The sequence below is a fragment of the Sphingomonas sp. ATCC 31555 genome (assembly GCF_000282895.1).
GTDB lineage: Bacteria > Pseudomonadota > Alphaproteobacteria > Sphingomonadales > Sphingomonadaceae > Sphingomonas.
The window spans coordinates 57,672-115,342 of the sequence record NZ_ALBQ01000003.1 but is presented as its reverse complement, the minus strand read 5'-3'; the positions used below and the strand labels follow the sequence as shown (position 1 = coordinate 115,342).

General features: G+C 66.5%; 46 protein-coding genes and 1 tRNA gene (2 of these 47 cut by a window edge). 33 read left to right on the top strand and 14 right to left on the bottom strand.

What is annotated here, in order from left to right; translation table 11 throughout:
- The 3 genes from acs to B215_RS19410 all read left to right on the top strand — a co-directional run.
- On the top strand, positions 1 to 1,671 hold the 3' portion of the coding sequence (acs, locus tag B215_RS0101260) for an acetate--CoA ligase (protein WP_019367806.1). It extends 276 nt beyond the left edge of the window; only the last 1,671 of its 1,947 coding nucleotides appear in the window; its start codon lies beyond the left edge, outside the window; it ends in the stop codon at positions 1,669 to 1,671.
- The gene (locus B215_RS0101255) at positions 1,671 to 2,291 is read left to right on the top strand and encodes a response regulator transcription factor (protein WP_019367805.1); all 621 of its coding nucleotides are present in this window, start codon (positions 1,671 to 1,673) and stop codon (positions 2,289 to 2,291) included. Before acs ends, B215_RS0101255 begins: the two co-directional genes overlap by 1 nt.
- Before the next feature lie 86 nt (positions 2,292 to 2,377).
- Positions 2,378 to 3,607, top strand: a complete 1,230-nt coding sequence (locus B215_RS19410; RefSeq protein ID WP_019367804.1) for a hypothetical protein — start codon at positions 2,378 to 2,380, stop codon at positions 3,605 to 3,607.
- Positions 3,608 to 3,616: 9 nt separating this feature from the next.
- On the opposite strand, the gene B215_RS0101245 is transcribed toward B215_RS19410, so the two are convergent.
- Positions 3,617 to 6,958, bottom strand: a complete 3,342-nt coding sequence (locus B215_RS0101245; RefSeq protein WP_236704509.1) for a PAS-domain containing protein — start codon at positions 6,956 to 6,958, stop codon at positions 3,617 to 3,619.
- A gap of 225 nt (positions 6,959 to 7,183) precedes the next feature.
- Here B215_RS0101245 and B215_RS0101240 point away from each other — a divergent pair, with 225 nt between their 5' ends.
- Together B215_RS0101240 and B215_RS0101235 are read left to right on the top strand one after the other, a co-directional pair.
- Positions 7,184 to 9,967 (top strand): TonB-dependent receptor, encoded by a 2,784-nt coding sequence (locus B215_RS0101240; RefSeq protein WP_019367802.1) that lies wholly within the window; start codon positions 7,184 to 7,186, stop codon positions 9,965 to 9,967.
- Positions 9,967 to 11,016, top strand: coding sequence for a phytase (locus B215_RS0101235; RefSeq protein WP_019367801.1), 1,050 nt, complete (start codon positions 9,967 to 9,969; stop codon positions 11,014 to 11,016). The genes B215_RS0101240 and B215_RS0101235 overlap by 1 nt, the downstream gene beginning before the upstream one ends.
- 58 nt (positions 11,017 to 11,074) lie before the next feature.
- Here B215_RS0101235 and B215_RS0101230 read toward each other — a convergent pair.
- Positions 11,075 to 11,150 (bottom strand) — tRNA-Thr (locus B215_RS0101230).
- A 300-nt stretch (positions 11,151 to 11,450) separates the two neighbouring features.
- Here B215_RS0101230 and B215_RS0101225 point away from each other — a divergent pair.
- The 8 genes from B215_RS0101225 (at position 11,451) to B215_RS19405 (ending at position 19,902) form a co-directional block, all read left to right on the top strand.
- Positions 11,451 to 11,972 (top strand): hypothetical protein, encoded by a 522-nt coding sequence (locus tag B215_RS0101225; RefSeq protein WP_037512741.1) that lies wholly within the window; start codon positions 11,451 to 11,453, stop codon positions 11,970 to 11,972.
- 34 nt (positions 11,973 to 12,006) lie between these two features.
- Entirely contained in the window at positions 12,007 to 12,627 is a 621-nt protein-coding gene (locus B215_RS0101220; protein ID WP_019367799.1) for a PEPxxWA-CTERM sorting domain-containing protein, read from the top strand.
- A 122-nt stretch (positions 12,628 to 12,749) separates the two neighbouring features.
- Complete coding sequence (locus B215_RS0101215; protein WP_019367798.1) at positions 12,750 to 14,567, top strand: rhamnogalacturonan lyase; 1,818 nt, start codon at positions 12,750 to 12,752, stop codon at positions 14,565 to 14,567.
- Between the two features lie 137 nt (positions 14,568 to 14,704).
- Positions 14,705 to 16,831, top strand: a complete 2,127-nt coding sequence (locus B215_RS0101210) for a TonB-dependent siderophore receptor (protein WP_019367797.1) — start codon at positions 14,705 to 14,707, stop codon at positions 16,829 to 16,831.
- A gap of 8 nt (positions 16,832 to 16,839) precedes the next feature.
- Positions 16,840 to 17,139: a hypothetical protein gene (locus B215_RS0101205; protein WP_019367796.1), complete on the top strand. Its 300-nt coding sequence runs from the start codon at positions 16,840 to 16,842 to the stop codon at positions 17,137 to 17,139.
- A complete protein-coding gene (locus B215_RS0101200) occupies positions 17,136 to 18,626 on the top strand; it encodes a PepSY-associated TM helix domain-containing protein (protein WP_019367795.1) in 1,491 nt (496 codons plus the stop codon). The genes B215_RS0101205 and B215_RS0101200 overlap by 4 nt, the downstream gene beginning before the upstream one ends.
- Positions 18,623 to 18,940, top strand: coding sequence for a DUF3325 family protein (locus tag B215_RS0101195; protein ID WP_019367794.1), 318 nt, complete (start codon positions 18,623 to 18,625; stop codon positions 18,938 to 18,940). Before B215_RS0101200 ends, B215_RS0101195 begins: the two co-directional genes overlap by 4 nt.
- A gap of 386 nt (positions 18,941 to 19,326) precedes the next feature.
- Positions 19,327 to 19,902 carry a DUF6683 family protein gene (locus B215_RS19405; RefSeq protein WP_019367792.1) on the top strand — a complete coding sequence of 192 codons (576 nt, stop codon included), beginning with the start codon at positions 19,327 to 19,329 and terminating at the stop codon, positions 19,900 to 19,902.
- Between the two features lie 22 nt (positions 19,903 to 19,924).
- Here the strand turns inward: B215_RS19405 and B215_RS0101180 are convergent, their stop codons facing one another.
- On the bottom strand, positions 19,925 to 22,327 hold the full coding sequence (locus B215_RS0101180) for a zinc-dependent metalloprotease (RefSeq protein WP_019367791.1): 2,403 nt from the start codon (positions 22,325 to 22,327) through the stop codon (positions 19,925 to 19,927).
- 125 nt (positions 22,328 to 22,452) lie between these two features.
- Here B215_RS0101180 and B215_RS0101175 point away from each other — a divergent pair, with 125 nt between their 5' ends.
- From B215_RS0101175 to B215_RS0101165, 3 genes are all read left to right on the top strand, one after another.
- Complete coding sequence (locus B215_RS0101175) at positions 22,453 to 22,953, top strand: Lrp/AsnC family transcriptional regulator (protein ID WP_019367790.1); 501 nt, start codon at positions 22,453 to 22,455, stop codon at positions 22,951 to 22,953.
- 299 nt (positions 22,954 to 23,252) lie between these two features.
- Positions 23,253 to 26,300 (top strand): TonB-dependent receptor plug domain-containing protein, encoded by a 3,048-nt coding sequence (locus B215_RS0101170; protein WP_019367789.1) that lies wholly within the window; start codon positions 23,253 to 23,255, stop codon positions 26,298 to 26,300.
- 65 nt (positions 26,301 to 26,365) lie between these two features.
- Entirely contained in the window at positions 26,366 to 27,997 is a 1,632-nt protein-coding gene (locus B215_RS0101165) for an amidohydrolase (RefSeq protein ID WP_019367788.1), read from the top strand.
- Positions 27,998 to 28,145: 148 nt separating this feature from the next.
- Here the strand turns inward: B215_RS0101165 and B215_RS0101160 are convergent, their stop codons facing one another.
- Both B215_RS0101160 and B215_RS19400 read right to left on the bottom strand, forming a co-directional pair.
- Entirely contained in the window at positions 28,146 to 29,075 is a 930-nt protein-coding gene (locus tag B215_RS0101160; protein WP_019367787.1) for an aspartyl protease family protein, read from the bottom strand.
- Between the two features lie 288 nt (positions 29,076 to 29,363).
- Positions 29,364 to 30,269, bottom strand: a complete 906-nt coding sequence (locus tag B215_RS19400) for an SDR family oxidoreductase (RefSeq protein ID WP_019367786.1) — start codon at positions 30,267 to 30,269, stop codon at positions 29,364 to 29,366.
- A 104-nt stretch (positions 30,270 to 30,373) separates the two neighbouring features.
- On the opposite strand from B215_RS19400, the gene B215_RS0101150 reads away from it, so the two are divergent.
- The 3 genes from B215_RS0101150 (at position 30,374) to B215_RS21950 (ending at position 32,025) form a co-directional block, all read left to right on the top strand.
- A complete protein-coding gene (locus tag B215_RS0101150; protein WP_019367785.1) occupies positions 30,374 to 31,090 on the top strand; it encodes a TetR/AcrR family transcriptional regulator in 717 nt (238 codons plus the stop codon).
- A gap of 393 nt (positions 31,091 to 31,483) precedes the next feature.
- Entirely contained in the window at positions 31,484 to 31,822 is a 339-nt protein-coding gene (locus tag B215_RS19395; protein WP_272942587.1) for an aldo/keto reductase, read from the top strand.
- Positions 31,823 to 31,827: 5 nt separating this feature from the next.
- Complete coding sequence (locus B215_RS21950; RefSeq protein WP_272942586.1) at positions 31,828 to 32,025, top strand: aldo/keto reductase; 198 nt, start codon at positions 31,828 to 31,830, stop codon at positions 32,023 to 32,025.
- On the opposite strand, the gene B215_RS0101135 is transcribed toward B215_RS21950, so the two are convergent.
- Positions 32,026 to 32,337, bottom strand: coding sequence for an ArsR/SmtB family transcription factor (locus B215_RS0101135; RefSeq protein WP_019367782.1), 312 nt, complete (start codon positions 32,335 to 32,337; stop codon positions 32,026 to 32,028).
- A 131-nt stretch (positions 32,338 to 32,468) separates the two neighbouring features.
- On the opposite strand from B215_RS0101135, the gene B215_RS0101130 reads away from it, so the two are divergent.
- The gene (locus B215_RS0101130; protein ID WP_019367781.1) at positions 32,469 to 33,203 is read left to right on the top strand and encodes an SDR family oxidoreductase; all 735 of its coding nucleotides are present in this window, start codon (positions 32,469 to 32,471) and stop codon (positions 33,201 to 33,203) included.
- 19 nt (positions 33,204 to 33,222) lie between these two features.
- Here the strand turns inward: B215_RS0101130 and B215_RS19390 are convergent, their stop codons facing one another.
- Positions 33,223 to 33,822 carry a substrate binding domain-containing protein gene (locus B215_RS19390; RefSeq protein WP_269083845.1) on the bottom strand — a complete coding sequence of 200 codons (600 nt, stop codon included), beginning with the start codon at positions 33,820 to 33,822 and terminating at the stop codon, positions 33,223 to 33,225.
- A 56-nt stretch (positions 33,823 to 33,878) separates the two neighbouring features.
- Here B215_RS19390 and B215_RS19385 point away from each other — a divergent pair, with 56 nt between their 5' ends.
- Positions 33,879 to 34,316, top strand: a complete 438-nt coding sequence (locus B215_RS19385; protein WP_236704510.1) for an NmrA family transcriptional regulator — start codon at positions 33,879 to 33,881, stop codon at positions 34,314 to 34,316.
- 250 nt (positions 34,317 to 34,566) lie between these two features.
- Here B215_RS19385 and B215_RS0101115 read toward each other — a convergent pair whose 3' ends face one another.
- Both B215_RS0101115 and B215_RS0101110 read right to left on the bottom strand, forming a co-directional pair.
- The gene (locus B215_RS0101115) at positions 34,567 to 35,376 is read right to left on the bottom strand and encodes an oxidoreductase (RefSeq protein ID WP_019367778.1); all 810 of its coding nucleotides are present in this window, start codon (positions 35,374 to 35,376) and stop codon (positions 34,567 to 34,569) included.
- An 80-nt stretch (positions 35,377 to 35,456) separates the two neighbouring features.
- Entirely contained in the window at positions 35,457 to 36,878 is a 1,422-nt protein-coding gene (locus B215_RS0101110) for an efflux transporter outer membrane subunit (protein WP_236704511.1), read from the bottom strand.
- Between the two features lie 127 nt (positions 36,879 to 37,005).
- Between B215_RS0101110 and B215_RS0101105 the strand changes: the two genes are divergently transcribed.
- The 3 genes from B215_RS0101105 to B215_RS0101095 all read left to right on the top strand — a co-directional run bounded on the left by B215_RS0101105 (position 37,006) and on the right by B215_RS0101095 (position 41,896).
- Positions 37,006 to 37,620 carry a TetR/AcrR family transcriptional regulator gene (locus B215_RS0101105; protein WP_019367776.1) on the top strand — a complete coding sequence of 205 codons (615 nt, stop codon included), beginning with the start codon at positions 37,006 to 37,008 and terminating at the stop codon, positions 37,618 to 37,620.
- 83 nt (positions 37,621 to 37,703) lie between these two features.
- Positions 37,704 to 38,786: an efflux RND transporter periplasmic adaptor subunit gene (locus tag B215_RS0101100; protein WP_019367775.1), complete on the top strand. Its 1,083-nt coding sequence runs from the start codon at positions 37,704 to 37,706 to the stop codon at positions 38,784 to 38,786.
- The gene (locus tag B215_RS0101095; protein WP_019367774.1) at positions 38,783 to 41,896 is read left to right on the top strand and encodes an efflux RND transporter permease subunit; all 3,114 of its coding nucleotides are present in this window, start codon (positions 38,783 to 38,785) and stop codon (positions 41,894 to 41,896) included. Before B215_RS0101100 ends, B215_RS0101095 begins: the two co-directional genes overlap by 4 nt.
- A 198-nt stretch (positions 41,897 to 42,094) precedes the next feature.
- On the opposite strand, the gene B215_RS19380 is transcribed toward B215_RS0101095, so the two are convergent.
- The 3 genes from B215_RS19380 to B215_RS0101075 all read right to left on the bottom strand — a co-directional run bounded on the left by B215_RS19380 (position 42,095) and on the right by B215_RS0101075 (position 46,791).
- On the bottom strand, positions 42,095 to 43,378 hold the full coding sequence (locus B215_RS19380; RefSeq protein ID WP_058805461.1) for a DUF3526 domain-containing protein: 1,284 nt from the start codon (positions 43,376 to 43,378) through the stop codon (positions 42,095 to 42,097).
- Between the two features lies 1 nt (position 43,379).
- Positions 43,380 to 45,527, bottom strand: a complete 2,148-nt coding sequence (locus B215_RS0101085; protein WP_019367772.1) for a TonB-dependent siderophore receptor — start codon at positions 45,525 to 45,527, stop codon at positions 43,380 to 43,382.
- 556 nt (positions 45,528 to 46,083) lie between these two features.
- Positions 46,084 to 46,791, bottom strand: a complete 708-nt coding sequence (locus tag B215_RS0101075) for a superoxide dismutase (protein WP_019367770.1) — start codon at positions 46,789 to 46,791, stop codon at positions 46,084 to 46,086.
- A gap of 278 nt (positions 46,792 to 47,069) precedes the next feature.
- On the opposite strand from B215_RS0101075, the gene B215_RS0101070 reads away from it, so the two are divergent.
- The 3 genes from B215_RS0101070 to B215_RS0101060 all read left to right on the top strand — a co-directional run bounded on the left by B215_RS0101070 (position 47,070) and on the right by B215_RS0101060 (position 50,095).
- On the top strand, positions 47,070 to 47,474 hold the full coding sequence (locus B215_RS0101070) for a MerC family mercury resistance protein (protein ID WP_019367769.1): 405 nt from the start codon (positions 47,070 to 47,072) through the stop codon (positions 47,472 to 47,474).
- Between the two features lie 77 nt (positions 47,475 to 47,551).
- Positions 47,552 to 47,899 (top strand): Fur family transcriptional regulator, encoded by a 348-nt coding sequence (locus B215_RS19375; RefSeq protein WP_152997881.1) that lies wholly within the window; start codon positions 47,552 to 47,554, stop codon positions 47,897 to 47,899.
- Between the two features lie 63 nt (positions 47,900 to 47,962).
- Positions 47,963 to 50,095, top strand: a complete 2,133-nt coding sequence (locus B215_RS0101060; RefSeq protein WP_236704512.1) for a M3 family metallopeptidase — start codon at positions 47,963 to 47,965, stop codon at positions 50,093 to 50,095.
- A 53-nt stretch (positions 50,096 to 50,148) separates the two neighbouring features.
- Here B215_RS0101060 and B215_RS20510 read toward each other — a convergent pair whose 3' ends face one another.
- Together B215_RS20510 and B215_RS0101050 are read right to left on the bottom strand one after the other, a co-directional pair.
- Positions 50,149 to 50,700, bottom strand: coding sequence for a helix-turn-helix domain-containing protein (locus tag B215_RS20510; RefSeq protein ID WP_019367766.1), 552 nt, complete (start codon positions 50,698 to 50,700; stop codon positions 50,149 to 50,151).
- A complete protein-coding gene (locus B215_RS0101050) occupies positions 50,697 to 51,029 on the bottom strand; it encodes a hypothetical protein (RefSeq protein WP_019367765.1) in 333 nt (110 codons plus the stop codon). The genes B215_RS20510 and B215_RS0101050 overlap by 4 nt, the downstream gene beginning before the upstream one ends.
- Before the next feature lie 59 nt (positions 51,030 to 51,088).
- Here B215_RS0101050 and B215_RS0101045 point away from each other — a divergent pair, with 59 nt between their 5' ends.
- From B215_RS0101045 to B215_RS0101020, 6 genes are all read left to right on the top strand, one after another.
- Positions 51,089 to 53,269, top strand: coding sequence for a TonB-dependent receptor (locus tag B215_RS0101045; protein ID WP_201785397.1), 2,181 nt, complete (start codon positions 51,089 to 51,091; stop codon positions 53,267 to 53,269).
- 105 nt (positions 53,270 to 53,374) lie between these two features.
- A complete protein-coding gene (locus B215_RS0101040; RefSeq protein ID WP_019367763.1) occupies positions 53,375 to 54,349 on the top strand; it encodes a CobW family GTP-binding protein in 975 nt (324 codons plus the stop codon).
- Entirely contained in the window at positions 54,349 to 55,380 is a 1,032-nt protein-coding gene (locus B215_RS0101035; RefSeq protein WP_019367762.1) for a WD40 repeat domain-containing protein, read from the top strand. The genes B215_RS0101040 and B215_RS0101035 overlap by 1 nt, the downstream gene beginning before the upstream one ends.
- Positions 55,377 to 55,574, top strand: coding sequence for a DUF1289 domain-containing protein (locus B215_RS0101030; RefSeq protein WP_019367761.1), 198 nt, complete (start codon positions 55,377 to 55,379; stop codon positions 55,572 to 55,574). Before B215_RS0101035 ends, B215_RS0101030 begins: the two co-directional genes overlap by 4 nt.
- Positions 55,571 to 56,365: a HoxN/HupN/NixA family nickel/cobalt transporter gene (locus tag B215_RS0101025; RefSeq protein WP_019367760.1), complete on the top strand. Its 795-nt coding sequence runs from the start codon at positions 55,571 to 55,573 to the stop codon at positions 56,363 to 56,365. The genes B215_RS0101030 and B215_RS0101025 overlap by 4 nt, the downstream gene beginning before the upstream one ends.
- A 47-nt stretch (positions 56,366 to 56,412) precedes the next feature.
- Positions 56,413 to 57,671, top strand: partial view of a TonB-dependent receptor gene (locus tag B215_RS0101020; RefSeq protein WP_019367759.1) — the 5' portion only. The gene runs 922 nt beyond the window's last position; 1,259 of the gene's 2,181 nt are visible here — the first part of the coding sequence; it begins with the start codon at positions 56,413 to 56,415; its stop codon lies beyond the right edge, outside the window.

The window sequence follows — 57,671 nt, the reverse complement described above, 5'->3', positions numbered from 1 at the left end:
GCGATCCTGTGGGAAGCCGATGCGCCCGGCGTCACGCGCACGATCAGCTATCGCGAACTGCACGGTGAAGTATGCCGGATGGCGAACGTGCTGAAGGCGCTCGGGGTGCGCAAGGGCAGCCGCGTAACGCTCTACATGCCGATGATCCCCGAAGCCGCGATGGCGATGCTCGCTTGTGCGCGGATCGGCGCGATCCATTCGGTGGTGTTCGGCGGTTTTTCGCCCGACGCACTCGCCGGCCGTATCCAGGATTGCGACTCTACGCTGGTGATTACCGCCGATGAAGGGTTACGCGGCGGCAAGACGGTACCGCTCAAGGCCAATGTCGACGAGGCGCTCGCGCATTGCACCTCCGTGCAGAAGGTGCTGGTCGTGCGCCGCACCGGCAATCCGGCCGTGGCCATGCAGGCGGGGCGCGACCTGTGGTGGCACGACGCTCGCGAAACCGTGGATGCCGAATGCCCGCCCGAACCGATGAACGCCGAAGACCCGCTGTTCATCCTCTACACCTCCGGTTCCACCGGCAAGCCGAAGGGCGTGCTGCACACCAGCGGCGGCTATCTGGTCTGGGTGGCGATGACCCACCAATATGTGTTCGATTATCGCCCCGGCGACGTCTTCTGGTGCGCGGCGGACATCGGCTGGGTCACCGGGCACAGCTATGTCGTCTATGGCCCGCTGGCCAATGGCGCCACGACCGTGATGTTCGAAGGCGTGCCAAGCTGGCCCGACGCCAGCCGCTTCTGGCAGGTGTGCGATCGGTTTCAGGTCAACATCTTCTATGCCGCGCCCACGGCGTTGCGTGCGCTGATGCGGGAGGGCGACGACTATGTGACGCGCACCTCGCGCGCCTCGATCAAGCTGCTGGGATCGGTGGGCGAACCGATCAACCCGGAAGCCTGGGAATGGTATCACCGCGTCGTCGGTGAGGGGCGCTGCCCGATCGTCGATACCTGGTGGCAGACTGAAACGGGCGGCGCGATGATCACCCCGCTGCCTGGCGCCACCGATCTCAAGCCCGGCAGCGCCAGCAAGCCGATGTTCGGCGTGCTGCCGCAGATCGTCGACAATGACGGCACCGTGCTGGAAGGCGCTACCGAAGGCTGTCTGGTCCTCACCGACAGCTGGCCTGGGCAGATGCGCACCGTTTGGGGCGATCACGAACGCTTCTTCCAGACCTATTTCACCACCTTCCCCGGGAAATACTTCACCGGCGACGGCTGCCGGCGGGACGCGGACGGCTATTACTGGATCACCGGGCGTATCGACGATGTGATCAACGTCTCTGGCCATCGCATGGGCACAGCGGAGGTCGAAAGCGCGCTCGTCGCGCATGCCCGGGTGGCCGAGGCGGCGGTGGTCGGCATGCCCCATGCGATCAAGGGCCAGGGCATCTACGCCTATGTCACGCTGAATGCCGGCGAAGCGGAAAGCGAAACCCTGCGGCGCGAGCTGGTGCAATGGGTGCGCCACGAGATCGGCCCGATCGCGACGCCGGACGTGATCCAGTTCGCCCCTGCCCTGCCCAAGACGCGGAGCGGCAAGATCATGCGCCGCATCCTGCGCAAGATCGCCGAGGGCGAGATCGGCAGTCTGGGCGACACCTCGACGCTCGCGGATCCCTCCGTAGTCGACAACCTGCTGGAGAATAGGCCACTAGTGGCGGCGTGATGCCGACGATCCTGATAGCCGACGACCACCCGCTGTTCCGCCAGGCGCTCGTCCTGGCGGCCAGCCGCGTGCGGCCGGATGCGCGGATCGTCGAGGCAGGCACGCTCGGCCGCGCAGTGGAAGCGGCAGTGGCCGCCGAGGATCTGGCGCTGATCCTGCTGGACCTGCAGATGCCCGGCGCCGTCGGCTATTCCGGCGTGGCGTTGCTCCATGCCGAACGGCCCGCGGTGCCGATCCTCGTCATCTCCAGTGCCAGCGAAGGCGACGCAGCGCAGCAGGTCCGCGCCTTTGGAGCGGTAGGCTTCATCGGCAAGGGCGCCGATCTCTCCGCGATCGAAGTGGCAATCACGCGCGCGCTGGCCGGCGAGACGATCGCCGCCCGGCCGGACCCGGAGCTCGATCCGGTCGCGGGACAAGTCGCCAGCCTCTCGCCGATGCAGCTCAAGGTCCTGCTGGGCGTGCTTGCGGGACGACTGAACAAGCAGATCGCCTTCGATCTCGGCATCAGCGAAGCGACGGTGAAGGCGCACATGACCGGCATTCTGCGCAAGCTGGACGTGCAGAACCGAACCCAGGCGGTGCTCGCCGCGCGCGCACTCGGCCTCGGCGGCCCGGCCTGACGACACGAGACCAGCGCAACACCAAAAGCCATCCAAACCCAGTCCAAAACGCTCGACATGGGCTCCGCCGCGGCTAAGGTGCCGCGATGCGTGCCATCATCCTCCCCCTCGCCCTCAGCCTCGTCGCTCCCCTCGCTGCCGCTGCGCCGCCGCCCGACCGCTCCGCCGCCGCGCCGCTGGCCGCGATCGAAGCCTGGCTCGCCCGACCGGAAGCTACGCGTCGCCTCGACGATCCCGCGCTCGCCCGCCCCTTGTCCAAGGCCGAAGCGAGCCGCGCCCTGGCGCTGCTCGCTGCCGCACGAACCCGGGTAGTCGCAGCTGCCGAGGGCAACGCGATGGCCGCTAAGCAGATCAGCATCGGCGGTAAGACGCTGAAATGGGAGAGCAAGACCTTTGGCGATGCCGCGCCCGGGCATCGCAGCCTGTGGATCTCGATGCATGGCGGCGGCAATGCCGAGCCGGCGGTGAACGACCAGCAATGGCGCAACCAGATCCGCCTATATACGCCTGCGGAGGGCGTCTACCTCGCCCCGCGCGCCCCCACCGACACCTGGAACCTGTGGCACGAAGGCCATATCGATCCGCTGTTCCAGCGACTGATCGATGCGCAGGTGGCGCTCAACGGCGTGGATCCCAACAAGGTCTACCTGATGGGCTATTCGGCCGGCGGCGACGGCGTGTGGCAGCTCGCGCCGCGCCTGGCAGATCGGTTTGCCGCAGCCGCGATGATGGCGGGCCACCCCAACGACGCGTCGCTGCTCGGGCTGCGCAATCTGCCCTTCGCCATCTTCATGGGCGGCGCCGACGCGGCCTATGGCCGCAACCGTCTCGCCGCCGACAAGAATGCCGAGCTGGACCGGCTGCACGCGGCCGATCCGGACGGATACGTTCATATGGCGCGCATTTATCCGGGCCTGCCGCACTGGATGGGCGGCAAGGATGCGGAAGCGCTGCCCTGGATGGCGGGCTTCACGCGCAACCCTTGGCCCCGCCGCATTGTGTGGCGGCAGGACGATGTGACGCACCCGCGCTTCTACTGGCTCGCGATCCCGGATGCGGCTGCAGCCCACCAAGGCGACATGATCACGGCGGATGTCGCCGGGCAGACGATCACGCTGAGCGGCACCGTGCCCGCCGGCACCACCTTGCGGCTGTCGGACCGCTTGGTCGACCTCGATCGCCCGGTGCGCGTGATCGTCAACGGCAAGCGGGCCTATGCGGGCAAGGTGGTGCGGACTGCCCGCACCATCCAGCAGTCGCTGCTCGAGCGACTGGACCCGGAATCGGCCGCCACGGCGCAACTCGTCCTGCGCTGAGCCACGCACCTATTCGGCCGCGAGCGCCCGCTCGGCTTCGGCCAGCCAGGCCAGCAGCGCCGCCGGCTGCACCGGCTTGGCAATCAGCGGAATGGACGCGGCGGCGGCGCGGGCCCGCGTCGCCTCCTCGGTGTCCGCTGTCACTAGCGCGGCGCGCAGGCCGGGCCGCGCTGCGCGTAGCTGGCCGATCAGGTCGATGCCGTCCGGTCCTTCCCCCAAATGGAAATCGACCAGTGCGACGTCCGTCTGTGCCACCGCCGCCATCGCCTCGGCGGCCGTGGCGGCAAGGTAGACGCGGTGGCCGGCGCGTTCCAGCAGCAGCCGCGCCGCCTCGCGGATCTCGTTCCGGTCATCCACCACCAGCACGTGCCGGGCGGCGACAGGTGGCAGCGCCGTGGCGGGGGGCAATGACGGCAATACGGACGGCGCTTCCGCGCGCGGCAGGGCGATGCTGAACATGCTGCCCCGATCGATACGCGAGCGCAGCCCGATCGTGCCTCCGATCAGCCGGGCACTGCGCTCCACAATCGCTAGGCCCAGCCCCACGCCGCTGGTGCCACTGGTGCCCAGCCGCTCGAACTCGCGGAAGATTGCCGCCTGCTTGTCTTCCGGAATGCCGGGGCCGGTATCGACGACGCAGATGCGCAGGCACGCACCGGCAGGCCGCACGCCCACCAGCACGCCACCGGTGCCGGTGTAGCGCACCGCGTTCGAGACGAAGTTCTGCACGATCGATCGGAGTAGCACCGGGTCCGCCAGCACGGCGCCGGCCGCCGGGCCCAGCCGCAACGCGAGTCCGGCTTCCTCGGCGATCGGGCGGAATGATGCGACCACATCGGCCAGCAGCGGTACGAGCGCCACGGGCTGGATCGCGGGCACGACACCACCGGCATCCAGCTTGGAGATGTCGAGCAGCGCGCGGAGCAGTTCTTCGGCCGCACCGATCGACTGCTCGACACGAGCGACGATCGGGGCATCGGGGCCGCTATGGTCCAGGGCCCCCGCGAACAGGCGGGCGGCATGCAGCGGCTGGAGCAGGTCGTGGCTGGCGGCGGCCAGGAAGCGGGTCTTGTCGCGCGTCGCCGCCGCAAGATCGGCGTTCAGCCGGCGCAGTGCGGCGGTGCGCTCCGCCACGCGCGTCTCCAGCTCGGCACGCGCCCGTTCCAGCCCGGCGCGCGCCTGCGCTTCGGCGGTAATGTCGGTGAAGCACATCACATAGCCGCCGCCCGGCATTGGCCCGCCCACGGTCTTGAGCACGCGCCCATCCCAACGCGTGCGTTCGAAGCTGTGCGAGGCGCCGCGCCGCAGATGGGCGAGCCGGCGGCTGACATGCGCCTCGATCTCGCCGGGGCCGCAATCGCCGCGTTCGGCGTTGAACCGGATTAGATCGGCCACCGGCGTGCCCACCCGCACCATGCCGGGGGGATAATCGAACAGTTCGATATAGCGGCTGTTCCAGGCGATCAGCCGCAGATCGTCGTCAATCACGCTCACGCCGGGGTCGATATTCTCCAGCGTCGCGGCGAGCAGCGATTTCGAGAATTGCAGGCTCTGCCCGCTGGCGTCGAGCATCCGGGCGACGTCCTCCGGCCCCAGCCGCTCGCCGGCCAGCGCCGATGCGACCAGCGCCCGTGCCGAAGGCGCGCCCACCACGCCCGCGATCAGCCGTTCCGCTCGCCGCGCCTCCGCCGCGCCCACTGGGGCGTCCGCCGCGCTGCCGGCGAAGGTGGTCGCCGCTCGCTCCTGTCCCACGAAACGACCGGTAAAGGCAATCAGCCCGGCCATGTCGTGCACCGTGCCCACCCGTTGGCGCAGCGGCAGGCGCGGCAGCGATGCGCCGATCCCGCGCGCCGAAAGCAGCGCGAACACCGCCAGATTGGCACCCAGGCTCCAGACCACGCCGTGCACCAGCGGCGACATCGCACCGATGCCCAGCAGGTGGCGCGGATCGATCGGGCTGCCGGCCAGCGCCGCCAGCAGCGCGGGCGGCAGGATCGGCGGCAGCGCCAGCGTGTAGAGCCAAAGCACCAGCCCCGTCGCCAGCGCCACGATCGCGGCAAGCGCATCGCCATGGCGCCGCTGCGCCGCGAGCAGCAGTAACGGCGCGAACTGCGCCATCGCTGCAAAGGCGATATGTCCGATCGAGGCGAGCCGGTAGTCGGCGGGTACCGCCTGCGCCCAGGCCAGCGCCATGCCGATCACAACCACCACAGACGCTCGCCGCACTCGCAGCAGCAGCCCGCCCAGATCCGGCTGGCTGGCAAGCCGCGCCTGGCGCAGCACCAGCGGGGCGATCAGATCGTTTGAGATCATCGTGGCGAGCGCGATCGTCTCCACCACCACCATCGCTGTGGCCGCCGAAAATCCGCCCAGCGCCGCCAGCAGCGCCAGCGAGGGCATGCCGGCGGATAGCGGCAGCGCCAGCACATAGGCATCGGGCGGCACCGTCGCCGGCACCAGCGCCAGTCCGGCAATAGCGATCGGCGGCACCAGCAGCGCCATGGCGAGCAGATAGCCGATGAACGGCCAGCGCGCCCGGGAGATGTCCGCGGGCGACCGTGCCTCGATCACGCCGATATAGAATTGGCGCGGCAACGCGAGCACCGCCGCCATCGCCAGCGCTGCGATCACCAGCGTCTCGCCGGCGAAACGTTCGGGTGCAAATAGCCGGCCCAGTGCAGCGACGCTCGTCCGCCCCGCGCCCGGTGCCGCCAGCAACAGCGTAAGGGCCAGCCCGGCGACAGCGGCAAGCGCCAGCAGCTTGAACACCGATTCCGCCGCCGTGGCGTACAGCAGACCCTCGTTGCGCCCGGCCCGATCGAAACGCCGCGTGCCGAACAGCAATGCGAACAGCGCCAGCAGCAGTGCAGCCGTCAGCATCGCCACAAAGGCATGGCCCGATCCGCTGACCAGCGCGAACGCCTGGCCGATCGAACGAAGCTGCAGCGCGATATAGGGGATTACGCCCAGCGTCGCGGTCACGGTCACCAGTGCGGCAAGCCCGCGGCTCCTGCCGAAACGCGCGCCGATCAGATCGGAAACGCTGGTCGCACCTTCCTCGCGCGCGGCCTCGGCGATGCGGACGAGCAGCCGAGGTGCCAGCAGGAACAGCAGCGCCGGCCCCAGGTAGATCGGCAGATAGCTCCAGCCGTCATAGGCTGCACTGCCGACCGCGCCGTAAAAGGTCCAGCTGGTACAATAGACGCCCAGCCCCAACGCATACGCGCTCGCCCGCCAGCGCCCGGCGGCGAACCGCGCGCGCCGCCGCTCGACATAGCCGGCGAGCAGGAACATCGCCGATGCAAAGGCGATGGCGGCGATAATGAGTAACGGTGCCGGCATATCCGGCATGGCCCAGGCTCCTCTCCGCCGCCATTAGGGCCCGGCACCCCGCCCGGCGCAAGGGTAAAGCCGCCGATATCGGCGCTGCACACGTCGAAACCTGTCTCCCGCAGGGAGTGGCTGCGATGTGTCTCGCGACTGGACTCTGTCACAAAACTGTTGCGGAAACGCAACGAGATTGACGTGCAGCAAGCATACCGGCCTCCGCAAACAAAGCTGATTCAGGGGGCTTCAATGACATCGCAGACCAAGGGGCTGCTCGCGTCCGGCGCGAGCGTATTGGCGTGCATCTTCGCAACGGCCGCGACCGCGCAGACGACGCAGCAGCAAAACGACGTTCCGCAGGAAATCATCGTCACCGGCGCGCGTCCGATCGCTGAATCGGAATCGCTCGCGCTGCGCATCCAGCGCGCGTCGGACTCGCTTGTTACCGTGTCTGCCGCAGACAGTGTCGGCCGCCTGCCCGATCAGAACATCGCCCAGGCCGCCAGCCGCCTGCCCGGCATCGCCGTCGAGCGCGATCAGGGCCAGGCGCGCTACATTTCGCTGCGCGGTTCGCCCAACTACTGGACGACGCTGTCGTTCGACGGGATCACCGTGGTCAGCCCCGAAGGCCGCGATGCGCGCTTCGATTCGATCCCGTCGGCGATCGCCTCGCAGATCATCGTCTCCAAGGCGGTGACGCCGGACATGACTGGCGAAACGGTAGCAGGCAATGTCAACGTCGTCACCCGTTCGGCGTTCGACTACAGCGGAGCGCACTTCGCCGGCAAGGCGGGCTACGGCATCGCCGAACTGGGCGACCGCAAGCAGTACGAAGCGTCGGCCGTGGCGTCGCAACGCTTCAAGGTGGGCGAAGGCGAACTCGGCGTGCTGGTGTCGGGCAGCTATTTCCAGCGCGGCATGATCACCGACAATTTCGAGACCGATTACGAGCGCGTCTCGCAGGATCAGCGTCCTGGGAACGCCACGCGCTTCTGGGCGGCGGAAGCCGAGAACAAGCTCTATCGCCTCACCCGCCGCAACTGGTCGGCCTCGGGTCGCGTCGACTACAAGCCCGACGATCAGAACACTATCTCGCTGCGTTCGATCTACACCATCTTCAAGGACGACGAAGCGCGCGACAATTACCGCTTCGACCTGGACGATCGGCAGAGCGATCTCGTCTCCAGCACCACCGATTGCGCCCGCACCGCCAATCCGACGCCGACCACCACCGGCTATGCCGATGTGTGCATCGGCAACACGCCCCAGCGCGGCACGATCTACGGCATCGACATTCGCCAGCGCTCCACTCTGCGCGCCTTCCGCCAGTCGATCTTCACCAACAGCGTGGTCGGCGAGCATGATTTCGCACCGGGCTGGCATCTTTCCTGGGTGGGCAACTACACCGAATCGAAGGACGATCGCTCGGTCGTCGGCGAAATCGCGTGGGACAGCCCCAGCACCCGCACGCTGCGCCCCACCGTCGGCTATGATTTCAGCGATCCGAACCGCTCGCGCCTGCTGCTGTTCAACACGATCCAGCTAAGCGGCCCCACCCGCTATTCGGCCGGTACCCGCGTGGTGGCGGTCGACAGCTTCACCAAGGCGCCGTCGTCGCTCACCGTGCTCGACGCGATCGACACCACCAAGGCTTATACCGGCCGGCTGGTGCTGTCGCGCGAGGCCCGCTTCCTTGGCAGCGATGCGGTGTTCAAGGCCGGCTTCCAGTTCGATCAGCGGACCAAGGTGGCGGACGAAAAGCAGATCCTGCTCAACACCTCAGCCCAGCTTGCCAGCGTCGGCATTCCCACCAACTACGCCGCTTTTTCGCTCGACGAGCCGTTCGCCGGCGCGCTGCCGATGGATTATACCTTCCGCTATTTCGACGAAGACAAGATGCGCGCCGTGGCCAATTCGGCGCGCGGCCAATACGCGTTCACGCCCAACACCGCGAACAACTATGACGTGCGCGAGCGCATCTATGCCGGCTATCTGATGGGCACGCTGCGCTACGACTGGGGCTCGATCCTCGGCGGCGTCCGTGTCGAGCGGCTGGAGAATCGCGGCAAGGCCGTGGCGACGCTGGGCACCACCACCGGCCTGGTCACGGCGGAGTCGAGCCAGACGCTCGCCTTCCCCAGCCTCCACATCAACTACAATGTCGACGATACCAAGAAGCTGCGCCTGTCGTTCAACTCGGGCGGCGCGCGCGGCGATTACGACCAGCTCCGCCCGAACGTCGTGATCAACGATCCCAACCAGACGATCTCCGGCGGCAACCCTGCGGTGAAGCCCGAGCGCGCCTATGGCGTCGACGGCTATTTCGAATGGTATCTCCGCCCGCAGGGCTATCTGATGGCCGGCGTCTTCTACAAGCGGGTGGAAGACGTGCTGTACCGCCAGTCGCGCACCTTCGGCTCGAACGCGCTGGATACGAACGGCATCGATCGCTCCGCCTATGTCTTCACCGGCATCACCAATGGCGGCGATGGGCGCATCTTCGGCGCCGAGGCGGCAGCGCAGCTGCAGCTCGAGCCCTGGACGAACGCGCTGGGCCTGCCGGACTGGATGGGCGGCTTCGGCATCTCCGCCAACGTGACGCTCAACGACAGTCAGGTGACGAAGCCGGCCCTGGGCAGCGCGGTCCCGGCGCGCAGGGTGCGCCTGCCCGGCACGTCGGACATGGTCTACAATATCGGCGGCTATTACGAAAAATACGGCCTGTCGCTCCGCGTCCAGTACCAGCGCCGCAGCGACTGGCTGGACACGATCGCCGACGATCTCACCGACGCCGGCGATACCTATTGGGCGGCGGACGAAGAGATGGACATTTCGGCGCGCTATGCGATCACCAAGCGCTTCGAAGTCTATGTCGACGTGCAGAACGTGCTCGATCAGCCGGGCCGCCGCTATGCCGAGCCGGGCAACCTGCTCACCGCCACCGGCACGCCCACCCCGACGATCAAGTCGCAGACGATCGAATGGGAGCGCTTCGGCCGCCGTTACGCTGCCGGCGTGCGGGTCAACTTCTGATGCGCCGCGCTTCCGCCCTCGCGCTCGCCAGCCTGGTCGCGCTGTCCGTCGCCGGCTGCACGACGGCGGCCCGTCCTGCCTTCTCGCCCCTGCCCACCGCGTCGGTGGTGGCACGGGCCGAGACGCAGGCGGTGCGTACTGCCAATGCCGATGCCGCCGACGATCCCGCGATCTGGCGCAACCCCGCGAATCCCGCCGCCAGCCTGATCGTCGGCACCGACAAGCAGGCCGGCCTGTACGTCTATGATCTGCAGGGCAGGCAGCGCGCGTTCCTCAATGCCGGCCGGGTCAACAATGTCGACCTGCGCGATCTCGGCGCGGCGGGCATCCTCGTCGCGGCGAGCGACCGCAACGATCCGGCAAACGCGATGCTCGCGCTGTTCCGGCTCGATCCGGCCACCGCGACGCTGACGCCGCTCGGCAAGGTCTCCGCCGGCCCTGGCGAAGCCTATGGCGCCTGCCTCTACCGCACGGACCAGGCGCTCTATGCGTTCAACGTGTTGAAGGACGGCACGATCCGACAGGTCGCGCTCGATCTCACCGGGGCCGCCCCGAAGAGCACGCTGGTCCGCACGATGAAGCTCGCCACCCAGTCGGAAGGCTGCGTCGTCGATCCCCGCACCCATCGCCTCTACGTCGCAGAGGAGGATGTCGGGCTGTGGCGCTTCGATGCGCGGCCGGAGGGCAGCACCCAGCCGATCCGCGTCGCCGCCGCCGACGGCCAGGGCATCGTCGCCGATGCCGAAGGCGTGGCGATCGCTGCGGAGGGGCCGGACGATGGCGGCTATCTGCTCGTCTCCAGCCAGGGCGACAACGCCTATGCGGTCTATCGTCTCGCCGACGATGCCTATGTCGGCCGCTTCCGCGTCGGCGCCGGCACCTTCGGCAGTACCGAGCAGACCGACGGCATCGAGCTGATGGTCGGAGATTTCGGACCCGCTTTCCCCGGCGGCCTGTTCATTGCGCAGGACGGCATCAACCCGCCTGCCGCGCAGAACTTCAAGCTCACCGCCTGGGGCGATATCAAGGCCGCACTGGGCCTGCGTTGAGCGCAGCGGGCGCCGATAGCCTCGGCGCCCGCCTCTCTGCCCGAACGAAGATTTTCGGTGGTGCCGGTTGCAGGAATCGAACCCGCGACCTTCGGTTTACAAAACCGCTGCTCTACCAGCTGAGCTAAACCGGCATGCCCGCCCAATCGGCGTCACTGCGACCTGCCCGCCTCTGAGCGGTTTGCGCGGCTCGGTCAAGCCGTAACCGCCCTTTCTAGGCATCGCGCTCAGCCGATCGGCTAGCATAGAAAAGCAACCACACGCCCGCTTGTCCCATATTGATATGACCTCGCCGCTCCTGTACAAATTTTCAATAATTGGAACGACGACTCGATAATTGGCACAAATGCCGAGCGAGGTTGGAGATGGATGCAGGTGGCAAGGCTGCCGTGCGCGTACGATGGGCGCGGCAGCAGGGGTGGATCTGTGCCGGATTGATCCTGGCGGCCGCGGCCTTATGGGCCGGGAGCGGCGCCGTTTCGGACGCCGACGACCCGCCCGGCATGGTGCAGATCAAAGCGCCCGCCTCGGATGCGCGGTCGGCATCCCTGGTGCAATCGGCCGCAGCGCTCTCGCCGCTGCACGCGTTCGAACTGCACGGCATCGACCTGTCGCCGGCCCCGGCGGCGCTGCTGGCGCAACATGGCGAGGCGCCTCGCTGGGTCCGCCAGGGCGATGTCGTCCGCGGCGCCGTCTTGCTTGCCTCCGTCGCACGCGGCCACGTTATCCTTGCCGATGGCGACCAGCGTCTTCGCATCGATCTGCCGCAACGCCTGGGCGGGTCCGGCGAGGTTGTGCCGGCGCCGCTGCGCGGTCTGCGTCCGGAGCCGCAGCCGCCCTCCGGAGAACGCAGCGCGGCCGAACTCGCCGTCGGCGCCTCCATGGCAGGCGAACCACCAACGCCGGAGGAGCGCGAAGCGGCGCGTCTCGGCCAACTGCCCGTCGCCGGGGCGTGAACGGGCGGCGCCATTTCGTCAGGGAGAAAAACGCATGACCAAGTTGATGTCCATCCTCGCCGGCATGATGCTGCTGGTGCCCTCCGGTTCCCACGCGGCGACCCTGTACGCGGGCTATGCCGGCGGCAACGGCAATGACGGGGTCATGTTCAATCTCGCCAGCACCTCGGGCTTCCTGCTGCAGTCGTTCGACATTCACGCCGATTTCGGCACGTTCGATTATCGCGTCTACCATCATGCCGGCGGCGTCGATGCGGCGATCGCCGATCCGGCGGCGTGGACGCTGATCGGCAGCTTCGATGCGTTGACCACCGCCGGCGAGGGCATCGGCACCACGCTCGATCTCACCGATCTGCTGCTCTCTGCGGGAACGCACGGCTTCTACATCACTGATGGCGGGGCCTTTTCCGTCCGTTACTCGAACAGCAGCGAGGCGCCGGGCACGGCGCTGGCATCCAGCGGTCCGGTGACGTTGCAGGTCGGATATGGCGCCGATGCGTTCGGCGGCATCGTCCCCAGCCGCGCCTTCAACGGCAGCGTGACCTTCGCCGCGGTGCCCGAGCCGGCTGCCTGGGCGATCCTCACCATCGGGTTCGGGGCGGCGGGTGGCGCCCTGCGCCGGCGCCGCGGGCAAGCAGCCCTCCGCGCCGCCTGACCGCCCCACAGCATCACCATCAAGGGCGGGTCACCCGACACCGTCCAATTCAGGAGAAGCATGCCATGATGAGTTCAGCGCGGCATATCTGCGGCAGTTCACTGCTTGCCCTCGGCGCAACGATGCTATCCCAGCCTGCAGCTGCGCAGCAGGTCGAACGTCTTGATCGCGGGGTGGTTGCGGTACCCTCCACCCAGGGCGGAAACCTTGTCAGCTGGCGCCTGCTGGCCAGCGATACCGCCTCGACCGGCTTCAATCTCTACCGGAACAACCAGAAGCTGAACGCGCAGCCGCTGACCGGGCCGACCAACTATGTCGATGCCTCGGGCGGTGCGAACGACGTCTATGCGATCAAGGTCGTCGTCAACGGCGTGGAGCAGGATCGCGCCTTCACCGCGCCGGTCTGGGCCAACGGCGCCGGCGTCATCATGCTGGACAAGCCCGCCGGCGGTACCGTCACCGGCCCAGGCGGCGCCTCCAGCGCCTTCACCTATGAGGCGAACGACGCCAGCGTCGGCGACCTCGACGGCGATGGAAAGTACGAGATCGTGCTCAAATGGGAGCCGACCAACGCCAAGGACAACAGCCAGAGCGGCCTGACCGGGCCGGTGCTCGTCGATGCCTACACCCTGGCCGGACGTCGCCTGTGGCGCATCAATCTGGGGCGCAATATCCGGGCAGGGGCGCACTACACCCAGTTCCAGGTATTCGACTATGACGGCGATGGCCGCGCCGAAGTCGTGATGAAGACGGCGGACGGCACGGTGGACGGCGAAGGCCGGGTGATCGGAAATGCCAATGCCGATTGGCGTAATTCGGCGGGCTATGTGCTGTCCGGCCCGGAATTCCTCACCGTGTTCCAGGGCACGACCGGACGGGCGCTTTCAACCGTCAACTATGTCGTCGGCCGCCACCCCGATACGCAGAACCCCACGCCGGCACAGCTCAACGCGATCTGGGGCGACAATTACGGCAACCGCGTCGATCGCTTCCTCGCGGCGACCGCCTATCTCGACGGTCAGCGCCCCAGCATCGTTATGGCTCGCGGCTATTACACGCGGACGGCGATCGCCGCCTGGGACTTCCGCAATGGACAGCTGACGCAGCGTTGGCTGTTCGACAGCGGCGTCAACACGTCTTCCAATCCCAACACCGGCCAGGGCAACCACAATCTCAGCATCGCCGATGTCGACGCAGACGGCCGCGACGAGATCATCTATGGCTCGCTCGCCATCGACGATAACGGCAGCGCGCTATGGTCCGCCCGCTCCTCCACCGGCCAGAAGCTGGGGCATGGCGACGCGATGCATGTCGGCGATCTCAACCCCGATCGGCCGGGATTGGAAAAGTTCGGCGTGCACGAATCGCCCGGCTCGAACGGCGGGATCGGCACGGCCATGCTGGATGCGCGCACCGGCGCCGTGCTGTGGTCGGCAACCGCCAGCTCGGACAATGGCCGCGGGCTCGCCGCCGACATCGACCCGCGCTATCGCGGTGCCGAGAATTGGTCGTCGCGCAGCTCGCTGCGCACCGCCACGGGGCAGGAAATCTCGACCACGAAGCCAGGTCCGACGAACTTCGCCATCTATTGGGACGGCGATACGCTGCGCGAACTGCTCGACAACGTCACGATCAGCAAGTGGAACTGGAACACCTCGCGCATCGAAACGCTCGTGGCGTTCGCGGATTCCAAATCCAACAACGGCACGAAGGCGACGCCTTCGCTGCAAGCGGACATTCTGGGCGACTGGCGCGAGGAAGTAATCCTGCCGAGCGCGGACAGCACCAGGCTGCGCATTTTCGCGACGCCCTATTTGACCACGCACAAGCTCACGACACTGATGCACGACCGGGTTTATCGCGAAGGCGTGGCCTGGCAGAATACCGCCTATAATCAGCCCCCTCACACCAGCTACAATCTCCCCGACGCCGTTCGTTGAGCTATGCGGAGCCATCGCCGCACCCCAGCGGGCGGCGATGGCCCAAGCAGCCTGGGCAATCGAAACGCAGATTTTGCACAGGTTGAGAATGATAATGCGTTTGACTCGCAACACCCAGTCTCTTTATTGGGCCGCCCATGGAACGAAAGCCCAAAGGGAAAAGCTGGATCATGCCGTCGACACTGCGTACCGCCCTCCTCACCTCCGCGCTGTTCGCGCTGCCCGGCACAGCGTTCGCCGGCCCTGAGGGCGAGAGTGACAAAGCGGCCGACCAGCAAGACCAGATCGTCGTCACCGGCGCAGCCAACCAGCCCTCGCGCAGCGCCACCGGCCTGGCCCTAACTCCGCGGGAGACGCCGCAGTCGATCACGATCATCGATCAGGCGCGCATCCAGGATTTTCAGCTTACCAACATCAACGATGTGCTCGATCAGACTGTCGGCATCAATGTCGAGCGTGCCGAGACGGATCGTACCTATTACAACTCGCGCGGCTTCGACATTACCGTCTTCCAGATCGACGGGGTCGGCCTGCCGGTGCCTTACGGCATTCAATATGGCGATCTCGACACCGTGCTGTTCGATCGGGTGGAGGTGATCAGGGGTTCCAACGCGCTGATGACCGGCGTCGGCAATCCGTCCGCCACGATCAACTATGTGCGCAAGCGGCCGACGGAATCGCTACAGGTGCGAGCGACCGCCCAAGTCGGCTCCTGGAGCCGCTGGCGCGGGGAAGCGGATGTGTCCGTGCCCCTCACCGACACGCTGGCCGTCCGCGCCGTCTATGCGCATGAGGAACGGAACAGCTATCTCGATTACAACAGCAACAATCGCGACGTCTACGGCCTGGTCACCACCTGGAAGGTGACGCCGCAGCTCACTGCCACGATCGGCTACAGCCGCCAGGAAAACAATTCGGACGGCGTGCTGTGGGGTGCGCTTCCCCTCACCTATTCGGATGGCAGCCGCATTCCCTATGCGCGCTCGGCCACGACGTCGGCGCCTTGGACCTATTGGGACAACACCGATCAGCGCGCCTTTGGCGAACTCGCCTATGATCTGGGCAACGGGTGGCAGGCCAAGGGCGTGTTCACCTATGTCAACAACAAGCAGAAAGCCAAGCTGCTCTACGCCTTCGGGGCGCCGAACAAGGCGACGGGGCTCGGCTTGACTGGCCAGGTCGGCCTCTACCCTTCCGAGAACGACCAGTATTTCGGCGACGCGACCGCGTCGGGCCCCGTCCACCTGTTCGGCCGCGAGCATCAGCTGACCTTCGGCGTCTCGACCGGCCGCATCGATGATCTCCAGTTGCAGGGGCCGGGCACGAGCTCGGTCACCTATCCTGCCGTGCCGAACCTCAGCAGCGTGCAGATTGCCGATCCGGGCACCCTGCCGATCACGCTGGGCGCCGATACCAGCACCGAAGTCACCCGCGCCTATGGCGCCGCGCATCTGAACCTCACGGATCGGCTGAAGGCCGTGATCGGCGGCAGCGCCACCTGGCTGAAGTCGGAGGGCGATTCCTACGGCGCTGATCAGTATCGCAAGAACAGCGATTTCAGCCCCTATGCTGGCCTTACCTATGATCTGACGCGCAACGTCTCGCTCTACGCAAGCTACACCAACATCTTCAATCCGCAGATCGAAGTCGATGCGAACGCCCGGCGCCTGGCGCCGGTCACCGGCACCAGCATCGAAGGCGGCGTGAAGAGCGAATGGTTTGGCGGCCGGCTCTACGCCACCGCCTCGCTGTTCCGCGCCAAGCAAAAGGGCTTGGCGACCTTCGCGGGGCAGTTCGGCCCCGACGGTCCCGGCCAGCCCGGCGGCAGCTACTACACCGGCGTGGACACCACCGCGCGCGGCTTCGAACTCGAACTCGCCGGCAAGGTGACGGACAACTGGACGGTCAGCGGCGGCTATACCGGCCTCGACATCGAGGACGAAGCCGGGGCGCCCGCGCGTGTGTTCCTTCCCACCAAGAGCCTGAAGCTGGCCACCACCTATGCGGTGCCCGACCTGCGCGACCTGAAGGTCGGCGCGCAGCTCCGCTGGCAGAATGCGATCCGCAGCCCGGATCTCCTGGTCCGGCAGGGAGACTATGCCGTGCTCGATCTGATGAGCAGCATCCGCGTGGTCGACCATGTCCGCGCCGCGATCAACGTCCGCAACGTCACCGACAGCAAATATCTGGGCAGCATCATGTGGGGCCAGGCCTTCTACGCAGCGCCGCGCAGCGTGCTGGGCAGCATCACCTTCAGCTATTGAGGATCGGCATGGGCGCGCATCTCCGTCGTGGCTGGGGGTACCGAGCAAATATCGCGACGCGCGCCCTCGCCGGCAGCCTCGGCGCCTATCTGATCGCGGCCTGCTTCGCGGCGGCGGCGGCGCGCACCCTGCCGATGGATCGGCTGGACGCCGCCGTCTCCGCGACGATGCTGGCCTTCTTCGTCGCGCCGGTGGCGACCCTCTGGGCCTTTCTGGCGCCCGGGCCGCTGCGTGCGCTGGGCGGCACGCTCGCCGCCGCGGCGCTGCTGGCGGGCATCGCCTGGGCCGCGGGCGTGCCGTCGGCATGAGCGTGGTGCGCGAAGGCGCCCGCCAGGCCATGGCCTGGCTGCACGGCTGGACCGGGCTCTTGCTCGGCTGGGTGCTGTTCGTGATGTGCCTCGCCGGCACGCTCAGCGTCTTCAAGCCGGAAATCGGCCGCTGGATGCGCCCCGAGACGACGGCGGTGGCCGATCGCGCCGCCGCGCTCGCCGCCGCCACCGGCTGGCTTTCCAAGGCCGCACCCAAGTCGTTCGGCTGGTATCTCACCTTGCCGGGCGACCGCATGAACACGGTCGAGGCCACCTACGATCCCGGTACGGGCTTCGTCTACCGCGCGCTCGATCCGGTCACCGGCGCGCCCGCACCGCGCGAGACGCTGGGCGGCGAGTTCTTCTACCGCCTGCATTTCGAACTCGAACTGCCCTATCCCTGGGGCCGGCTGCTCGCGTCGCTGGCGGCAATGGTGCTGCTGCTCGGGCTGATCACCGGCATCATCGCGCACCGGCGCATCTTCAAGGACTTTTTCACCTTCCGCCCGGCCAAGGGCCAGCGTTCCTGGCTCGACGGGCACAATGCGCTCGGCGTGCTGGCCCTGCCCTTTCACGTGATGATCAGCTTCACCGGCCTGCTCGCGCTGGCGACGCTCAACATGCCGTGGGCGCTCAGCGCCAACTACGGGCAGGACATGGCCGCCATGTTCCAGGCCTTTCAGCCCGGCCAGGTTGATCGCCCCGCTGCCGGCAAGCCCGCGCAGCTGGCGCCGCTTGCCCCCATGCTGCGCGAAGCCGAGCGCCGGCTGGGCCATCCGGTCGGCCGCGTGACGGTCGCGCATCCCGGAGACGCCGCCGCGACGGTAACGATGTTCCGCGACGACGCCCGGCAGATCGCCTATGCCGCCGGCGCGATCAGCTTCGACGGCGTTACCGGTCGCGTCCTCGCCGACTTCACCGAGAATCGCCCGGCGCTGCAAACCTATGGCGTGGCTTATGGCCTCCACCTCGCCCGCTTTGCCCCGCTCGCGACGCGCTGGCTTTACTTTCTGTGCGGCGCGATGCTGACGCTGGCGGTGGCGAGCGGCATGGTGCTGTGGGTGGTCAAGCGCCGCGAACGCGCTCCATTGAGCCGCGGCAACCGCATCATCGAACGGCTCAATGCCGGCGTGCTGGCCGGCGTCCCGATCGGTTGCGTCGCCTTCCTGCTGGCCAACCGCTTGCTGCCGCTCGGGATGGCGGGCCGCGCCGAGGCGGAAGGCTCGGCTGCCCTGTGGAGCGCAGGGGCGGCGGTGCTGCTCGGCGCGATGCTCGCGCCGAAGCGGAGCTGGCCGCTGCTGCTCTCGCTGCTGGCGCTCGGCTGTGCCGCCGCCGCACTTCCCGGCGGCGCCTTTGCCGATAGCGTGCAGACGGGCATGAGCCTCACCCTGCTGGCAACCGCTGCCGCCACCGCATGGCTCGCGTGGCGGCAATGGCGCCGCCCCGCCCCGGCTCCCCGCCGCCGTGCCCGGGCGCAACTCGCATGATCGCAGCGGGTCTCACCGTGCTCGGCTTCTTCGCCCTCGCGGCCGCCATGCCGCGCCATGCGCCCGCGCTGCTGGGCCCGGCCGGTCTCCGCCTCCCCTCCCATCGGCTGCGCTTCGCGGGCTGGGCCGCGCTGCTGGCCGCGCTCGCCGCGTGCTTGTGCGCGCCGTCCTGGCCGCTCGCGCTGGTTACATGGGTCGGCTTGCTGCCGCTCGCCGCCGCATTGATCCTGCTGGGCCTGACGTACGACGCGCGGCTGGCCCGCGGCGCGGCGGCATTGGGCGTGCTCGCCGTGGTGGCCGGGCTGGTCGGCTAAAGTGCTTTCAAGTTGACCCCTTACGGTCGACGAGTCGAAAGATGCGGCAACCACTAGGTGGAGCGTTGTCGCTCATGGTGAAAACGTCCTGGCCGATCATGCGGCCCGGCCCTCCGATCGACGTGAGTGCCGGAACCCGCCACGCGCGACATGTCCGCTCCGGTACGGCGCAGGGCGCAACGGTTCACCGGTTCCGGCGTGCCTTGTCACAAACAGATCGGCACAGCTGCGCCGGTCGATGGCGGAACTGCATCGGGAGCGTGCGCATGAAACATCCAGGCCTGGCGATCGCCGCATTGTTCGTCGCTAGCGTCCCCGCGACGGCACAGGAATGGTTCGCGCCGGGCACGTTCGATAACTGAGTCTTCAACAACCAGGCGGCGGAAATGCTGCGGCGATCGCAGAAGCAGCTGTTCCACGACGACGCAGCCGATACGCTGCGAAGCCCCCGCCCTCCGGTTGCGACGCCGCGCTCGCCGGCGCCCGCCATCCGGCAGGAACAGGTCCAGCGCGTGGCCGATCGCCTCGCCAGCGGCTTCGCTGCCGGCGAACGCGACAAGGCTCGACGGATTTTTGTCGAGCTGTACGGCAGTTATGGCCGGCTCGAACGCCAGCTGGGCATCCCTGCCGGCGATCCGGACGGCGCCACCGCAGCGCTGATCGCCGCCAGCTACATGGCCTATGCCGATACCGATCTGGACGACGCCGCGTTCCGCCGGCTCCATGCCCAGCTACGCGGCCCGGTCGCCGCGGCGGGTGCCGAAGCGCACGCGGCCGAACCGCGGGTGACCATGGCGATCCTGGCGACCTATCTGGCCGCCACCCGAGAGGCGCTCAAGGCGCAGCCGGATCCCGCCCGATCCGCCGAACTGCGCCAGGCCGGAAAGCGTTATCTGGGCGAACTGCTCGGCGTGGACGCTTCCCGGGTGCGGATCGGCACCACGGGCCTCATGCTGCGCTGAGCGTTCGCCCCCGGCTGCGATCTCAATCGTCGAACCAGCCGGTGTCGCCGATCGGCATGCCCGGCGGAACGGCAGGCACCGCCTGGCGCTTGTCCAGTTCGCGTTGCAGCGCTTCCTTGTCACGCAGCAGCCCTGCCAGATGCCGCGCCCAGGCGCCGTCCTGCCCGTCGCCCGTGGCGGGCAGGACGGCGGCGATCGTGCGGAGCCGATCTTCCAGCAGCGCCGCAACGTCCGGGCTGATTGCGGGATCGCGCGCCGCACGGGCGATCGTCAGCACCGCGCGATAGGCGATCCGCCGACCCACCGCATCGCGGCGCGCGGTTACGGTCGCCGCCTGCAGCCGGTCGAGCAGCAGTTCCACGCCGGGCATCGCCGGATCGCGTCGATGCTGTTCGAACAGCCGGGCCAATCGCGCAGGTGCAAGCAAACTGTCCAGCGGCACTTGCGCCGCGATGTCGGCCGCCACCAGGGGGTCGAACGCGAACGAACCGGCGTTACGGAACACTTCCTGGTCGAATTGCGGGTCGCTGCGCCCATTGATCGCGGCGGAAAGCGGCATCACCAGCCGATCGGGCACGGTCAGCCTCGGCGCGGCGAGCGTCTCCATCAGCGCATCGATCGCCGCCAGCTGGGTGGCGGCAGGCACGGGCTTGGCCGGCGGATGATTGTCTCCGGCGACCGCATAATCGGAATCGATCCCGCCGACGAGCTTGCCCGCCGCGTCCACGTCATAGCGATGCAGCAGCCACACCGGCACGAACTTGCGGCGCAGGTCGGCTAGCGCTTCGTCCTTGCGCAGCACGTCGGGCCCGAAATTGGCGATCGCCACCTGCCGTACGGCCAGCATGTGGCGCAGCGACGCGACCGGATCGGGGCCGTCGTCCCACATGCTTCCCCAGGGGCTCGGCATATCCGGCGATCGTCCGTCGACATCGGTGACGAAGCGCAGCCCCCGCGCCTGTGCCGCCAACGCCTTGTCGCGCGCCGCCGCATCGGGGTCGACGCCGGGCGCGGGCTGGCCATAGAGCCAGTCGACGGTGAAATCATCCCAGGCGCCTCCCGCCTTGGCATAGGCATCGGACAGGTCGATTCTGCCGCCCGTCAGCTTGATGCGCGGGCCGGGGTAATCCATCACCGAACCGCGTTCCTGCGTACTGGCCGCAAAATTGTGCATGAAGCCGATTGCGTGGCCCACCTCGTGCGCGCCGAGCTGCCGGATACGATCCAGCGAGACGCGGACCGGATCGTTGGGGCCGCCGCTGTTGTTCTGCGCGGTGCCGACCAGCCCCTCGAAGATCACCATGTCCTGCCGCACGCGCAGCGCGCCGATCACGACATTGCCCTTCACGATCTCGCCGGTACGCGGATCGACGATGCCGCCGCCATAGGACCAGCCGCGCGTCAGCCGGTTGCTCCAGTTCACCATGTTGTAGCGCACGTCCATCGGATCGGCGCCTTCCGGCAGCACTTCGGCACGGAACGCATCGATCAGCCCGGCCTTGTCGAACGCCGCGCGCCAATAATTGACGCCTTCCACCAGCGCGGTGCGGATCGGCTCCGGCGCGGCGCGATCGACATAGAAGACGATCGGCTTCTTCACCCGCGAGCGCGGCGCGGCGGGATCGGTCTTCTCTAGGCGGAAATGGTTGGCGAATTGCTGGACCACATCTTCGCCAAGCGGGCTGCCGTAATCGTAGAAGCGCTCGCCGCCCGCCGCCGATCGCGTGTCGAACCGGCGGACCTGAAAGCCCGGCCCCGGCAACCGCACGAAACTGTGATGGACGATGAAGCCGATCTGCCGCGGCTCGCTGGCGATGGTCGAGATTTCCCGCCCCGGCGTACCGCTCTGATAGGTCTGCAGCGCATCGATTTCGATATTGTCGGGAAACGCCTTCACCGAACTCGGGTCGGCGGCGCTCAGCGCCTCAGCCAGCCGATAGCCCTTGCCGCCTTCATTGAGCGCATCGGCCAGCCCCACCGTGTCGCGCGTCAGGAACGGCGCGATGTCGACCGTCAGCGATCCGTCCGGGCCGGTGGTGACCACGTCGAGCATCGCCATCACGCTGAACGGAAAGCTGGTGCGCCCGCCTTCCGCCACCGCCGCGTCGCCAGTGGCGCGGAAGCGCCAGTTCTCGAACGTCACCGCCACCTTCTTGCCGATGCGGCGAAACGCCAGGATCTGTTCGCCGCCAACCATGCCGCGGTCGATCCGCAGATTGGCCGAGCCGAGTCCGGTGCGCATCGTCGTCGCATAAAGAAATCGGCCGGCGACGCCCTGCGCATCGGGCGCGGGCAAGGTGAACAGGATGCGGCCATCGGCCGGCATGGCCTTCACCGGCAGCAGCGGCGCGTCCTGTGCGCGCGCAGGCAGGCCCGCCATGGCCGTCAGCACCAGCGCCAACGCTACTCCGCCGCCATGCCACATACGTCGATCTCCCCATTTTGGTGCTGCGTCGCCGCATTCTATCGGCAAAGCCATTGTGCATCCCGTCAATAATGGACAATTTATGATGCCAAAACGATCGATTTGTTCGACGAAAGGGGCGCGACGTGCACGAATCCACCACGGATGAGCTGGATGCGACGGATCTTCGTATCCTGAACCATCTCGTCGCAGACGGCCGCAGTTCGGACGTTGCCTTGGGCGAGCGCGTGCATCTTTCCAGCACGGCAACGGCGCGGCGCCGCAAGATCTTGGAAGAGCGCGGCGTGATCCGCGGCTACACAGCCGAACTCAATATGGCGGCACTGGGCTACGGCATCGACGTGCTCGTCTCCATCGAATTGAGTTCTCAGGCAGAACAAGCACTTAACGAATTCGAGTCGGCGGTGGTGCGGTGCCCGTCCATGTCGTTCTGCAGCTTCGTCTCGGGCGAGACCGATTTCATCATGATGATCCATGTCCGCTCGTTCGAGGATTACGACCGCGTCTATCGCCGCGAACTCTCGACCCTGCCGCATGTCGCTCGCATCCGCAGCAGCTTCCTGATGCGTTCGGTGGAGAAGCGGATCGTCGCGCCGGTTGCGCTCGAATCCAATCGTCGCCGCTGATACTAAACTTCAAGGAAAAGTATTACGGCGCACGAATCCGGCGCAGAAGCGGACTTTTCCAAAAGATTCCATCATTGCCGCGACCATCCCGGCGCCAATTTGCCGAGAAGCCGCGGCGCGTCTCGATTACACTGCAACGCACAACAGGGGCGGCGCAACGACGGAACGTACCCGACGCAGGACGAACCAACGATCAGGAGAGATGGCACGTCACCACGGGGGTTCCAAACATGCAAAACAGTCGCATCGGTCGCACGTCCTCGCGTCCATCCAGACTTCAGCGCCTCGCCCGGAACGGGATGGTCGCGCCCGGCGCGCTGATCCTATGCCTCGCCTGGGCCGGATCGGCCGCTGCCCAAACAGAGGCGCGCGGGCCGGAGAAGTCCGCGCCTGCCGAAGGGCAGACCACCAACACGCCCGGCGGCAAGCCCGAGGTTCCCGTCGATCCGCTCACCGGCGAACCGATCGCGAGCGAGGCCGGCGACATCGTCGTCACCGGATCGCGCATCGAGCGTGATGGCTATAGCGCGCCGACGCCGGTCAGCGTGATCAGCAGCAAGGAAATCCAGACCGAGGCGCCGGCCAATATCGCCGATCTGGTCAACACCCTGCCGGCGGTGCGCGGCAGTTCCACCGCCGCCAATTCGAACGGCTCGCTCAGCAACGGCCTTGCCGGCATTGCCAGCGTCAATCTCCGCGCCCTGGGTGCCAGTCGTACGCTGGTGCTGTTCGACGGCCAGCGTTCGGTCGCCTCCGCGACCAGTGGCGTGGTCGACGTCAACACCTTCCCGCAGGCGCTGATCAAGCGCGTCGAGGTCGTCACCGGCGGCGCCTCCTCCGCCTATGGGTCGGACGCGGTGTCGGGGGTGATCAACTTCATTCTCGACAAGGAATTCACCGGCGTCTCCGGTGACTATGAATTTGGCGTCACCACGTATGGCGACGGGCCGAACCACAAGGCGTCGCTCACCGCGGGCACACCCTTTGCCGGCGGCCGCGGCCATGTTCTCGTCAGCGGCGAATATTTCAATCAGACCGGCATTCAGACGATCGACCGCGACTGGAACAGCACCGGCTTCTTTCAGATCGACAATCCCGCTTATTCGGCGGCGGCGTGCAGCGACACGAGCGCCGCGACGATCTGCTATCCGGCGCGGCTGATCCAGTCGGGCATCGGCACCAGCCAGTTCACGCCCGGCGGCCTGATCAGCACGGGTCCGTTCCGCGGCACCTATTTCGGCACGATCGATCCGGCGACCGGCAAGGCGACGACCGGCACGCTGGCTTTTGGCCAGGTCAACGGCCAGTGGATGGTCGGCGGCGACTATAAGCTGACGCGCGAAGGCCATCTCGGCAGCGCCACCCTGCTTCCGTCCGAAACCCGTGGCAGCGGCTTCGGCCGCGTGAGCTACGAATTCTCCGACGCGATCGAGCTTTATGGGCAGGCGGCCTACAGCCGCTATGAAGGGCAGAGCTATTATCAGCAAACGCCGTCCACCGGCGTGACGATTCAGGTCGCGCCCAGCGCCGCCAATGGCGGGTTGGTGAACGCCTATCTGCCGCAATCCTTCCTCAACCAGGTGGCCGCCTATAACGCCTCGGTTGCGGCATCCAGCCGCATCAGCACCGTGTCGATCGGCACCAGCAACGCCGGCATCCCGCCCCAGGGCAGCGACAACACGCGCGAGGTCTATCGCTACGTCGTAGGGGGCAACGGAAAGTTCATCATCGGAGCAATCAACTGGTCCTGGAGCGCCTACTACCAAAAAGGTGTTACCAAGACGCAGGAACTGCTGACCAATGCCTGGAACACGTCTCGTATGGCGCTCGCCACCGATGCGGTGGTCGCGCCTGCCGGAAACAGCGCGGGCATCGCTGCCGGCACGGTCGTCTGCCGATCGACGCTGACCAGTCCCAGCAATGGCTGCGTGCCGATCAACCGCATCGGGGTGGGCGGCGTCTCGCAGGCGGCGCTCGACTATATCTTCTACAACGGTCAGCAGCCGCTGCGGTATCAAACGCTGAAGCAGGACGTTGCGGCGTTCAACTTCTCCACCAACAATCTGGTCGATCTCTGGGCCGGTCCCATCTCGCTTGCGTTCGGCGGCGAATGGCGGCGAGAATCCGTATCGGGCTTCGTGGATCCGCTTTTCCAGCCCAGCGTCACCAACGGGGTGTCCACGCCGACCTGGATCTACGGCAACTATGTGCCCAGCTTCGGCAAGTACAACGTCAAGGAAGGCTATGTCGAAACGCTGGTTCCGCTCTTTAAAGGCGCGGATTTTAACGGCGCGGTTCGGCTGACCGATTACTCCACCTCAGGCAGCGTGTCAACGTGGAAGGCAGGCGTCACCTGGCAGGCCGTTCCGGACGTGAAGCTGCGCGCTACCTATAGTCGGGACATTCGCGCGCCCAATCTGGGCGAGCTGTTCGCCGCCGCTACCGGGCGCACCAACACCGTCAACGTGCCGTTGGCCAACGGCACCCAGCGCGCGGACCAGTTCCTCGAAGCGACGATCGGCAACGCGGATCTGAACCCCGAAATCGCCAAGACGCTGGGTGTCGGTGCGGTGTTCACGCCCAGCTTCGTGCCTGGCCTCGCAGCCTCGGTCGATTTCTATCGGATCAAGCTGGACGGCGCCATCAACACGATCACTGCGCAGACCCTCGTGTCGCAATGCTATGAACAGGCCAATGCCGACGCCTGCTCGGCGATCACTACCACCGGCGGGCGCGGCGTCACCTCTGCGGGGCTGCTCATCACCAACATCGAGCTCAAGCCGACCAACTTCGTCTCGATCGAGTCCAAAGGCATCGATTTCGAACTCAGCTATCGCCGCAACCTGGGCGCAGGCAGGCTCAACCTGCGCGCCCTGGTCACCCGCAACCTCAGCCTCTACACTAACAACGGCATTGACGTGCCAACCGAGGCCGCCGGCCAGAATTCGGGCAGCCTGCCCAGCTGGAGCTATCGCTTCTCAGCCGGTTACGACATTGACAGTTGGACCTTCCAGCTCGTCGGCCGCGGCGTGAGCAGCGGCGTGTACGACAACAGCTACATCGTCTGTTCCACCGATTGCCCGGTCTCCACCGTCGCCAATCGCACGGTGAACACCAACCACATCCCGGGCGCGATCTATTTCGATCTCCAAGCCAATCGCGAATTCGCGGTGGGTCGCGTGAAGTTCCAGGGCTTCCTGTCGATCCGCAACCTCTTTGATGCCGATCCGGTGCTCGTCGCCAACGGTCCGACCGGCAACAACACGCCCGCCTATCCGCAGACCAACCGCAACCTCTACGATGTGCTCGGCCGAGTCTACCGGCTGGGGGTGCGCTTCCACTTCTGATCCCGCCGGGGGCGCGGTGTCGCGCCCCCGGCTGTCCTTCCCGCTGCCTCTAGGAGAGACCGGCCATGACCATCCTGTCCCGCACGCTCGCTGCCACGCTGATCGCGAGCACCACGCTTACCCAGGTCGCCCTTGCGGTGCCGCCGCCCGCCGATCGGCCCGCGCCGCAGGCGGCCGCTGTCGATCCCAAGGTCGCCCAGATGAAGTCCGATGCCGTTGCCCATGTCGATGGCCAGGCCAAGCTGGTGCAGGAGATGGTGGACTCCGTCTTCAGCTTTGCCGAACCCGGGTTCCAGGAATATCAGACGATGGAGTATCTGACCGGGATCCTCGCGAAGCACGGGTTCAAGATCACCAAGGGCGTCGCAGGCATGCCGACCGCCTGGACTGCGACCTGGGGCAGCGGCGGCCCGCTGATCGCGCTGGGCAGCGACGTCGACTGCCTGCTCGGGCTTTCGCAGGTGCCGGGCTCGCCCACGCTGAAGCCGCTGGTGCCCGGCGCGCCGGGGCACGGCGAGGGCCATAACGCCGGCATGCCGCTGATCATTGCCGCCGCGATCGCCGCCAAGACGGTGATGGAAAAGAACAAGATCCCGGGCCGGCTGATGCTGTGGCCCGGCGTGGCGGAGGAGCTGCTCGGCGCCAAGGCCTTCTACGTCAAGGCCGGGCTGTTCAAGGATGTCGACGCGACGATCTTCACCCATGTCAGCAGCGATTTCGGGACGGCCTATGGCAATCTCGGCAACAACGCGCTGGTGTCCGTGGAATATACCTTCCACGGCAAGACCGCCCATGCCGCCGGCATGCCTTGGGAAGGCCGTAGCGCGCTCGACGGCGTCGAGGTGATGGACACAGCGTGGAACTTCCGCCGCGAACATCTGCCGGTCACGCAGCGCTCGCATTATGTGATCACCAATGGCGGCGGCCAGCCGAACATCGTGCCCGACGTCGCATCGGTCTGGTATTATTTCCGCGAACAGAATTTCGACAGCGTCCGCAACCTGTTCAACATCGGCAACGAGATTTCGGAAGCGGCCGCTAAGGCGACCGGAACCACAGTCGATCGCCGCCTGCTCGGCTATGCCGCGCCCAATTTCGCAAACAAGCCGATGGCCGAGGCGGCCTATGCGAACATCAAGGCGGTGGGCATGCCGAAATGGACTGCGGATGACCAGGCCTTCGCCCGCGCCGTACAGGAAGCGAACAGCCGCACGGTAAAGCCGCTACCGACCGAGATCGGTCCCCTGTCGACCCCAGAGACGCGGGAACGCTCGCTCGGCGGCGGATCGGACGACATTGGCGACATCATGTGGACGGTGCCGACGATCACCATCCGCTTCCCCTCCAACATCCCCAGTATGATCGGCCACAACGTGCTTTCCGCGATCGCGATGGCCACGCCGATCGCACACAAGGGCGCGGTCGCCGGCGCCAAGGCGGTTTCGATGACGGTGCTAGACCTGATGACCGATCCCAAGCTGCTGGACGACGCCAAGGCCTATTTCCGCGACGTGCAACTGAAGGACCAGAAATATGATCCGGTGCTCGCCCCTACGGACCAACCGGCCATCCACCTCAACCAGGAGCTGATGGACCGGCTGCGCCCGAAGATGAAGCCGTTCTACTACGATCCGAAAAAATACCCCAGCTATCTGGATCAGCTCGGCATCAAATACCCCAATCTCGGCGCAAAGTAGGAATGACTGCAGCCGGTGCGTCCCCAGGCGTACCGGCTCTCCTTTGTTGGCGGCGCCGAGCTGCCGCATCGATAACAAGGCTGCCTCGTTTGCTAATGATTTGCAATAGCTTATATCGAGCGTTGTTCTGCGCATGCCGGGCGGTAAATCAGGGTGTGCGTGGTTCCTTCGCCTGCTGTGGGAGAAGCAGCAGTTGGCGCCCCTTCAGATCTAGGATGAATGGCCCGCGCGATAGAAACCCATTGCCCAGCAGACCGCTCGCCTTACCTTCCGGAACATAGCCGCTATCGACGGGAACACGCTCGATCCGAACTGTGCCCATCCGCAGCGCCGCCTGACCAACGCGGGTGGCGCGCGTGGTTCCATCTGCGGAGGTCTGGGATCCGTCACGCGTCGGAGAACCGGCAGGAACCACGCGCCGCCACGCTGCGTCGGACAGACGGATGACGCCACTATAGCCGAGATCGATCCTCAGGCCGACCTTCTGCTCGTTGAGCTCGGCCGCGACGATGGAGCCAGCCGCGATCGGCAGTACGGTAGTGCCCGGCATCGGCTTGGCACTACCGCCTTGATGGAACGACAACCGCCTGCTGCGGGGATCGATCAGAACGGCGAAATGATCCAGTACGTCACTGCCAAGCACCGCGTCCACCTGCCTGCCCAGCGCCTTCTCGACCGGACGAAGGTCCAGCGCCACCATTGCTCCGTGGACTCGGAAACTCCGTGTCGCTTCTAGTGTCACCGGGTCGGTCGTCGCGGTAGCGACTTGCGTCATCGCGCTGGTCACGACGCGCCGAGCCGAAGCGCGTAACCCGATCCCCGCCCGCTCTGCAAAACCCCGGTCGACCAGCGTTTGGTCGGCGCCATTGTCCAGCAGCACTGTAGCCGGTCGGCCGTTGATCGTCGCCTGGAACAGAATGTTGTTCCTCGCGGTGTCATACGCCATCGGAGCCCGATCCGCCGGGTCGGCCAGTCGCAGTCGGAGAGCAGCAGCAGCGCGACCCGGCCGACTGGCCGAAACGCTTTCCTGCGCGCCGTTCGGCTGCATCGCGGCCAGGCATAGGATAAGCAGTCGCATAGCGCCCGCCTAGCCGAGCTACGATCGGCCAGCAAACGAATAGCTTGGTTGGTGTCGTAGAGATGTACTCCCTTTGCGGTGGCGCCCCACAGAGGCCGAAGACGGGCACTTGGATTAGCTGAGAAGCGACCGCCCAACTTCTCTGAAGTGACGTTGTTAGAGTGACGCCCGTTTGGGCGCATTCCACCTTTTAACAGAAAGCAGAGCAGCAACTTTCAAGCGCCGGTTCCTCCACGGCATCGACACTTCGGCCATCGTGTTGATCCAGATGCGTGCCGCGTGTGTGCATTATCGGGGCGTGGAGGAAGAGGGCGATGTGACGATCGCGTTGTCAGCGCCGTTGCGGGCAAGCACCTCGGCCAGCGGGATCGGCCTCCGGCCGATCAGTTGGCTGAGCAGGGGGTCAGTGCGAGAGAACTCGCCGTTTCGCGCTGCGTGATACAGGCCGAGCATCATAGCAACGGCGCCTGCCGGCACTCCCCGCGCGCACAGCCATGCCTCCTGTTCCTCGTCAGACACCATACGGCGTTCGATCGTCCGCCCCGCTTGGCCTGAAAGCAGCGTCGCTATGCCCGCCAGATCGAGCGCCTGCTCACCCGTGAGCGGTGGGGTCGGTCCGTCGAAGCTGCCCTCGTTGCAAAGGACGGCAGCAGCCGCCGCTGCGAGATCGGCATGGTCTGTCCACGCGACGGGGCCATCTTCGGGCGCTTCCAGCACGCCGCTGTCCGCCGCGCCACCCATCAGCATCGTTACTGTCGCGGCGTAGAAGCCGTTGCGCAGCGCAGTCCAGGCGATTCCGGACTCCACAAGCAATGCCTCGGTCGCAGCATGGTCGTGCATCGGCGAAAAGGCAGACGTCTCGCATGCCCCCATGTGACTCGTGTAGACAATCCGCCGAACACCCACCGCCCGCGCGGCTTCGATTGCGTTGCGGTGCTGGGCTACCGCGTCGCCGCCTGATGCGCGCGCATTCGACGATAGCAGGAGAATCTGATGCGCCCCTTCGAACGCATCAGTCAGGCTGACGGGATCGGCATAGTCGCCGCGCCTGACCAGAATGCCGCTGGCTTCGAGGTCGGCCGCCCTGCCAGGATCACGCACGCTGATCGCCAGTTTAGTGGGATCCATCCGACTACGGAGTTCAGCCAAGATCTGGCGCCCGAGCTTGCCGGTGGCACCGGTGACGAGGATCATGCGGAACTCCTGTTTTCATCGGAAACGAAATATTGCTATCATTGATAACAGGCGCATGCAAGCAGCGCTATCAGCAAGTATGTAGCGATGCTAAGCGTACCGATATGAAGCTTGGCAACGACGACGACATTCCCGATACGCGAGCGCGCATCCTGGCAGCGGCCGCGCAGCTGGTCCTTGCGGGCGGCGTCCCAGCCCTGACGACGCGCGCGGTAGCTGCCGCCGCCTCTGTGCAGGCTCCGACCATCTATCGGCTGTTCGGCGACAAGCGCGGATTGCTCGACGCAGTGGCCGAGCATGGCCTCGCCGCATTCGTGGCGAGCAAGCGTCAGGTCGCGCCGCATCCTGATCCGGTGGAGAATTTGCGTGAAGCTTGGGGCGCCTATGTGAAGTTCGGCGTGGCCAACCCGGCTGTGTTCGCGATTATGAGCGAGGTCGGCCGCGCCGGCCCTCCGTCTCCCGCGATGCTGGCCGGCATGGATATTCTGCGCGCGCGGGTCGAACGGATCGCGCGTGCCGGTCGGCTCCGCGTGCCCGTGGAGCGGGCCGTCGCGCTGATCCACGCCGCCGGCACCGGAATCATTGCTACCCTGCTCGCCAGTCCGGCAGCGGATCGCGATCCGTTCCTTGCTCCATTGGCGCTGGAAGCGTGCCTAGCAGTGCTTGTCGAAGAGCCTACGCGCTCTGCCGCAGAACCTAGGGGGCTGGCAATTGGATTGCGGGCCCATCTGAACGCTGTGGCGCATCTTTCTCCGGGCGAGCGCCTGCTACTGGGCGAGCTGCTGGACCGCCTGTCGACTGATGCCGGAGAACCGGGCTAGACGCGGCAGCTTTCGATGGCAGTGTCAGGAATCCCGTGTGCCGGCGGGCGTAGAGGGGGAAGTTGCCGAGCGACAGCTTCCGCTCGCCAGAGCATCGATAGCGGAATCGCCACAGCAAGGCGCCATCAGGCTGGACGAGCAGATGGACCCGCCCGAGTTGAAAACCTTGAAGCGCCAGGGTGCAGGCTGAAGCGCTCAGAGCTGGACCACGGTAAGCATGGGGCCACGACTCCTGAAGCGTTCGTGGTCCCCTTTGCGTGGGCCACAGCGGAACATTATGAGAGATATCGGACCGGTTAGGCCCGTTTTTTCTCAGTTTCCTGCGATGATCATGGATAGGGACTCATTGCGGAAATCCAGCTTCGTTTTCGATGCCGATGGCACCAGCAGGCCTTGCCGCGCGACCCCGATCAGGCGCGGGCCGTGCTGCGCGCTGCCATCGACGCGGGGGTGAACCACCTCGACACCAGCGACTTTTCCGGCCCGCACGTCACCAACCGGCTGATCCGCGAGGCGCTGTTCCCATATCCGCAGGACCTGCAGATCGGCACCAAGATCGGCGCACGACGGGGTGAAAATGCCTCTTGGCTGCCGGCGTTCGCGCCGGACGAACTGGCACGCGCCGTCGCCGATAATCTCGAAGACCTCGGGCTGGAGGCACTGGACGTCGTCAATCTCCGCCTGATGTTCGACGTTCATTGCCCGGCGAAGGATCGCTCGCCGCACCGCTGAAGGTGGTGGCGGACCTGCAACGGCAAGGGCTGGTGCGCCATATCGGGCTCAGCAACGTGACACGCACGCAGTTCAAGGAAGCACGGGCGATCGCCGAGATCGTCTGCGTCCAGAACCAGTACAACCTCGGCCACCGCGGCGACGAGGCATCGCTGACGCTGCCGCAGGACGCAGTCACCAAGCTCGACGGAATCGGCAGGTGATCAGCCAGGCCGATTGGCGAGCACCGCGTCGAGCAACCCCGGAAAGCGGCGATCGAACTCGGATCGCCGCAAGCTATTGATCATCTCGCGCCCCACCTGCGTCGTCTTGATCAGCCCTGCCGCGCGGAGCAGCTTAAGGTGATTGGACAGCGTGCTCTTGGGGATGGCTTCGCAGGGCGCGGCATCCGTGCAGCGCAACCGCTCGGCCGCCGCCAGCCGCGCGACCATCTCCAGCCGATTGGGATCGGCCAGCGCATGCAGCGCCAGGTCAAGCGGGACGTCTTCCAGCCTTGGATGGGTGAAGCGGGCCATGCGATTGATATAGGGCGCTGTGATAAATTTAATAGTTCGGGAATGTTGAACTGTTGAACTGACGCGCCATATCCTTGCCTGCCGACAGCGCACGACGCCGTGATCGCGGGCCACATTTTCGGAGGATCTACATGTCACTTCAGGGCAAAAAGGCGCTCGTCTCCGGCGGATCGCGCGGGATCGGCGCCGCGATCGCCAAGCGACTGGCAGCCGACGGCGCGGCGGTTGCGATCACCTATGCCGGCAACAAGGCGGCAGCGGACGCCACCGTGGCGGCGATCGAAGCCGCCGGCGGTACCGCCTTCGCCTTCCAGGCCAATGCGGCCGAGCCGGCCTCGCAGCGCGCAGGCGTCGAACAGGCCGCCGCCGCCCTGGGTGGGATCGACATCCTCGTCCATAATGCGGGTGTGGCGGAGTTCTCGACCGTCACCGACGACACCGACGAAACCTATGATCGCCAGTTTGCCGTCAACGTAAAGGGCCTGCATATCGGCACGCGCGCGGCGCTGCCGCACCTTCGCGAAGGCGGGCGCATCATCCTGATCGGCAGCATCTCGGGCGAGATGGCCTTCCCCGCGACGACGGTCTACAGCGCGACCAAGGCGGCGGTTGCGGCACTGGCTCGCGGCTGGGCGAAGGACCTCGCGGCCCGCAACATCCTGGTCAACACCGTTCAGCCGGGGCCGATCGATACCGACATGAACCCGGCCGACAGCGACTTTGCCGGGCAGATCCTCAGCGCCATCCCGCTCGGGCGCTATGGCAAGGTCGAGGAGATCGCGGGTGCGGTCGCGTTCCTCGCCGGACCAGATGCCAGCTACATCACGGGCACGACGCTCAACATCGATGGCGGCGCGACGGCGTAAGACGAAGCCTCCGCACAGGTCAGGGCTGGTCGTCAAGATAGGCGGCCAGTTCTTCCGGCGTTCCGTTGGGGAAAGCCTCGCGCAAAAAGTCGAGAAACGCTGACACTCTGGCGCTCAGCAGGCGTCGCGACGGGTAGAGCGCCCACAAGGCGATATCCGAACCTGCCACATCGCCCCTCCATGTCAGCCGCTTCGCGGCAATATCGCGGCTGACCAGCGATAGCGGCAGCCGCGCCGCCCCGCCCCCGGCGCGGACCGCATCCCGGATCATCACAAGCGACGACAGCCGCAGCACCGGATCTATCGCGATTTCGTTTGTGCCGTCTATGCCCGTGACCGTCCAGTTCCGCGCCGGATCGCCGCCGCGGACCACGGCAGGAACCGCGCCACTTTCCGGCAGCACCAATTGCGCGCTCGTCACCACCACCAGCCGATCGTGCAGGAACGGCCGACCGACCAGCGCATCGTCGGCAGCCGGATCGACGCGGATCACCAGATCATAGCCCTCCTCGATCATCTCCACCGCGCGATCGTCAGCGGTGACCTCCAGCCGGACCTCGGGGTATCGCCGCGCGAAGTCGGCTGCCAGCCGCCCCATCGCGGTCTGCGAGAAGAGCAGCGGATTTCGGCGCGACGATCCTGCGGCCGACCTATTTCATCGACAACGAAGCGGTGGTGAAGGAAGTCATCCTCCAACACGGCGTCTACCCGATGACGATCGGCAGCAAGGGCGTCGCGATGGTGGATACCCGCGACATTGCGGAGGTCGCCGCGCTCGAACTGCTGCGCCGCGACCGCGCGCCTGAGAAGTTGCCGATCGAGACGATCAACCTGGTCGGTCCCGATACGCTCACGGGCGAAAGCGTCGCGGCGATCTGGTCCGACGTGCTGGGCCGCCCGGTTGTCTATGGCGGTGATGACCCCAGTGCGTTCGAGCAGAATATGGCGACCTTCCTGCCGCGCTGGACCGCCTATGAAATGCGCCTGATGGCGGAGCGCTATGTTAGCGACGGCATGATCCCGGATGATGGCGATCGCGAACGCCTGACCGCGATGCTGGGCCGCCCGCTGCACGGTTACCGGGAAACCGCTGTCGCATTGGCGGCTGCCTGACCGGCCGAATTCTCGCCGCGCCAGTCTCCGGATCACGAGTCCGGCGGCTGGCCCGCTTCGGCAATCCCCTTCCTGACGGACGCGGGCGAAGTCGGGTGGTGTCGATGCGACCTGCGCATCGAGCAGATCTCGTTGTGCTCCTGTCGCCGCCCGCGCTACCCCTAGCTTCGGTCCCGAGCGTTTCGGCAATGATGCCGTGGCAGGCAGCTGGTAATGAGCCGGTTAGTCTATAACTCGCAGCTGCCCTTTCTCACAGTCCCAGTTGCTTGCGCAGGCTCTTGTCGAACGCGTCGTCGGGCACGAAGCGGCGGAGCAGGCTGAACTTTTTGCCCTTGCCCGCTGGCCAGCGGAGCCGGGGCTTGGGCGAGGACGCGGCGGCCACGACCGCGTCCGCCACCACCTTCGCCTCGTCCCCGGTTTCCATCATGCCCTTGAGCATAAAGTGGATCATTGGCCGCGTCGTGGCGTAGGCGTCGAGATGCCGGTCGCCATAGGCGAGATTGGCGTCGAACGCCGTCTTCGTGTTCGCCGGCTCGACGGCGATTACCCGGATGCCGAAGCTGCGAACCTCGTGGTCGAGCGACTGGGAATAGCCTTCGACGGCATGCTTGCTCGCGGCATAAACGGCCATGTAGGGCGCCGGCATGAAGCCGAAGGCAGAGCTGATGTTGAGGATCCGCCCCCTGCCGGCTTCCCGCATGTGCGGCAGCACGGCTTGCGTCATGCGGATCAGGCCGAAGAGGTTCACCTCGAAGAGCTGGCGGGTCTGCTCGAGCGAGGTTTCCTCTGCCGCCCCCGCCATGCCGAAACCGGCATTATTGACCAGCAGATCGATCCGGCCGGCGCGTTGCAGCACGGCGGCGACCGTCGCCGCGACCGATGCATCGTCGGTGACGTCGCAGGCGAGCATGGTGATGCCCTCCTTGGTGGATCCGTCTGCCCGACGGCCGGTTCCGAACACCCGGTAGCCTGCGCTGCGCAGCGCTTGCGCGGTCGCCAGCCCAATACCCGATGATGCGCCGGTCACGAGCGCGACCGGCAATGCTTCCATGGTAGCCATTGCTTGCTTTCCTCAGATCGCCCGCCACACGGGCCTGGTTTCAGGAGCTTGGGAGCAGCACGGGGGCAAATACCCGCACCTTAGTTGCTTGCGATGCGAGGCCCGGCAGGATCCCAGCCGCCGCCCAGCGCGCGGAACGATGCGACCGCGCCCCGGCTCGCCGCCGCCCGCGCCTGCACCACGCCGTCGCGGGCCTCGAGCAAGCGGCGATCGGCATCGAGCACCTCGACGAGGCTGACCGCCCCGCCCTTGTAGGCGGCGAACGATGCTTCCCGCGCCCGCGCGAGCGACATTTCCGCCGCAGTGAGCGCTTCGGCCCGCGCCTCCTGCTGCACCAGGGTGGAGAAAGCATCCTCCACGTCCTGCGAGGCGCGCAGCACCGCCTGGCGATAGGCGGCCAGCAACTCGGCATTGCGCCCCTTGGCGGCGCGGATCTCGGCATCGACCCGGCCGAAATCGAACAGACGCCAGCGCAGGCCCAGCACGCCGTTTGCCTGGGTCGCGCCGCCGCCGAACAGCCCGCCGGCACTGGTCGTCGCGGTGCCGAGGAAGGCGTTCAGCGAGAATTTGGGATAATATTCGGACATCGCCGCGCCGATCCGCGCATTGGAAGCGGCCAGCGAGCGTTCCGCCGCGATCAGGTCCGGCCGGCGCCGCAGCAATTCCGCCGGGCCGTCGATCGAAGCGATGCCGGGGGCGGCGGGTATCGCCGCCTCGTCGCCAAGCATCTCCCTCGCGGTGCCCGGCTGCTCGCCCACCAGCACATCGAGGGCGTGCAGGGTCACGTCCAGCTGGTTCTGCAGCGCAGGCACCGCCGACCGAAGCTGCCCGAGCGCGCCTTCGGCCTGGCGAAGCTGCAACTCGGCCCCCACGCCCTTTTCGAACTGCAGGCGGACAAGATCGGTGAGCCCCTGCTGCGTCTTCAGCTGGTCGAGAGCAATCGCGAGGCGCGCCTGGAGCGCGCGCGCCTGGATATAGGTGTCCGCCGTCTGCGCGATCACCGTGAGCCGCGCAGCCACCGCCCCGGCCGCCGAGGCCTGCCAGTCGGCGCGCGCTGCGTCCCGCGCGGCATCCCGGCCGCCGAACAGATCGAGTTCCCAGCTTGCGCCGACGCCAAGCTCATAGCTTTCCGTCGAGCGTTCGAACTGGGGGAAGGCGCTCGCCAACCGTCCGATCGGCGTTTCCTTGGACTGGTAGATCCCGCCGCCCTGCCCGCTCACCTGCCCGACCGGCAGCAGCGCGGCATTGGCACCCTTGAGCGCTGCGCGGGCCTGGGTGACGCGCGCGACCGCCTGCTGGAGATCGAGATTCTGTGCCACCGCCCGCTCGACCAAGGTCGAAAGTGTCGGGTCGCGGAACCCGCGCCACCATTCGACCAGATCAGCACGCTCGACGCTGGCGGCACGGGCTTCCACTGCGGAGCCATAGGCAAAGTGCGCAGGCGCCGGCGTCGCCGGAACCGCATAGCGCGGACCTGTCGCGCAGCCGCTCAGCAGAAACACGGCGGCCGCGAGGGAAAGGGTCGATCGCGATGGGCGCATGGCATCACCTGGTTTGGAACTCTCGTGTGACTGATGCATTGATCGGTCACAGTTTGTCAATCCACGGATGAATGCGTATCTGAGGCCCATGACCGAGAACCTCGTAAGCACCCCCGCCCGCGGCCCCGCCGAACATGCTGTCCGCGACCAGATCATCGAGGCGGCGAACGACTGTTTCGCCCGCTATGGCTATGCCAAGACCACCGTTGCCGACCTCGCCCGCGAGATCGGCTTCTCCAAGGCCTATATCTATCGGTTCTTTGAGTCCAAGCAGGCGATCGGCGAGGCGATCTGCAGCGCCCGGCTGGAGCGAATCGTGCGCGAAGCACGGATCGCGGTTGCCGAAGGCGAGAGTGCGACGGACAGATTTCGCCGCTTCTTCAAGAGTATAACCGGCCTCAGCGTGGAACTCTTCTTCGACGATCGCAAGATCTACGAGATCGCAGCGTCAGCCGCCTCAGAGAATTGGGCCTCGGCGCGCGCGTACAAGGATACGCTGCGGAGCATGATTGCGGAGATCGTCCGCGAGGGCCGTGAAGCTGGCGAATTCGAGCGGAAGACGCCGTTGGACGAGACCTGCCGCGCGATCGTCTATGCGATGATGCCCTTTGTCGACCCGCTGCATCTGGAGCGCAACCTGGACCTGCTGCCTGATGCGCAGACCGAACTTACCGGGCTCATCCTGCGCAGTCTGGCGCCATGACCCATCAGCCATAGGCGTTGTGACGTATTGACAATTTGGTCACAGGAAAACATCTACGCTCCAACTCATTGGAGGATTCGTAGGTGTCGGATCATTTTCTCGATCGCCGCGGCAAGGCCGTAGCGCTTCCCCTTCTGCTCGCGCTGGCCGCCTGCTCGTACAGCGAGCCCGATCCCCGCACCGATCCGCCGCTGGTGCGGACGGTGGCACCGCTTGCCGCACGGGGCGCCACCCGCGAGTTCACCGGGATCGTCGCGGCACGGGTGCAGAGCGACCTCGGCTTCCGCGTCGCCGGCAAGGTAACCGAGCGCCTGGTCAATGCCGGCGACGTCGTCCGCCGCGGCCAGCCGCTGATGCGGCTGGACATCACCGATCTCGCGCTCGCCACCCAGGCCTCGAACCGCAATGTCGAGGCGGCGCGCGCCGCCGCGGAGCAGACCGCCGCCGACGAGCGCCGGCTGCGCGATCTCGTCGCCGCGGGCGCCATCTCTGCGTCCAACTACGATAAGGCAAAGGCAGCAGCCGACGCCGCGGCAGCGCAGTTGCGCGCCGCCCAGGCCCAGGCCGGCATCGCCCGCAACGGCACCGCGTACGGCGTGTTGCTGGCGGACGCGGACGGCACGGTGGTGGAGACGCTCGCCGAGCCCGGCCAGGTCGTCGCCGCCGGGCAGGTGGTCGTCCGCGTCGCCCGCTCTGGCCCGCGCGAGGCGCTGGTCCAGCTCCCCGAGGATCTCCGCCCCGCGATCGGCTCCACCGCGGCGGCGCGCACCTATGACGGCGGCAGCGGCACCGCGGCGCTGCGGCAGTTGTCGGACGCGGCCAACCCCGCCTCGCGCACCTTCGAGGCCCGCTATGTGCTGAACGGCAGTGCCGCGCGGGCACCGCTGGGTGCCACCGTCACGATCACGCTCGACGGCGGACGTGCCGGCGCGAGCGCAGAGGTGCCGCTGGGTGCGATCCACGATGCCGGCCATGGCCCCGGCGTATGGCTGCTCCGCACCGGCAAGCAGCAGACGGTGACCTGGCGCCCCGTGCGGATCGTCGCGCTGGGCGAGGAAACCGCGCGTCTCGCGACCGGCTTCCAGCCCGGCGACCGGATCGTCGCGATCGGCGCGCATATGCTCCACGAAGGCGAAGCAGTCCGCACCGAAGGAGCCGCCAAGTGAGCGGCGGCGAACCCGAGAAGCGCGGCTTCAATCTTTCCGCGCTCGCCGTGCGCGAGCGCTCCGTCACCTTGTTCTTCCTGATCGCGGTCATCGCGGCGGGCACGATCGCGTTCCTCAAGCTCGGTCGCGCCGAGGATCCCGGCTTCACCATCAAGGTGATGACAGTGGTCACCGCCTGGCCGGGCGCGACCGCGCAGGAGATGCAGGACCAGGTCGCCGAGCCGCTGGAGAAGCGGCTTCAGGAACTGCGCTATTATGATCGCAGCGAGACCTTCACCCGCCCCGGCCTTGCCTTCACCACGGTGACGCTGCGCGACAATACGCCGCCCGCCGACGTACCCGAACAGTTCTATCAGGCCCGCAAGAAGATGGGCGACGAAGCGGCCAAGCTGCCGCGCGGTGTGATGGGCCCGTTCGTCAACGACGAATATGGCGACGTGACCTTCGCGCTCTACGCACTAAAGGCGAAGGGCGAGCCCCAGCGCAACCTGGCGCGCGAAGCGGAACTGCTGCGCCAGCGCCTGCTCCACGTGCCCGGCGTCAACAAGATCAACATCGTCGGCGAGCGGCCGCAGCGCATCTTCGTCGAATTCACCGAGCAGCGGCTGGCGACGCTCGGCGTTTCGGTGCGCGACATCTTCGTCGCACTGGCCAAGCAGAACCTCGTCACCCCCGCCGGCGCGATCGAGACCAAGGGCCAGCAGGTCGCGATCCGCCTCGACGGCGCGTTCGACGACCTCGCCAAGATCCGCGACCTGCCGATCGTCGTTGGCGGCAACAGCCTGCGCCTGTCGGATATCGCCAAGATAGAGCGCGGCTATGAGGATCCCGCCACCTTCCTGATCCGCAACGGCGGCGAGCCGACGCTGCTGCTCGGCGTGGTGATGCGCGAGGGCTGGAACGGGCTCGACCTGGGCAAGGCGCTGAACGCCGAAGTGGCCAAGGTGCAGAAGGAACTGCCGCTCGGCATGACCCTGACGCCGGTGACCGACCAGTCGGTGAACATCAGCGAAGCCGTCGACCAGTTCATGCATACCTTCCTGGAGGCGCTGGCGATCGTCATGATCGTCAGCCTGATCAGCCTCGGCTGGCGCGTCGGGCTGGTGGTGGCCGCCGCCGTCCCGCTGACGCTGGCGATCGCGCTGGTGGTGATGTGGGCAACCGGCCGCGTGCTCGATCGCATCACGCTCGGCGCGCTGATCCTCGCGCTCGGCCTGCTGGTCGACGATGCGATCATCGCGATCGAGATGATGGTTGTGAAAATGGAGGAGGGCTATGATCGCATCCGCGCCTCCGCCTATGCCTGGAGCCATACCGCAGCACCCATGCTGGCGGGCACGCTGGTCACGGTGATCGGCCTGATGCCGGTGGGCTTCGCCCAATCGACCGCGGGCGAATATGCCGGCAACATCTTCTGGGTGGTCGGCTTCGCGCTGATCGCGTCGTGGTTCGTCGCGGTGATCTTCACCCCCTATATGGGCGTGAAGATGCTGCCCCATATCAAGCCGATCGAGGGCGGCCACCATGCCATCTACCAGACGCCGCGGTACCAGCGCGTCCGCGGCGTCATCGCCTGGGCGGTGCACCGCAAGAAGCTGGTCACGCTGTTCACGCTGGGTGCCTTCCTCATCGCCGGCGCGGGCATGGCGCTCGTCAAGAAGCAGTTCTTCCCGACCTCGGATCGCCCCGAACTGCTGGTCGAGGTCCAGATGCCCAAGGGCACGGCGCTCGCCCAGACCAGCGCGGCGACAAGCCAGGTCGAGGCGTGGCTCCAGAAGCAGCCCGAGGCGAAGATCGTCACCGCCTATATTGGCCAGGGCGCGCCCCGCTTCTTCATGTCGCTTTCGCCCGAACTGCCCGATCCGTCGTTCGCCAAGGTCGTCGTCCGCACACCCGACGAGGCCGCGCGCGACAGGCTGAAGCTGAAGCTGCGCCAAGCGGTGTCCAACGGCCTCGCCCCGGCCGCGCGCGTCCGGGCGACCCAGCTGGTCTTCGGCCCGCCCTCCCCCTTCCCGGTCGCCTTCCGCGTAGCAGGGCCCGATCTGGCCGTCGTCCGCGGCATCGCCGAGCGCGTGCAGAAGGTGATGCAGGCCGATCCGTCGATGCGCACGGTCAACAGCGACTGGGGCGAGCGTGCACCGGCGCTGCACTTCGTGCTCGATCAGGAGCGGCTGCGGGCGTTCGGTCTCACCTCCAGCGACGTCGCCGACCAGCTCCAGTTCCTGCTGACCGGCGCGCCCGTCGCCCAGGTGCGCGAGGACATCCGCTCGGTCGAGATCGTCGCCCGGTCTGCTGGTACCGATCGGCTCGATCCCGCGCGCATCGGCAATTACCAGCTGACCGGCGCTAACGGCCAGCGGGTGCCGGTCAGCCAGATCGGCAAGGTCGAGGTACGGATGGAAGACCCTATCCTGCTCCGCCGCGACCGCCTGCCGACGATCACCGTGCGCGGCGACATCGCCAACGGCCTGCAGCCGCCGGACGTCTCGACGGCGATGCTCGCCAAGCTTCAGCCGATCATCCAGAGTCTGCCGAGCGGCTACCGCATCGACATGGCGGGCTCGATCGAGGAAGCCGAAAAGGCCAACACCGCACTGGCGCCGATCTTCCCGATCATGATCTTCCTGATGATGATCGTGATCATCCTGCAGGTGCGCAGCCTGTCGGCCATGGGAATCGTGCTGGCGACCGCGCCGCTCGGCCTGATCGGCGTGGTTCCGATCCTGCTCGTGACCGGCCACCCCTTCGGCTTCAACGCCATCCTGGGCCTAATCGCGCTCGCCGGCATCCTGATGCGCAACACGCTGATCCTGATCGGCCAGATCCACGACAACGAGAAGCTGGGGATGACGCCCTATGACGCGGTGGTGGAAGCGACCGTGCAGCGCTCGCGGCCGGTGATCCTTACCGCGCTGGCGGCGGTGCTCGCCTTCGTGCCGCTGATCAAGTCGGTCTTCTGGGGCTCGATGGCGATCACGCTGATCGGCGGCACGCTGGGCGGGACGATCCTGACGCTGCTGTTCCTGCCGGCACTTTACGCGCTGTGGTTCCGGATCCGTCCGGCGACGACGCCCACGGTTGGGGACGAGAAGAACGCGGCAACCGCATGAAGATTCATTCTACCGAATTTGAGAATTGTCATGATAATATTCACAATGCTAAATTCATTTATGTCGTGGTTCTCGAAGGCATTATCTGTGGCGGACACCGATATATATGATGCCATGTTGTCAAAAATCGACAATCTAGAAAAGTGACTATCCAGTCTGGAAGCTGATCAAAATAACGCACTCAGCGTATAGTATTTACTATTTTCTAAACCCCGGGTCGCAACGGTGGTGCCCTTCGCCGCCTTTGGGCCGATGGATGATCGCGCGGTTGAGGGTCTGCACCAGATCGTAGCGAAAGCCGTCCGCCTGTTCGAGGAAGCGGCGATGCGCATACTGATCGCTCTGCGCGAGCGCCGCCGACCACGGCCGGACCGCCTGCAAGGGTGATAAGAGCGAAAAGCCGCGCTGGATCGCCGCCTGCCGGTCATAGCCATCGTAGAGCGCTGCGAAGTGGCGACGGTAGATGGCGGTGGACAATTGCTCACCCGCGGAAAGCGCGATGCCGTTGAAATCGATCGGCAGATCCTCGAGCTTCGAAACGCCGTAGCGCTGCATCGTCGTCCTCCGCAGCCGATCGAGCCGCGCGTCCTGCGGATCATGACCGCTCGGTCCCTCGCGAACCTCCCTGGTCACCGCTGCCTCGAACGCCGGGCCGGAAGCTGTTGGAGCCAGCGCCTCCGCGACCGTCGGTGCGATACGGGGCACGAACAGCGTCGCCATCGCCCAGAAGGCCAGCAGGACCACCAGCGCGGTCCGCGCGGACGCGAAGGCAGCCGACGCCGCCAGCGTGAGCGCGGCGAAGGCGAGCAAGTACAGGCCATAGCCGAGCATCATCCAGAGCAGCGCGGAAAACTCCGTCAGGCCCCCGCCGCTCCCCGCCAGCGCCAGCGCGCTCGCCAGGGTGGCGACGGCAAGCAGCAGTCCGGCGGTCGCGCCAAGTCCTCCCAGGCGCCCTGCCATCAGCGCGGCGGGGGAGGCGCCGGCGGCAAGTTCCTGTCGGAGCAGGCCGCGTGCGCGTTCCCCCGAAAAGGCCGAGAAGCCGGAAAGTATCACCAGCAGCGGCGCAAAAAGCTGGAGCATTGTCGCCGGGCTGAGCGCGCCAAAGCGGTCGAGTGCCGTACCCCCATCGATCGTGCGGTTGCGTGCCGGATTGTTGGCATGTGCTTCGACTTTGAGCGACGTGCCAAGCTGGGGCAGCAGGCCGGGGTCGACCACGGCAAGGGGCGAGACCGGCTTGAAAAAATAGCGTCCGAAATGCGCCGCGCCGTGCGGGTTGGCGGGGCCTTGCGATGCCCAGACCCGTGCCTCCTGCGCCTGAGCGGCACGCCGTTCCTCCTCGCGTGCGCCGTGGAGCGCGGCACCGGCGATCCCTGCGGCGAGCAATGCCAGCAGCAGCGAAAGCGCCAGCACCGCAAGCCGTCGGTCGCGTACCAATAGCCGCCATTGCTGGCGGGCAATGACGGGAACGAGCGCGCCTGTCATTTCAGTAGCTGGCGCGGAGCGTCAGCAGGACGTTCCGTGGCTCGCCATAGAAGTTGTACGTGTTGATCGAGCCGACGCGCTGGTAATAGATTTTGTCGAATATGTTATTGACCGACACGAACGCACGCAGGTGCTCGTCGACACGCCAGCCGAGCTGGGCGCCCGCTACGGCGAAGGGCGCTTGCTCGCGGATACTGGCAACGCCACCGGCGATGACGCCGCTCTGACCGATCACGCTGACAGCGGCAAAGGCGCCGCCTAGTGCCACCGGCTCGTACCGGACATATGCCTTATACTGGTGTCTGGGCGTGTTGAGGTCGAACACGGCGCCGGTCTGGGCTGCGGTGCCGAGCTCGAACGCGGTCCTGACGTTGGTGTAGCTCGCCACGAGGTCCAACCCAGGGAGTGGGCGCCCGGTGACTTCGAACTCGAAGCCTTCGATTTTCACGACGCCTGCCTCGACGAAGAAGCCAGGGTTTGCCGTGTCGGCGAGGGCGCGATTCTTGTCCTTGCTGCGGAACACCGCCGCGCTGGCGTTAAGGGCCCCGTCCAGGAACCTCCCCTTCAAGCCGGCCTCATATTGCTCGCCGACGCGGGGATCGAGCACGGTGCCGTTGGCCCGCAGCGACGTCTGCGGATTGAAGATGTCGGAGTAGCTTGCGTACAGCGTGACGTTATCCGTCAGGTGCAGCACCGCGCCGAGGCTCGGCGTGAACTGGCCGCGCTCTCGCGCGCCGGTGGTGAAGTTGGTAGGCGTCGAAGGCGGAATGCTGCGCGACTTGTTGGTATAGTCGCTGACCCGGGCGCCCGCGACGATCGTCAGGCCCTTGATGGGGCGCAGCCGGAGCTGGGCATGGACGCCGCTCTGCTGCAAATCGGTTTCGCTGCCTGAGGTGAAGGCGGCACCCGGCAGCGGGATCGAATCTGCAGCGTAGATCGAATACCTGCCGACCGGCGTCTGGGTGCGATTGAGGAACGAAGTCGTCCGCTTGTCCCAGCTATAGCCGATCGCCAGCTCATGCTCCTGGCCGAACAGCGTGAACGGGCCGGTGGCATAAGTGTCCACCGACGTCTTGCCGTTCACGCCCCGGCTGCGGCGGTTCACATATTCGGCCGTCAGCGTGACGGGATCGACACCGGTGCCGGGGCGAACGAATGCGTCTTCCCATGCTCGCGGGATGTCACGATGGAGACCGCGCACTACGACCGACCAGTCGCCGATCTGCTGCTTGATCTCGGCGGCATATTCGGTGGTGGTCTCGGTGAACGTGTTCCAGCTGGGCAAATGCTGGAAGTTGCGGGGGAAGTTCAGAAACTGGTCCGTCAGTGGGTGCCGCGTCGACGTCGCGCCGTTCACGCGCAGGCCATAGGCCGGCTGCCCGTTCATCGGCGTGTCCGCCACCGTATCCTGATAGCTGAGCGATGCGCCGATCGTGGTGGTCGGCGTCAGGTCGAAGTCGAGCGCGCTATAGGCGGTAAGCTTGCGGGTATGCGACTTGGCCTGGAAGAAGTCGCGATCGTGCAGTGCGCCCACCGCACGCAGGCGCAGACGCCCGGCTGCATCCACCGGCCCGCCGATATCGAACTCGCCGCGATAGTTGTTCCAGGAGCCGGCAGAAAGCGCGCCGGAAATTGCGAGTTGATCCTGTCCACGCTTGCGGATGAGGTTGATCGTGCCGCCCGGCGATCCGGATCCACGGAACAGGCCGGTCGGCCCGCGCTGCACTTCAAGCCGCTCATAGATAACCAAGTCGAACTCGGGCACGCCGGACGAGAAGGTCGAGGGGATGCCGTCATAGGCATAGTCGAGCACGAAGCCGCGCGCGCGATAATCGGGGTTGGTGCCATCGAACGGCATTACCGTGACGCCCGCCACGGTCTGCATCGCTTCGCCGATCGTGAAGAGGTTGCGATCCTCGATCTGCCGGCGCGTGACAACGCTTACCGATTGCGGAACTTCGATCAGCGGCGCCGGGCTCTTGCCGGCGACGGACGCCTGCTGGGGGGCGTAGCTGTCGTCCTGGCGAACCCCGGTAACCACGATATCCGAGCGACGCGAATGCTCCCCCTCCCCGGTCTGGGCAAACGCAGGCATGGTGATAAGGGGCAGGCCTAGCATCAGGCCTGCCCGTACGGACAGTCGGTTCATTCTTCCCCCTATTGCAACCGTGTTACGGTATAACGTCCCCCGTAAGTCACTGGGAGCAATCGCGCAAGGGACTTGGAATCGCGCGCATTTTCACGTCCGACTGCCCGACGGGGCAAGCCGACGCGATCGAACCGGGCAAAGTGTGACCGGTCGCGAGAGCGCGTCCAGCCCGGGCCGCTAATCTACCCGGCAGATGCTTCCGGCTTAGCGGCAACCGCCAGATGCGCCGTTCCCGGAATCCGGATCCAGTCACCGTCCCGCCATTGCCCGAGCATGTTTGCTGCTTCGCCCACCACGGCACGCCTTTCGCTATCCCCCCGCCCGCTAATCAACGGGTTGGCGCCGATCATCGGGCTTTCGTTCGCCAGGATTGGCCGCCGCCAGGGCAAGCGCGCCCGGGCCGGTGGCGATATCGAGCAAGGTCATGCCCTGCCCGATATCGGCGAGCGCCACCGCGTCACGGCAGAACTGCGCCGTGAACGGTTCCGCGCCGAGGATGTAGGTGTCGGCCGTTTCGTCCCAATAGGCGGCGGTCTGGATCGGCTATGCCATCGTCTTAGCGCTTTGCCGTTGCTTGCGCGTAGCGGCGGGAGACTTCGGCCCAGTTCACCACCTGCCACCAGCCGTCGAGATAATCGCCGCGGCGGTTCTGGTACTTCAGATAATAGGCATGCTCCCACACGTCGTTGCCGAGGATCGGCGTGCCCTTGGCTTCGGCCACGTCCATCAACGGATTGTCCTGGTTGGGGGTGGAGGTAATGGCCAGCTTGCCGTCCGCGCCCACGATCAGCCAGACCCAGCCCGAGCCGAAGCGCTTGGTACCTGCCTCCTTGAACGCGGCCTTGAACGTGTCGAGCGAGCCAAAGCTGCCGGCAATCGCGGTCGCCAGCGCCGGCGAGGGCGCGCCAGCCTGCGCGGGCGACGCCATCGTCTTCCAGAAGAAGCTGTGGTTCCAATGCCCGCCGGCATTGTTGCGCACGACCGCCGGCAGCGTGCCCGCCCTGGCGACCAGTTGCTCTAGCGACTGGCCAGCCAGCGCAGCATCGGCGGCAACTGCCTTGTTCAGCGCATCGACATAGGCCTGGTGGTGCTTGTCGTGGTGGATCGTCATCGTCTGCGCATCGATCGCCGGTTCCAGCGCGTCGGCGGCATAGGGCAGCGCCGGCAGCGTGAAGGCGGCGGGCGCGGGCGTCGCCTGTGCGAGAGCGAGCGACGGGGCGGCGGCAAGGCTCGCAAACGCAAGCGATAGGACAATGCGCTTCATGGGTTCCTCCTGGTTATGGCTGGGGTGGGACGGGTCGGCACACGACCGAAACGGGTGGCACGCGGATTTGGCGTCGACCGCGCGCTCAAAGAAAGATCGTTCCGCGCGAAGAGGGAAGACCGGGGTGGCCGGGCTGCATCCCGACAGCGATGTAGCTGGAACAACGTGCTTTCTTCCTTGGTCGGACGCCAATAGGTGGGAAGGCCACTTGACGCGATGGTGATGTTATATCATTGCCACGCAGGCACCTCGGTGTCCAGCGTTGGATGGAGTAAGGCATGACGCAGGCAGTGCGACGACAATATCTGTACGACGCGCTCGCGCTCGGACTCTCGCTGCTCTGCCTGGTGCACTGCCTCGTGCTGCCGATGCTGATCCTCCTGCTTCCCGTGCTGGCGGCCTATCTGGCGGTGCCGGAGCAATTCCACTTGTGGGCGCTTGCGCTTGCGATACCGGCCAGCACGATCGCGCTGGCTGCCGGCTATCGCCGCCATCGCCAGAGCAGGCCGGTGATGATCGTGGTTCCGGGGATTGCGCTGCTGGCATTCGGCGCACTCGCCGCCCCGACCGAAGCGATGGAAACCGCGCTGACCGTGCCCGGCGCCCTGGCGCTGGCGCTTGGCCATGCGCTCAACTGGCGCGCGCTTCGGCATGGCGACGGCCCCCATGCGGTGAAGCGGTGACGATGCGCGCCCCGGCACATGCAGCGAGTGGCGCTGCGGCGCCCCGCAGGGCCCCCGGCGTTGCCGAGGCGCGCGTGGTGGCGTTGCTTACAGGCGCCAACCGGCCGATCAGCGCCTATGACATCGTCCACCGCTGCACCGCCGAGGGGCATCCGATCGCGCCCACCCAGGTCTACCGCGTATTGGCGCGGCTGATGGCGCAGGGGCGGGTGTTCCGCGTCGAAACGCTGGCCGCTTATATGCTCTGGCGCGCGCCGTTCGACATGTGCCTGATCTGCGATGGCTGCCATGCGATCCAACTGCTGCCCTGCCCCGAACTCCCCGCGCAACTGGCCGCCCAAGCGCAGCGGCTGGGTTTCAGGCCTGCCCGGCTCATCATCGAGAGCCATGGCCGCTGCGCCGAATGCGCCACCACATTGCAATAGCCACGCTTGCCGCAAGTCCTGGCACCGGCGGCCGCGCCCAAGACGTTGAATAGGAAATACACCGTGCGAACACCCCTGCTTGCCTGTACCGTGCTGGTCACCATGCTGGCATCCCCGCTTCCCGACGCCGCCGCAGCGCAAACGCCTCGCGCGGCCCCAGACCAGACCGCCAACCCCTTGCTCGCGCGCTGGACCACGCCGGACGGGGTTCCGCCCTATGACCGAATCCGCCCTGAACAATATGAGCCGGCATTCGACGCCGCGCTCGCCGAGGCACGGACAGACTATCGGCGGATCGCCGACAATCCCGCCGCGCCCAGCTTCGCCAACACGATCGAGGCGATGGAAGGCGCGGGACGGCCGCTGGGGCGCATTGCGAGCACCTTCTTCAATGTCGCTTCCGCCGATGCCACCGACGCGATCCAGGGTGTCGAGGAACGGATCACGCCCAAACTGACGCGGCTGAGCAATGAGACGCTGCTGGATCCGAAGCTGTTCGGCCGCGTCGATACGCTGTGGAAGGCACGCGCGACCTTGCAGCTTTCCCCTGAGCAGGCGCGGTTGCTGCAGGAGACGCACAGCCGGTTTGTCCGTGCGGGTGCCGCGCTGAACCCGGCGCAGCGGACCCGCGTCGCCGCGATCAACGAGGAACTGGCGACGCTGGGCGTCGATTTCGGCCAGAAGCTGCTCGCCGATCAGAAGGCCGGCAGCGTGTTGCTCAGCGCCGCCGAGGTCGCCGGCCTGCCTGAAGATCAGCGCAGCGCCGCCGCGATGGCGGCCGAAGCCGCCGGGCACGCCGGCAGCTTCCTGTTCCCGGCGACGCGCTCTGCCGCCGAGCCGTTCCTTACCGCCGCGCCCAACCGCGCCGCGCGCGAAAAGATCTGGCGTGCGTTCGTGATGCGCGGCGACAATGGTAACGCCAACGATACCAATGCGATCATCGCCCGGATGGTCGCGCTCCGCATCGAGCGCGCCAAGCTGCTCGGCGCGGAAAGCCATGCCGCGTTCGTCCTGCAGGATCAGATGGCCAAGACCCCGGCCGCCGCGACCGAGCTGCTGATGCGCGTCTATCGCCCGGCGCTTGTCAGGGCCAAGGAAGAGCTGCGCGACATCGCCGCATATGCCGCCAAGGACGGCATCACCAAGGTCGAGCCCTGGGACTGGCGCTATTATGCCGAGCAGGTACGCAAGCAACGCTTCGCACTCGATGAGGGGGCGGTGAAGCAGTATCTGCTGCTCGACAACATGGTCGCGGCGCTGTTCGATACCACCAACAAACTTTATGGCATCACCGCGCACGAACGGAAGGACGTGCCCGTCTATGCCAAGGGCGTGCGGGTGTGGGAATTGCGCGAGGCGGACGGGCGCACGATCGGCCTGTTCTACGCCGACTGGTTCGCGCGGCCAACCAAGCGGCCGGGCGCGTGGATGAACAGCCTGCGCGACCAGAACACCCTGTTCGGCGAACTGCCGATCGTCGTGAACAACCAGAATATCGTTCCGCCCGCACCCGGCCAGCCGGCGCAGATCTCGGTCGACGAGGCGCGGACGCTGTTCCACGAATTCGGCCATGGCCTGCACGGCTTGCTCAGCAAGGTGCGCTACCCCAGCCTGTCCGGCACGGCGGTATCGCGCGACTTCGTCGAATTCCCGAGCCAGGTCTATGAGCATTGGGTGACCGAGCCGGAGACGCTGCGCAAATATGCCCGCAACGCAGCCGGCGAACCGATGCCGGAAGCGATGTTGCAGGCACTGCTCACGTCGCGGACCTTCAATCAGGGCTATCTGACGGTGCAGCAGCTGTCCTCCGCAATCCTCGACATGCGGCTGCATGCGCTGACCAGCCTGCCCGCCAATTTCGATGCGCGCGCCTGGGAAGCAGCGGAGCTGAAAGCGCTCGGCGTGCCCGAGGAAGTGGGAATGCGCCACCGCCTTGCCCATTTCAGCCACATCTTCGACGGCGGCTATTCGGCCGGCTATTACGCCTATACCTGGGCCGAGGTTATGGACGCCGACGGGTTCCAGGCGTTCAAGGAAGCGGGCAACATCTATGATCCGGCACTGGCGGCGAAGCTGCGCCGCGAGGTGCTGGAACGCGGCAACACCCGCGATCCGGCGGAGAGCTACACCGCATTTCGCGGGCGGATGCCGACGCCGGAGGCACTGCTGCGCAATAGGGGTCTGGGCGGGGAGTAACGCGAACAAAGGCGATCTGGCGTGCGCGGGGCGGGGTTGCACAGCTGCCCGGGCTATCGCGGTCGCCAGTCGGAGGGCGGCATTCCCGTAATCCGACGAAACGCGGCCGCGAACTTGCCGGCATTGGCATAGCCAACCGCGTTTGCCGCCCCCATGACGCTGGCGCCGGCGGCAAGAAGCACTGCCGCCCGCTCCATTCGCAGCATCGTCAGCCAGCGATAGGGCGCAAGGCCGGTGCGTGCGCGAAGCGCACGGGTGAAGCCGCTGGGATCCATCCCCGCAATCGCGGCCATCTGTGTCACGGAAAGGTCGTCGCCCAAATGCGCATCGACATAGGCGCGAACGCGCGCAAGCCGCTGGGCAGATAAGGGGCGGGGTGATCGGACGTCCGCCGCCGGCGGCACCGAATCCGCCAGCCGCTTCACGATCAGCGACACGCCATGTTCGAAAAAGGCGGTCGATGCGCCATGCGCCTCGGCTTCGTAGCAGAGCGCGGTGAGGACCGAGGCGAGCAGCGGATCGGCGTGGAAGCGGTGCGACACCGCGTCCCAATCCATGTCGGCGGCGGCATTCCAATGCGAAGGCAGTAGCGCCAGCCCGATCATGTCGACGGGGGAACTGCTGGCCTCCCCGGTGCCGCCCGGCGGCGTGACGACGATCGCACCGCGCCGCCAGCTGCCTCCAGCCGCCCGCCACCGACATGCTGTACCAGCCGCGCGCTGCCGCTGACGGACAGGCCGATGCGCAGGTGCGGGCCGTTGGCGATCGGCCCCTCGAACGCTGGATAGCGCCGACGCAGGATCGTCGCACTGCCATCGGGCGAGGACAGCACCGTGCCCGAATCCTGGGCACCACCGGCGATCCTTGCCCGATCGCTGTCGGCCAAGCTGCTATTTCCCCGATTGGAGCGGTCGGTCTCGGAATGGAGCGGCATGTCTGCGATGATACACTATTACGCAGCCCGGAAAAGATTCCGGGGAGCGTTTATCCATCATGCCGTCCTTTCGTCTCGCCTGCATCCTCGCGGGCTGTGCCATGCCTGCCGTCGTTCAAGCGCAATCGGCAAACGATCCTGGGCAGACGCCCGGCCAGAATGAAATCGTGGTCACCGGCACGCGCCGCGACACGCGGCTTCAGGACACGCCCGCTTCTGTGACGGTGTTGACGCGCGAGACACTGGACGAAGCCCGCATCCGCGACATTCGCCAGCTGGATGCCGTCGTGCCGAACGTGCAGTTCAACGAGAGCGGCCAGCTCGGCAGCACGTTCATTTCGATCCGCGGCATCGAATCGAACCCGTTCATCGTCAATCGCGCCGCCGTCTATATCGACGGCATTCCGTTCCGCGAGCTTTCGAACGCGGTGCTGAACCAGGTCGAATCGATCGAAGTGCTGCGCGGGCCACAGGCGACGCTCTATGGCGCCAATAGCGAATCGGGCCTGATCGTCATCAACACGCGCGCGCCCACCGATCGCACGACGGCGGAACTGCGCATGACGGGGATGCGCTTCGGCAATGGCTGGAACGGCATCGCCGACGGCTTTGTCGGCGGGCCCTTGGCGGGCGGTACGCTGACGGGATCGGTGGCGTTCAAGGTCCAGCGCGGCGACAGCTTCCTGCGCAACCAGCAGCCGGGCCAGCCCGGCGGCCGCATTGAGGAGGATTTCGTGCAGGGTCGCCTGCGCTGGGAACCCTCGGACCGGCTTACCGTCAATATGACCGGCTATATCCTGAACACGCGCGCGCCCGGTGTGTTCGATCAGGAATATGTGCCGCTGGATCTGGCGCTCTACAACAAGACCTATGGTGCCGCCTTCAACGAAGGGAAGTCTGCGGCCCGGTTCGGCTATATCCAGGATGCGCCGAAGCGGACAGACAAGCGCGAGCGCGTGGCGGGTGCGAGCGCCAGCTATCAGCTCGGCTATGGGCGGATCGATGCCGCGCTGTCCTATCGTCGCTACAAGAGTGACGCGAAGGGGCTCGATTTCGACTTCACCGCGCTGCCCACCGCCGCCGGACAGGATTTCAAGGACCGCGATTTCTGGAACGCCGAACTGCGCTTCACCTCGCCGTCCGACAAGCCGTTCACCTATATTCTCGGCGCCACCCAGTATCGGCAGAATGACGACCGCTTCCAGACGACGTTCGTGGGGCCAGGCACGCTCGATTCCTATCAGCCATCGCCGCACCAATATGCGCAGGCGCGCGACTGGGGGGTGTTCGGATCGGCCGAATGGGCGCCGCACTTCGCACCGAAGCTGAGCCTCGGCGCGGGCCTGCGCTACGATCATGCCCGGCGCACCGCCCAGCAGAATGCGGGCTCGATCGATCTCGGCAACGGTACCCTGTTCACCTATCGCGATGCGTCGTTGGCCGGCAGTTTCGAGGCAGTGCTGCCGCGCTTCACCGCCCGCTATACCGCGTCGCCGCAGCTCACCGTCTATGCCAGTGCCTCAAAGGGCTATATCCCCGGCGGCTTCAACCTGACGGCAGCGCAGGGCAATTTGCCCGACAGCGTGCTGCGCTACCAATCGGAGACACTGTGGAGCCAGGAAGGCGGGGCAAAATGGCACTCGCCGGATGGGCGCCTCCGGCTGGGCGCAGCGGCGTTCTACATCCGGTCGAACAACTGGCAGGAAATCCAGGTGGCGACGGATGCTTCGGGCCGCATTCTATCCGCCGACTATATCGGTTCGTCCGCATCGATCGACAGCAAGGGTTTTGAAGTCGAAGCAGCGGCGGAGCCGCTGGGCGGCCTCACGCTGACGGCCAATCTCGGTTATGCCGACGCCCGCTACCGCAACCTTCAGGTCGATGCGACGACCAATGTACGCGGCCGGCGCGTCAAGCTGATCCCGGCCTATGACGGCTATCTGGCGGCGCGATACCAGTTGCCCGGCGGTCTGTTCGCGCGCGCCGAGCTTGCCCTGACGGGGAAGCAATCGCTGGAAAGCAAGGGCGACGCGGTGCAGCCGGCGACACAGATGGTCGGTCTGCAACTGGGCTATGCGGGGCCGCGCTGGTCGATCCGGGGATTTGTCGAGAATTTGACGGATGTGCGGCGCGCGACCGGTCTTGCGTTCCGCAACCTCGCATTCGGCAATGATGGCAATTGGTACGCGCCCATCGGCCGCGGGCGGCAAGGCGGTATCGAGGTGCAGTGGAAGCTCTGACCGGCGGCATATCCACGCAGCAGCCCAGTTCTTCGACACGAAGTGGTTGATTCCCGCAGCATGATCGTCGATTAGGATATGATACATCATCACGCGAGACTCGCCATGGCTGCCGAACCTACCATCCCCGTCACCGTGCTCACCGGCTATCTCGGCGCGGGCAAGACCACGCTGCTCAATCGCATTCTCAGCGAGAATCACGGCCGCCGCTACGCCGTGATCGTCAACGAGTTCGGCGAGATCGGCATCGACAACGACCTGATCGTCGATGCCGATGAGGAAGTGTTCGAAATGAACAATGGCTGCATCTGCTGCACCGTGCGCGGCGATCTCATCCGCATCATCGAAGGGCTGATGAAGCGCAAGGGAACGTTCGACGCCATCGTGATCGAGACGACCGGCCTTGCCGATCCCGCGCCGGTTGCCCAGACCTTCTTCGTCGACGACGACGTGCGCGCCCGCGCCAGCCTCGACGCGATCGTCACGGTGGTGGATGCCCGCCACATTCTCCAGCGGCTTGAGGACAGCCATGAGGCGGAGGAGCAGATTGCCTTTGCCGATGTGATCCTGCTCAACAAGATCGACCTGGTCGATGCGCAGGAACTGGAGCGGGTGCGCCAGCGTATCCGCGCGATCAATGCGCAGGCGAGGCTGCACGAAACCCAGAACTGCGTCGTCCCGCTGGAGGAAGTGCTGGAGCGCGGCGCGTTCGATCTCGACCGTATCCTGGAGATCGAGCCCAACTTCCTCTCCGAAGACGATCACGAGCATGACGATGCGATCACGTCCGTCTCGCTGCGCTCGGAAGCGGCGATCCGGCCGGAATTGTTCATGCCGTGGCTGCGCATGCTGACTACGAACCAGGGGCAGGATATTCTGCGCCTGAAGGGTGTGCTGGCCTTTCCGGACGAAGAACAGCGCTATGTCGTGCAGGGCGTGCACATGCTGCTCGACGGCGATCACCAGCGCGACTGGAAGCCGGAGGAGCCACGCACCAGCCGCATGGTGTTCATCGGCCGCAACCTGGATCCCGCCACGCTGCAACAGGGGTTCGAGGCTTGCGCGGTGCGTGCCGCCTGATGGCGACGACGGCTGCGGACAGTCCGCTCATCCAGCGCCATGGCCGCCATGTAGAACTGGAGGCGGCGCCTACCGCGCTCTTGTGGCTGGGCACCAATGCTGCGGTGACGCTGGGCGATGGCCGGCTTTGCTGGATCCCCGACGGGGAAGAGTCGCAGCCGGTTCCGGTGCATGGCGGCGCGATCCTGTCGGCATGCCGGCATCCCGACGGCACGGCGATCGTCACCGGCGGCGACGACGGACGTGTGTGCCGGGTTTCGCCGGATGGGGCGGTGACCCAGCTCGGCCATTTCCCGCGCAAATGGGTGGAGCATCTGGCGGCGAGTGCGGCGTCCGGTCTTCTCGTCGCGGGTGTCGGCAAGGAGGCGATCGCCTGGACCAGAGGGGCCGACGCGCCGTCGCATCGCTACGCTGTCGCCTCGACGATCGGCGGGCTGGCGCTGGATGCGAAGGGCAAGCGGCTGGCCGTCGCCCATTACAATGGCGCGACGCTGCTCTACGGCACCAACCCGGACAGCGGCCGCGTGGCGCTCGCCTGGACGGGGTCGCATCTCGCATGCACGCTGCACCCAGAGGGCCGCTTTCTGCTCACTGCGCTGCAGGAAACCGGGCTGCACGGCTGGCGGCTGGCCGATCTGCGCGACATGCGGATGAGCGGCTATACCGCCAAGACCCGCAGCTTCTCCTGGGATCGCAAGGGCAAATGGCTCGCCACCAGCGGCGATGCGGCTGCGATCCTTTGGCCGTTCGACGGCAAGGACGGGCCGATGGGCAAGGCGCCGCTGCTCCGCGCCGAGCGCAAGGGCGCGCTGGTCACGCAGGTTGCATTCCATCCGAAGGACGAGGTGCTGGCGGTCGGCTATGACGATGGCATTGTCGCCCTCGCACGGCTTGCGGATGAGAACACGCTGCTGCTCGACACCGCCGGCGCCCCGGTCGCCACGCTGGCGTGGAACGATGCGGGCACCCGGCTGGGCTGGGGATGCGAGGACGGGCGCGTCGGCATTTTGAACATGGACGCGCGCGCGTGAAAAGCCCCTGCATCAGCGTGTGCCGGTTCGACGGCCGCACCGGCTGGTGCGTCGCCTGCGCGCGGACGCTGGCGGAGTGCCGGGAATGGAAAAAGGCGCCGCGGCCCCGGCTACTGGCGATCAACAAGACACTGCCAGCGCGGCTCGCCAAGCTCGACGCCCGCGGCATCCGCGTGTTCGAGGAAGAAGCATGATCGAGATTTCCGCGCTGTGGCTGATGTTCGTGCTGGGGCTGCGCCATGGGCTCGATCCCGATCATGTCGCGGTGATCGACAACATCGTGTTCCGCACCGTGCAGCCTCGGCCGCGCCTGGCGCTGTGGGTGGGCACCTTGTTCGCGCTGGGGCACAGCCTGTCGGTGGCGGTGGTCGCCATCGGGGTATCGCTGGCGGCGGACGCCTTTGCGCTGCCCGCCTGGAGCGGCCCGCTGGTCGACGCGGCGGTGATCGGGCTGCTGCTGATCGTCGGGTCGCTCAACCTCCACGCGCTGCTGGTCCGGGCGGACTATACGCCGGTCGGTTGGCGAAGCGGGCTGGTGCCGCGGCGGCTGCGCAACAGCACCCATCCGCTTGCGGTGGTGGCGATCGGTGCGATCTTCGGCCTGGTGTTCGATACCGCGACGCAAGCCGCCGCCTGGGGCGCCGCCGCAACCGCCAAGGGCGGGACGAGCGCCGCGCTGGCGATCATCGCCGCGTTCACCATCGGGATGATGCTGGCGGACACGCTGGACAGCCAGATCGTCGGGCGCCTGCTGCGTGCCACCGATCGGCCGACGGCGACCGTGCGCCGCTATCGCCGCGCGGTCGGCTGGCTGGTCGTGGCGCTCAGCTTCGGCACCGCCGGCTATGCGCTTGCCGAACTGTCTGGTCTGGACGTCGCGCTGTCCGATGGCGCCTTCACGGCAATCGGCATCGGATCGGCGGCGGCGATCGTCCTGTTGCTCGTCGCCAGCCGCTGGCGCGCGCATGCCGGAACCAGCGTCTGATCCTACGCGCACTGCTTTTCACGATATTCGTGAGGGGGGACACCAACATGACATCGAAGCTGCGACTCCTGCCGCGCATCTCTCTTCTTGCGTTCGCGGCGGCCTTTGCCGCGCCCGCGGCCGCACAAAGCGGCCAGTCCGCCGGGCAAGCGGCATCCGTAGACCAGGAGATCACCGTCACCGGGTGGCGCCTGCGCCAGCTCGACACGGTGACGCCGACCGGCAGCCGGCTTGATCTCTCCATTCGCGACACGCCCGCGACACTCGACCGGATCACCGCCGACGAAATGCTGACGCGCGGCTTTCGCACGGTGGAAGAGGCGACGGACAGCCTGCCTGGCATCATCTCCGGCGGGTCGCCCGGCAACCCCACGCTGTTCTCGATGCGCGGCTTTACCGGCGAGCAGATCACGATTCTGCACAACGGCCTGTATCTCGGCCCCGCCAACATGATCAACCGGCCGGGCAACACCTTCAACCTCGCCAGCATCGATGTGCTGAAGGGGCCGGCGTCGGTGCTCTATGGCCAGGGCGCAGTGGGCGGCGCGGTCAATATCGTCAGCAAGCACCCCGATTTTAAGGGCAATAGCGGCCAGGCGCTCGCTTCCTATGGCGAATTCGACACGGTCAGCCTGGGCGCGGGCGGCAACCGGGTGCTGAGCGATACGCTCGCGGGCCGCGTGGATGTGAGCTATCACCGCTCGAACGGCTATGTCGACGATACCGGGCCGCACTCGTTCAACGCGACGGGTGCATTGCTCTATCGGCCCAGCAGCGACCTGTCGGTCGAACTCAGCGTCGATTATCTGCGCGATCGGCTGCCCACCTATTACGGCACGCCGCTATTGCCTGCCGCCGCGGCAACGGGCCCGATTCCGGGCATTCTCACATCGGCGAACGGCGCCGTGGTCGATCGCCGCACCCGCTTCGTCAATTACAATGTCGGGGATAGCCGCGCGAACAGCTGGCAGGTCTGGCCGCGCCTGGCGGTCACCTGGTCGCCTTCGGACGCGGTGACACTGTCCAACACCGCCTATTATTTCCACGCCGACCGCGCCTGGATCAACGCGGAAAGCTATGCCTATAATGCCGCCACCGGCCGGGTCGATCGCGACCGGTTCTTCGTGTTTCACAACCAGGATCTCGTCGGCGACCAGGGCAGCGCGACGTTCCGCCACAGCCTCGCCGGGATGGCGAACACGCTGGTGGTCGGCTTCGACTATAACCATCTCGATTTCGTGCGCAGCCGGGGCTTCCCGGATGGCGACAGCGTCGATCTGCTGCGGCCGGCGCGGGGCAGTTTCGG

Excerpts from the sequence above, each read along its gene's own strand:
- B215_RS0101255 (WP_019367805.1), top strand. The coding sequence starts at position 1,671 with ATGCCGACGATCCTGATAGCCGACGACCACCCGCTGTTCCGCCAGGCG.
- B215_RS19410 (WP_019367804.1), top strand. The coding sequence starts at position 2,378 with ATGCGTGCCATCATCCTCCCCCTCGCCCTCAGCCTCGTCGCTCCCCTC.
- B215_RS0101245 (WP_236704509.1), bottom strand. The coding sequence starts at position 6,958 with ATGCCGGATATGCCGGCACCGTTACTCATTATCGCCGCCATCGCCTTT.
- B215_RS0101240 (WP_019367802.1), top strand. The coding sequence starts at position 7,184 with ATGACATCGCAGACCAAGGGGCTGCTCGCGTCCGGCGCGAGCGTATTG.
- B215_RS0101235 (WP_019367801.1), top strand. The coding sequence starts at position 9,967 with ATGCGCCGCGCTTCCGCCCTCGCGCTCGCCAGCCTGGTCGCGCTGTCC.
- B215_RS0101220 (WP_019367799.1), top strand. The coding sequence starts at position 12,007 with ATGACCAAGTTGATGTCCATCCTCGCCGGCATGATGCTGCTGGTGCCC.
- B215_RS0101215 (WP_019367798.1), top strand. The coding sequence starts at position 12,750 with ATGCTATCCCAGCCTGCAGCTGCGCAGCAGGTCGAACGTCTTGATCGC.
- B215_RS0101210 (WP_019367797.1), top strand. The coding sequence starts at position 14,705 with ATGGAACGAAAGCCCAAAGGGAAAAGCTGGATCATGCCGTCGACACTG.
- B215_RS0101205 (WP_019367796.1), top strand. The coding sequence starts at position 16,840 with ATGGGCGCGCATCTCCGTCGTGGCTGGGGGTACCGAGCAAATATCGCG.
- B215_RS0101200 (WP_019367795.1), top strand. The coding sequence starts at position 17,136 with ATGAGCGTGGTGCGCGAAGGCGCCCGCCAGGCCATGGCCTGGCTGCAC.
- B215_RS0101195 (WP_019367794.1), top strand. The coding sequence starts at position 18,623 with ATGATCGCAGCGGGTCTCACCGTGCTCGGCTTCTTCGCCCTCGCGGCC.
- B215_RS19405 (WP_019367792.1), top strand. The coding sequence starts at position 19,327 with ATGCTGCGGCGATCGCAGAAGCAGCTGTTCCACGACGACGCAGCCGAT.
- B215_RS0101180 (WP_019367791.1), bottom strand. The coding sequence starts at position 22,327 with ATGTGGCATGGCGGCGGAGTAGCGTTGGCGCTGGTGCTGACGGCCATG.
- B215_RS0101170 (WP_019367789.1), top strand. The coding sequence starts at position 23,253 with ATGGTCGCGCCCGGCGCGCTGATCCTATGCCTCGCCTGGGCCGGATCG.
- B215_RS0101165 (WP_019367788.1), top strand. The coding sequence starts at position 26,366 with ATGACCATCCTGTCCCGCACGCTCGCTGCCACGCTGATCGCGAGCACC.
- B215_RS0101160 (WP_019367787.1), bottom strand. The coding sequence starts at position 29,075 with ATGCGACTGCTTATCCTATGCCTGGCCGCGATGCAGCCGAACGGCGCG.
- B215_RS19400 (WP_019367786.1), bottom strand. The coding sequence starts at position 30,269 with ATGATCCTCGTCACCGGTGCCACCGGCAAGCTCGGGCGCCAGATCTTG.
- B215_RS0101150 (WP_019367785.1), top strand. The coding sequence starts at position 30,374 with ATGAAGCTTGGCAACGACGACGACATTCCCGATACGCGAGCGCGCATC.
- B215_RS0101135 (WP_019367782.1), bottom strand. The coding sequence starts at position 32,337 with ATGGCCCGCTTCACCCATCCAAGGCTGGAAGACGTCCCGCTTGACCTG.
- B215_RS0101130 (WP_019367781.1), top strand. The coding sequence starts at position 32,469 with ATGTCACTTCAGGGCAAAAAGGCGCTCGTCTCCGGCGGATCGCGCGGG.
- B215_RS0101115 (WP_019367778.1), bottom strand. The coding sequence starts at position 35,376 with ATGGCTACCATGGAAGCATTGCCGGTCGCGCTCGTGACCGGCGCATCA.
- B215_RS0101105 (WP_019367776.1), top strand. The coding sequence starts at position 37,006 with ATGACCGAGAACCTCGTAAGCACCCCCGCCCGCGGCCCCGCCGAACAT.
- B215_RS19380 (WP_058805461.1), bottom strand. The coding sequence starts at position 43,378 with ATGACAGGCGCGCTCGTTCCCGTCATTGCCCGCCAGCAATGGCGGCTA.
- B215_RS0101085 (WP_019367772.1), bottom strand. The coding sequence starts at position 45,527 with ATGAACCGACTGTCCGTACGGGCAGGCCTGATGCTAGGCCTGCCCCTT.
- B215_RS0101075 (WP_019367770.1), bottom strand. The coding sequence starts at position 46,791 with ATGAAGCGCATTGTCCTATCGCTTGCGTTTGCGAGCCTTGCCGCCGCC.
- B215_RS0101070 (WP_019367769.1), top strand. The coding sequence starts at position 47,070 with ATGACGCAGGCAGTGCGACGACAATATCTGTACGACGCGCTCGCGCTC.
- B215_RS20510 (WP_019367766.1), bottom strand. The coding sequence starts at position 50,700 with ATGATCGGGCTGGCGCTACTGCCTTCGCATTGGAATGCCGCCGCCGAC.
- B215_RS0101050 (WP_019367765.1), bottom strand. The coding sequence starts at position 51,029 with ATGCCGCTCCATTCCGAGACCGACCGCTCCAATCGGGGAAATAGCAGC.
- B215_RS0101045 (WP_201785397.1), top strand. The coding sequence starts at position 51,089 with ATGCCGTCCTTTCGTCTCGCCTGCATCCTCGCGGGCTGTGCCATGCCT.
- B215_RS0101040 (WP_019367763.1), top strand. The coding sequence starts at position 53,375 with ATGGCTGCCGAACCTACCATCCCCGTCACCGTGCTCACCGGCTATCTC.
- B215_RS0101035 (WP_019367762.1), top strand. The coding sequence starts at position 54,349 with ATGGCGACGACGGCTGCGGACAGTCCGCTCATCCAGCGCCATGGCCGC.
- B215_RS0101025 (WP_019367760.1), top strand. The coding sequence starts at position 55,571 with ATGATCGAGATTTCCGCGCTGTGGCTGATGTTCGTGCTGGGGCTGCGC.